48 protein-coding genes and 1 pseudogene (2 of these 49 only partly in view) are annotated in these 57671 nt (G+C 70.1%); 28 read left to right on the top strand and 21 right to left on the bottom strand.

The genetic code is table 11. The features are described from left to right. The 4 genes in view from OG729_RS14750 to OG729_RS14735 are tightly spaced (at most 21 nt apart) and all read right to left on the bottom strand, a layout consistent with a single transcriptional unit that may run on beyond the window. Positions 1-1043, bottom strand: the 5' portion of a protein-coding gene (locus OG729_RS14750; RefSeq protein WP_405806453.1) for a cysteine desulfurase family protein. Its footprint begins 121 nt before the window's first position; the window shows 1043 of its 1164 coding nt (coding positions 1-1043); it begins with the start codon at positions 1041-1043; the stop codon falls past the left edge of the window. Continuing rightward, positions 1040-1984 carry a hypothetical protein gene (locus OG729_RS14745; RefSeq protein ID WP_360878422.1) on the bottom strand — a complete coding sequence of 315 codons (945 nt, stop codon included), beginning with the start codon at positions 1982-1984 and terminating at the stop codon, positions 1040-1042. The genes OG729_RS14750 and OG729_RS14745 overlap by 4 nt, the downstream gene beginning before the upstream one ends. A 21-nt stretch (positions 1985-2005) precedes the next feature. Continuing rightward, a complete protein-coding gene (locus OG729_RS14740; RefSeq protein ID WP_360878426.1) occupies positions 2006-2626 on the bottom strand; it encodes a hypothetical protein in 621 nt (206 codons plus the stop codon). A 5-nt stretch (positions 2627-2631) separates the two neighbouring features. Beyond that, on the bottom strand, positions 2632-3189 hold the full coding sequence (locus OG729_RS14735; protein WP_360878429.1) for a dCTP deaminase domain-containing protein: 558 nt from the start codon (positions 3187-3189) through the stop codon (positions 2632-2634). Positions 3190-3397: 208 nt separating this feature from the next. On the opposite strand from OG729_RS14735, the gene OG729_RS14730 reads away from it, so the two are divergent. Together OG729_RS14730 and OG729_RS14725 are read left to right on the top strand one after the other, a co-directional pair. Further along, positions 3398-4468, top strand: coding sequence for a LysR family transcriptional regulator (locus OG729_RS14730; RefSeq protein ID WP_405806451.1), 1071 nt, complete (start codon positions 3398-3400; stop codon positions 4466-4468). A gap of 14 nt (positions 4469-4482) precedes the next feature. Next, positions 4483-5820 (top strand): methyltransferase domain-containing protein, encoded by a 1338-nt coding sequence (locus OG729_RS14725; protein ID WP_405806449.1) that lies wholly within the window; start codon positions 4483-4485, stop codon positions 5818-5820. A gap of 118 nt (positions 5821-5938) precedes the next feature. Here the strand turns inward: OG729_RS14725 and OG729_RS14720 are convergent, their stop codons facing one another. The 4 genes from OG729_RS14720 to OG729_RS14705 form a co-directional block, all read right to left on the bottom strand. After that, on the bottom strand, positions 5939-6265 hold the full coding sequence (locus tag OG729_RS14720; RefSeq protein ID WP_405806447.1) for a nucleoside triphosphate pyrophosphohydrolase: 327 nt from the start codon (positions 6263-6265) through the stop codon (positions 5939-5941). 332 nt (positions 6266-6597) lie between these two features. Then, positions 6598-7035: a protein phosphatase gene (locus OG729_RS14715; RefSeq protein ID WP_405806446.1), complete on the bottom strand. Its 438-nt coding sequence runs from the start codon at positions 7033-7035 to the stop codon at positions 6598-6600. Positions 7036-7082: 47 nt separating this feature from the next. Then, the gene (locus tag OG729_RS14710) at positions 7083-7319 is read right to left on the bottom strand and encodes a DUF397 domain-containing protein (RefSeq protein WP_405806444.1); all 237 of its coding nucleotides are present in this window, start codon (positions 7317-7319) and stop codon (positions 7083-7085) included. Beyond that, entirely contained in the window at positions 7316-8110 is a 795-nt protein-coding gene (locus OG729_RS14705) for a helix-turn-helix domain-containing protein (protein WP_405806442.1), read from the bottom strand. The genes OG729_RS14710 and OG729_RS14705 overlap by 4 nt, the downstream gene beginning before the upstream one ends. A gap of 91 nt (positions 8111-8201) precedes the next feature. On the opposite strand from OG729_RS14705, the gene OG729_RS14700 reads away from it, so the two are divergent. After that, complete coding sequence (locus OG729_RS14700; RefSeq protein WP_360878450.1) at positions 8202-8603, top strand: ATP-binding protein; 402 nt, start codon at positions 8202-8204, stop codon at positions 8601-8603. Positions 8604-8666: 63 nt separating this feature from the next. On the opposite strand, the gene sbnB is transcribed toward OG729_RS14700, so the two are convergent. Together sbnB and OG729_RS14690 are read right to left on the bottom strand one after the other, a co-directional pair. Next, on the bottom strand, positions 8667-9674 hold the full coding sequence (gene sbnB / locus OG729_RS14695; protein WP_405806441.1) for a 2,3-diaminopropionate biosynthesis protein SbnB: 1008 nt from the start codon (positions 9672-9674) through the stop codon (positions 8667-8669). A gap of 18 nt (positions 9675-9692) precedes the next feature. Further along, positions 9693-11930, bottom strand: a complete 2238-nt coding sequence (locus OG729_RS14690) for an MMPL family transporter (RefSeq protein WP_405806439.1) — start codon at positions 11928-11930, stop codon at positions 9693-9695. Between the two features lie 263 nt (positions 11931-12193). Here OG729_RS14690 and OG729_RS14685 point away from each other — a divergent pair, with 263 nt between their 5' ends. From OG729_RS14685 to OG729_RS14630, 12 genes and pseudogenes are all read left to right on the top strand, one after another. Next, entirely contained in the window at positions 12194-13168 is a 975-nt protein-coding gene (locus OG729_RS14685) for an ATP-binding cassette domain-containing protein (RefSeq protein ID WP_404724387.1), read from the top strand. Further along, complete coding sequence (locus tag OG729_RS14680; protein ID WP_360878462.1) at positions 13165-13965, top strand: ABC transporter permease; 801 nt, start codon at positions 13165-13167, stop codon at positions 13963-13965. The genes OG729_RS14685 and OG729_RS14680 overlap by 4 nt, the downstream gene beginning before the upstream one ends. A 21-nt stretch (positions 13966-13986) precedes the next feature. After that, positions 13987-15045: a 2,3-diaminopropionate biosynthesis protein SbnA gene (gene sbnA / locus OG729_RS14675; protein ID WP_405806437.1), complete on the top strand. Its 1059-nt coding sequence runs from the start codon at positions 13987-13989 to the stop codon at positions 15043-15045. After that, positions 15042-22781: an amino acid adenylation domain-containing protein gene (locus OG729_RS14670; RefSeq protein WP_405806436.1), complete on the top strand. Its 7740-nt coding sequence runs from the start codon at positions 15042-15044 to the stop codon at positions 22779-22781. The genes sbnA and OG729_RS14670 overlap by 4 nt, the downstream gene beginning before the upstream one ends. Continuing rightward, complete coding sequence (locus OG729_RS14665) at positions 22778-31507, top strand: amino acid adenylation domain-containing protein (protein ID WP_405806434.1); 8730 nt, start codon at positions 22778-22780, stop codon at positions 31505-31507. The genes OG729_RS14670 and OG729_RS14665 overlap by 4 nt, the downstream gene beginning before the upstream one ends. Continuing rightward, positions 31504-31716 (top strand): MbtH family protein, encoded by a 213-nt coding sequence (locus tag OG729_RS14660; RefSeq protein ID WP_360885245.1) that lies wholly within the window; start codon positions 31504-31506, stop codon positions 31714-31716. Before OG729_RS14665 ends, OG729_RS14660 begins: the two co-directional genes overlap by 4 nt. Positions 31717-31760: 44 nt before the next feature. Further along, positions 31761-32018: an acyl carrier protein gene (locus tag OG729_RS14655; protein WP_360885248.1), complete on the top strand. Its 258-nt coding sequence runs from the start codon at positions 31761-31763 to the stop codon at positions 32016-32018. Further along, positions 32015-33256, top strand: a complete 1242-nt coding sequence (locus tag OG729_RS14650) for a beta-ketoacyl-[acyl-carrier-protein] synthase family protein (RefSeq protein WP_360885251.1) — start codon at positions 32015-32017, stop codon at positions 33254-33256. Before OG729_RS14655 ends, OG729_RS14650 begins: the two co-directional genes overlap by 4 nt. Next, positions 33253-34371 (top strand): beta-ketoacyl synthase N-terminal-like domain-containing protein, encoded by a 1119-nt coding sequence (locus OG729_RS14645; protein ID WP_360885254.1) that lies wholly within the window; start codon positions 33253-33255, stop codon positions 34369-34371. The genes OG729_RS14650 and OG729_RS14645 overlap by 4 nt, the downstream gene beginning before the upstream one ends. Next, the gene (fabG, locus tag OG729_RS14640) at positions 34368-35102 is read left to right on the top strand and encodes a 3-oxoacyl-ACP reductase FabG (RefSeq protein ID WP_405806431.1); all 735 of its coding nucleotides are present in this window, start codon (positions 34368-34370) and stop codon (positions 35100-35102) included. Before OG729_RS14645 ends, fabG begins: the two co-directional genes overlap by 4 nt. A gap of 11 nt (positions 35103-35113) precedes the next feature. Beyond that, complete coding sequence (locus OG729_RS14635) at positions 35114-35896, top strand: 4'-phosphopantetheinyl transferase family protein (protein WP_405806429.1); 783 nt, start codon at positions 35114-35116, stop codon at positions 35894-35896. Beyond that, a pseudogene (locus OG729_RS14630) lies at positions 35893-36858 on the top strand (hydroxyacid dehydrogenase); the annotation flags it as partial. The gene OG729_RS14635 and the pseudogene OG729_RS14630, both read left to right, overlap by 4 nt. A gap of 14 nt (positions 36859-36872) precedes the next feature. On the opposite strand, the gene OG729_RS14625 reads toward OG729_RS14630, so the two are convergent. Further along, positions 36873-37940, bottom strand: a complete 1068-nt coding sequence (locus OG729_RS14625; protein ID WP_405806427.1) for a helix-turn-helix domain-containing protein — start codon at positions 37938-37940, stop codon at positions 36873-36875. A 100-nt stretch (positions 37941-38040) separates the two neighbouring features. Between OG729_RS14625 and OG729_RS14620 the strand changes: the two genes are divergently transcribed. The 3 genes from OG729_RS14620 (at position 38041) to OG729_RS14610 (ending at position 39090) form a co-directional block, all read left to right on the top strand. Next, positions 38041-38382 carry a hypothetical protein gene (locus OG729_RS14620; RefSeq protein WP_405806425.1) on the top strand — a complete coding sequence of 114 codons (342 nt, stop codon included), beginning with the start codon at positions 38041-38043 and terminating at the stop codon, positions 38380-38382. A 90-nt stretch (positions 38383-38472) separates the two neighbouring features. Next, a complete protein-coding gene (locus tag OG729_RS14615; protein ID WP_405806423.1) occupies positions 38473-38724 on the top strand; it encodes a hypothetical protein in 252 nt (83 codons plus the stop codon). Then, positions 38725-39090 carry a chorismate mutase gene (locus OG729_RS14610; protein WP_360885271.1) on the top strand — a complete coding sequence of 122 codons (366 nt, stop codon included), beginning with the start codon at positions 38725-38727 and terminating at the stop codon, positions 39088-39090. It begins immediately after the preceding gene. Between the two features lie 74 nt (positions 39091-39164). Here OG729_RS14610 and OG729_RS14605 read toward each other — a convergent pair whose 3' ends face one another. The 3 genes from OG729_RS14605 to OG729_RS14595 form a co-directional block, all read right to left on the bottom strand. Further along, positions 39165-39815 (bottom strand): DUF4360 domain-containing protein, encoded by a 651-nt coding sequence (locus OG729_RS14605; RefSeq protein WP_405806422.1) that lies wholly within the window; start codon positions 39813-39815, stop codon positions 39165-39167. A gap of 270 nt (positions 39816-40085) precedes the next feature. Then, entirely contained in the window at positions 40086-40319 is a 234-nt protein-coding gene (locus OG729_RS14600) for a chaplin (RefSeq protein ID WP_360885277.1), read from the bottom strand. A 305-nt stretch (positions 40320-40624) separates the two neighbouring features. After that, entirely contained in the window at positions 40625-41035 is a 411-nt protein-coding gene (locus OG729_RS14595; protein ID WP_360885280.1) for a rodlin, read from the bottom strand. A 418-nt stretch (positions 41036-41453) separates the two neighbouring features. Here OG729_RS14595 and OG729_RS14590 point away from each other — a divergent pair, with 418 nt between their 5' ends. Further along, complete coding sequence (locus OG729_RS14590; protein WP_405806420.1) at positions 41454-42095, top strand: vitamin K epoxide reductase family protein; 642 nt, start codon at positions 41454-41456, stop codon at positions 42093-42095. A gap of 116 nt (positions 42096-42211) precedes the next feature. On the opposite strand, the gene OG729_RS14585 is transcribed toward OG729_RS14590, so the two are convergent. Further along, positions 42212-42622: a rodlin gene (locus OG729_RS14585; protein ID WP_405806418.1), complete on the bottom strand. Its 411-nt coding sequence runs from the start codon at positions 42620-42622 to the stop codon at positions 42212-42214. 233 nt (positions 42623-42855) lie between these two features. Here OG729_RS14585 and OG729_RS14580 point away from each other — a divergent pair, with 233 nt between their 5' ends. After that, positions 42856-43095 carry a chaplin gene (locus OG729_RS14580; protein WP_360885480.1) on the top strand — a complete coding sequence of 80 codons (240 nt, stop codon included), beginning with the start codon at positions 42856-42858 and terminating at the stop codon, positions 43093-43095. A 167-nt stretch (positions 43096-43262) separates the two neighbouring features. Here OG729_RS14580 and OG729_RS14575 read toward each other — a convergent pair whose 3' ends face one another. Continuing rightward, positions 43263-43553: a hypothetical protein gene (locus tag OG729_RS14575; protein WP_360879382.1), complete on the bottom strand. Its 291-nt coding sequence runs from the start codon at positions 43551-43553 to the stop codon at positions 43263-43265. Between the two features lie 438 nt (positions 43554-43991). On the opposite strand from OG729_RS14575, the gene OG729_RS14570 reads away from it, so the two are divergent. Beyond that, on the top strand, positions 43992-45299 hold the full coding sequence (locus tag OG729_RS14570) for a GNAT family N-acetyltransferase (RefSeq protein ID WP_405806416.1): 1308 nt from the start codon (positions 43992-43994) through the stop codon (positions 45297-45299). A gap of 6 nt (positions 45300-45305) precedes the next feature. Here the strand turns inward: OG729_RS14570 and OG729_RS14565 are convergent, their stop codons facing one another. Continuing rightward, positions 45306-45560: a hypothetical protein gene (locus OG729_RS14565; RefSeq protein ID WP_405806414.1), complete on the bottom strand. Its 255-nt coding sequence runs from the start codon at positions 45558-45560 to the stop codon at positions 45306-45308. 218 nt (positions 45561-45778) lie between these two features. On the opposite strand from OG729_RS14565, the gene OG729_RS14560 reads away from it, so the two are divergent. From OG729_RS14560 to OG729_RS14550, 3 genes are all read left to right on the top strand, one after another. After that, a complete protein-coding gene (locus OG729_RS14560) occupies positions 45779-46279 on the top strand; it encodes a DUF5949 family protein (protein ID WP_405806413.1) in 501 nt (166 codons plus the stop codon). Between the two features lie 182 nt (positions 46280-46461). Continuing rightward, on the top strand, positions 46462-47337 hold the full coding sequence (locus OG729_RS14555; RefSeq protein WP_405806412.1) for a serine protease: 876 nt from the start codon (positions 46462-46464) through the stop codon (positions 47335-47337). 54 nt (positions 47338-47391) lie between these two features. After that, positions 47392-48021, top strand: a complete 630-nt coding sequence (locus tag OG729_RS14550) for an alpha-ketoglutarate-dependent dioxygenase AlkB (RefSeq protein ID WP_405806410.1) — start codon at positions 47392-47394, stop codon at positions 48019-48021. Here the strand turns inward: OG729_RS14550 and OG729_RS14545 are convergent. Both OG729_RS14545 and OG729_RS14540 read right to left on the bottom strand, forming a co-directional pair. Continuing rightward, positions 48014-49630, bottom strand: coding sequence for an amidohydrolase family protein (locus tag OG729_RS14545; RefSeq protein WP_405806409.1), 1617 nt, complete (start codon positions 49628-49630; stop codon positions 48014-48016). The genes OG729_RS14550 and OG729_RS14545 overlap by 8 nt on opposite strands. Positions 49631-49641: 11 nt before the next feature. Next, complete coding sequence (locus tag OG729_RS14540) at positions 49642-50922, bottom strand: alanine racemase (protein WP_405806408.1); 1281 nt, start codon at positions 50920-50922, stop codon at positions 49642-49644. A gap of 141 nt (positions 50923-51063) precedes the next feature. On the opposite strand from OG729_RS14540, the gene OG729_RS14535 reads away from it, so the two are divergent. From OG729_RS14535 to OG729_RS14520, 4 genes are all read left to right on the top strand, one after another. Beyond that, positions 51064-52125, top strand: coding sequence for a sugar kinase (locus tag OG729_RS14535; protein ID WP_405806406.1), 1062 nt, complete (start codon positions 51064-51066; stop codon positions 52123-52125). Further along, positions 52122-52901, top strand: coding sequence for an IclR family transcriptional regulator (locus tag OG729_RS14530; protein ID WP_360879357.1), 780 nt, complete (start codon positions 52122-52124; stop codon positions 52899-52901). Before OG729_RS14535 ends, OG729_RS14530 begins: the two co-directional genes overlap by 4 nt. Continuing rightward, complete coding sequence (locus OG729_RS14525) at positions 52898-53308, top strand: RidA family protein (protein ID WP_405806404.1); 411 nt, start codon at positions 52898-52900, stop codon at positions 53306-53308. Before OG729_RS14530 ends, OG729_RS14525 begins: the two co-directional genes overlap by 4 nt. Positions 53309-53558: 250 nt before the next feature. Next, on the top strand, positions 53559-55031 hold the full coding sequence (locus OG729_RS14520; protein WP_405806402.1) for a GntP family permease: 1473 nt from the start codon (positions 53559-53561) through the stop codon (positions 55029-55031). Positions 55032-55106: 75 nt separating this feature from the next. Here OG729_RS14520 and OG729_RS14515 read toward each other — a convergent pair whose 3' ends face one another. Both OG729_RS14515 and OG729_RS14510 read right to left on the bottom strand, forming a co-directional pair. After that, positions 55107-56456 carry a M14 family metallopeptidase gene (locus OG729_RS14515; RefSeq protein ID WP_405806401.1) on the bottom strand — a complete coding sequence of 450 codons (1350 nt, stop codon included), beginning with the start codon at positions 56454-56456 and terminating at the stop codon, positions 55107-55109. A gap of 363 nt (positions 56457-56819) precedes the next feature. Continuing rightward, positions 56820-57671, bottom strand: the final stretch of a protein-coding gene (locus OG729_RS14510) for a chitinase (protein ID WP_405806400.1). Its footprint extends 867 nt past the window's final position; 852 of the gene's 1719 nt are visible here — the last part of the coding sequence; its start codon lies off the right edge, out of view — the gene reads right to left on this strand; its stop codon occupies positions 56820-56822.

Here is a 57671-nt window from a genome sequence, read left to right as displayed (position 1 = left end):
GCCTGGTCACGGGTGAGGCCGATCGCGGTGAGGACGTGGGAGGGGTCGCCGCTTCCGGTGTTGCAGGCCGAGCCTGTGGAGGCGGCGATGCCGGGGAGGCGGTCGAGGAGGTCGGCGGCCTCGATGCCGGGAAGGGTGAGGCTGAGGTTCCCGGGCAGTCGCCGGTGTGGGTGTCCGTTGACGACGGCGCCGGGGATCGCGGCCAGGAGGCGGTCTTGGAGCTGGTCGCGCAGGGCCCGGATGCGGGGCGGGGGCGGGGCGACGTCGGTGGTAATGAGGCGGGCGGCGGCGCCGAAGCCGACGATCGCGGGGACGTTGGGGGTGCCCGCCCGCAGCCCGCGTTCTTGTCCGCCACCGGTCTGCTGGGCGGTGATGCGGACGCCGCCGCGGATGTAGAGGGCGCCGATGCCCTTGGGACCGTGGAGTTTGTGGGCGGACAGAGAGGCGAGGTCGACGCCGAGTTCGTCGACGTCCAGCAGGCCGCAGCCGGCGCTCTGAGCGGCGTCGGTGTGCAGGAGGATGCCGCGCGGGGTGGTGATCTCGGCGATGGCCGCGAGCCGTTGGAAGGTGCCGATCTCGTTGTTGGCGTGCATCACGGAGACCAGCACGGTATTCGGGGTGAGGGCTGCGGCGATGTCGGCGGGGTGGACGCGGCCCTGCCGGTCGACGCCGACGCGGGTGAGTGTGTAGCCGTGGTGTTCGACGAGCCGCTGGCAGGCGGCGAGGACGGCCTTGTGCTCGATGGCGGCGGTGACGACGTGCCCGCCGTACGGCCGGGCGGCCAGGGCGGCGCCCACGATCGCCAGGTGGTTGGCCTCGGTGGCGCCGGAGGTGAAGACGATCTCCAGCTCGTTCTTGGCGCCGACCAGGTCGGCGACGTGGCGGCGGGCGGTACGGACGGCCCGTGCGGCGGTGCGTCCATAGGCGTGCGGGCTGGAGGGGTTGCCGTACTCACCGGTGAGGAACGGCAGCATCGCCTCCAGAACGCGCTCGTCCAGCGGGGTGGTGGCCTGGTGATCGAGGTAGATCGGTTCGGTGATCATGCGGCCCGCTCCTCGTTTCGGGCGGCGGCCGGTGCCGTCGCGGCGTACTTGCGTTCGCCGTCGACCAGGTCCCAGTAGATGCTGCGGGGCTCGTCGAAGACGGAGAACGCTGTGGCCAGGCAATGCCAGTTCCGGTTCGACTGGGCCAGGGCGAGGAAGAAGGCGTCCTCGAACAGCCGGCGGGCGCGTTTGGCCAGGGCCTCGCAGGTCGGCTGCGGCCCGAACAGGTGCAGGAAGCCGCGCTCTCGCAGCCATGCCTCGGCGTGCTCTGCGCCGGCCGCGCCGTCCAAATGCCCGCCGTCGGTGAGGGTCTGGGTGGCCAGCCGCTCAAGGCGGCGGCGTCGGCGAGCGTCCTCGCCGCCGGGGCAGTGGTCGCCGGAGATCTTCCACTCGTGCCAGCGGGGCGGCTGGTAGCGGTCGAAGTCGACGTCGTCGAGGTGGGCGGTGACCTGTGGCGGGATCTGGCCGCGGGTCAGGTCCGCGACGTCGTAGCCGGGCCCGAGGGCCTCCATCGTGAGGCAGCCCGGCCGCCCCGGGCCTGGCCGGTCCATGCGGATAAGGACGGTGAGCCTGTTGGTGAAGCGGTTGGTGGGCTCGGCAAGGATCACGGCCCGGCAGTCGGCCAGCAGGCCGGCCGCCCTCGGCGGGATCTCCACGACGGGGAAGGTGTTGCCGCCGCGGTAGTACTGCTTCTTCTCCACCCCGCCGTCGGAACGAATCATCAGCGTGGCTGTGCAGGTGGCGGCGGTGAGCGCGTGGGCGGCGGTGCGGACCGTCGCTGCGCTGGTGCCCGGCGGGATCAGGCAGGCATTCAGCACGGGTAGCTTCAGCGAGTGCAGCAGGGCCATGGTCTGCCACTTCGGCCAGCGCCGGTCCTTGGTCGCCGCGGTCAGCTCATTGGTGGCGAGCGCGTGCAACGGGCGGGGCAGGGGTATCGCCATCGCGTCGTTTCCTTTCCTTCGTCAGGCGGCGTCCGCGAGGTGCAGGTCGGCGGAGAGCTCGGCGAAGGTGCGCTCGCGGTGGGCGGTGAAGGGGTGGTCGCGCCAGTCGAAGTACTCGCCGATGCCGAGTTCGTATGCGCAGACGCGGCGTACGAACTGCCGGGCGAAGCCGGCCGAGAGCCAGTAGTAGTGCTCGCCGGGCCGGGGCGAGAGGTAGAGGTAGGAGCCCTCCGCGGCCGTCGGTAGGTCCGCCATCGAGGCGAGCCGCAGCCCGGGGCCGCCGGCCTTCTCGTAGGCGGCGGTGATCGCGTCCGGGTCAGGGACGGGGATCAGGTGCAGGTGGCAGTGGCTGCAGCAGGAGGCGCCAAGCTCGCAGTCCCGGGGCCCGTGCTCGGCCAGGATGACCGGCCCGTAGCGGGCCTGGATGAGGGTGCGCATCTCCTCGGTCTCCGCGGCGACCCGCTCCAGGCCGGCAGGGCTGACGTCGGCGGCGGCGTCCAAGTGCTCGACGGGCATGAACAGGCAGTAGCCCGGGGTCAGGGCGCCGATTGTGGGAAGCAGCACCCAGCCGCAGGCGGTCTCGGTGATGATCCGGGTCGTGCCCTGGCGTGCGGTGAACTCGGTGCAGAACTGGCAGTCCATGGCTGTCACCTCCGGATCGGGCCGACGGGGAACTCGTCGGCGTATCGGCTCTTCAGGTCGGTCTCGCGGGCGTAGAAGGGGTGGGGCGCAACGTCGTCGGTGCGGGGTCCGTCCAGGGCGAAGACGAGCAGGCGGGCCAGTGGCATGCCGTGGTGCAGCCGCAGGACGGCGGGGCCGGTGTTGACGAGCTCCAGCGTCAAGTGCCCGTTCCAGCCGGGCAGGACGAACGGGCTGGTGACGTGGACGGCCAGGCCGACGCGGGCCAGGTGACTCAGCCCGCCGATCATGCCCATCAGCCCGGCGCCGAGCCGCAGCGGCTCTTCGACCGCTCCCAGCAGCATCTCGCCAGGCATCAGCTCATGCGTCTTCCACTCGGTGACCGGCTCGCCGTAGAGTTCGTCGATGCTGGACTGGTCGGCGAGGTCGATCACCAGCGTGCTCGGTGCCGCAAGAGGCTGCAGCGGAGAGCCGAGCGTCAACAGCAGCCCGTCGCCTCGCAGTTGGCCCGGCCATTCCAGAGCACTCTGATTGATCAGCCGGGTGATCGATTCGGCTGAGAGCATGGCTCACCCCCGGGACTTGGGCAGTGCTGTGGGCATCGCCTTTCGGATCGAAGGCGGCTACTGAAATGTTCCCCGGGACAGTCCGCGATATCCATATGTCCGATAGGACACTTAAAGGTTTTCTCGGGGTGAAATGCGGAGAAGTTCAGTTCTGCTGGCCGTGCGGACAGTGCAACCTGGTTGAGGCCGCGTCAGGGAGGGGGGCGTGATGGTGCCGTCGTTGCCGCCCGGGCCGTTGAAGGTGCCGGGCCCGGAGGGGTTCCGCGCCGATCTGTTGTCGTGTTCCCCGGATCTGCTGGATCTGACGTGGGACCAGCTCAGGACGCTGATCGTCGTCCGCGAGGCCGGGACCGCGCTGGCCGCGGCGAAGGTGCTCGGGCGTGAGCAGTCCAGCGTGCAAAAGCAGCTCGACATCCTCAACCGCAACTTCCAGGTCCTGACCGGCGAGTTGCTGGTGGTCAAGCAAGGCCGGGGCAAGGACTTCCTGTTCACCCCGACCGGGCTGGAGGTCGTCGAACGTGCTCGGGCCACCTTCGCCGACTGGCTGCAGGGCATAGCCGACTCCCGCCGCCGGCTCGGATCGACGCTGACGGTGGGGACGACCGAGTTCACCCTCGGCTTCCTGGGCCGGGTGTGGGAGCGGGTCGCCCCGCAGCTGATGGAGCGGGAGGTCGAGCTGAAGGTCGTGCATGTGCGCACCCGCGACTTCTGGAAACGCCTGGACTCCAACCAGGTCGACCTGCTGTGCGGTGGGCTGGCGGCCGATGCCGGCGCCGAGCGGGTCGCCCCCGACTACGACTTCCTCGAATGGCATCGCGAGGGCCTGGCCCTGCTGACGAACCTGCCGGTGCGCGAACTCGCCGCCAAGACCGTCGGTGTAGACCGGCTGCGGACCCTGCCGCTGGTCATCCCCGCTCGTGGAGTGATCACCGACTTCGTCGAGCGCTGGTATGGGCCCGACTTCCGCTCGCAGCTGCAGATCGTCGCCGAGATCGACGACATCTATTACGGACTCGCCCTGCTGCGGTCCCGCGTGACGTATGGGTGCATGCTGTGTGCCCGCTCCATCGGCGAGGCCGCCGTCGACGGGCGCCTGCCCACCAGCGAGGACTTCCGGCTCATCAAGTTCGCCGACGACTTCGACCCCATGCTCCAGCTGATCTCCGGCGTCTTCGCCCGCAAGGGCGAACGCGAGACGTACGACGCCTCCCACCCGCTGAACATCCTGTGGGACGCCTTCCGTGACGAGGCCGCCTCCGGCAGGCCCCTGCCCCTGTGATTTAAGGACCTCTCGTGCTGCTGGCCTCGGTCAACCTCAACAAGCGTCTCGGCGTCGTCGGCGCCCGCTCGAACCTCGCCGCGTGGCTGCGCGAGCACGGCGTCAAGGCCGTGCTCGCCCAGGAGCCGTTCAAGCCCGCCGACCGGACGCCACCCGTGCTGAGAGGCTTTTCCTTCGGCGGCGGTGACGGACACCTAGCCGTGTGGATCAGCGAGGACCTCGCCACGCCCGCCGTCTCGTCACCCCAGAAGTGGGTCCAGCGGATCGAGCTGGAGTGGCTGGTCGTCCTCCAGGTGCATCTCGACGCCTATGCCAGCGCCTCCCGGGCCGCCCAGCTGGCCGAACTGGCCGCGATGGCCGCCGCCGAGGACGGTCGCCCACTGCTGATCTGCGGGGACTTCAACCTCGCCCCCCGCCCCGAGGACGGTCTGTTCGGCGAGGAGATCAGCACCTTCACTACCGATGCCGAACGCGAGACGCTGCGGCAGCTGACTCAGGGTGCGGGTCTGGTCGACACCACCGCCGAGACGGAGCCCGCGTTCACCTTCGAGCGCGTCCTCTCCGGCAAGCCAAGCCGCTTCCGCTGCGACCTCGCCCTGCTCAGCGACCACCTGACGGCAACGACCACCGTCACCGCCGACGCCTCGGTCCGAACTGGCCCCAAGGCGTTCACCGACCACTCAGCGCTGCTGGTCGACCTGTCCGTCACCCTCCAGGCGGCCGAGCCGGACGACGTGCTCTTCGCGCTGAGCGAGCTCGCCGGGGAGAGCTCCGCCGCCCCGGCGAGGAGGGAGTATCAGCCCCATAAGACCGCGATGAGCCGCCAGGCCCCCTCTCCGGCCTCCCGGGCGGTGACCGAGAACCTGACCGGCCAGCTGGGCATCACCAGCGTCCTGGACCACGGCTGCGGCCGCGGCGCCGACGTCGCCCACTACCGCTCGGTGGGCCTGGACGCCGAAGGCTTCGACCCGCACGATGATTTCGGCTGGCCCCGCCCCGGCCGCAGCGGCTTCGACCTGGTCAGCTCGATGTTCGTCCTCAACGTGCTGCCCGACCCGTGGCAGCGGATCCAGGCCCTCAAAGACGCGGCATCCTTCGCCCGCCCCGGCGGCCATGTCGTCGTCGTCACCCGCTCACCGCAGGAGATCACCAAGGCCGCCGCGGAGGGCGGCTGGACGGCCCACCACGACGGCTTCTGGTCCAGCCAGAGCAAGGGAACCTTCCAGCGCGGCATCGACCCGGAAGAGATCACCGCACTCGCCCGCCGGGCCGGACTCATCCCCGCCGCCGACGCCCCTGTGCTGCCCCTGGCCGGGGTCTGCCATGCCGTCCTGTCCAAGTCCGAGGCATGAACTGCGTACCCACGAATGTCCCAGGTGCGTACGACGTTGTATACGAAGCCGCGTACTAACCAACGTCCCTGGTCGTGTGCGCAGTTGTGTACCAACTGATTGCCGAGACGGCCGCGGGTCAGCGGTTGCCCGTCCAGACGATCCGGTCGGCGAAGCCGCCCCGCTCACTCGCCTTGGCCTCGCGGATCTTCTCCAGCTGATCCGCATCGACCCCCAGCTCCGCGGCGAGCGCGCGCACGACCTCCAGTACGTCCGCGAGTTCCTCGGGCGCCGACTCCTCGTCCGCCGCAAGAAACTCGGCGACCTCCTCGCCGAGCTTGTCCCGCAGCCTGCTGCGGTATTCCTCCGGGCCCGCGGTGTAGGTGATCGGCTCGGCCCCGTCCTCGCGGACGATCTGCGGAATCCGGTCCCGCACCAACTTGCTGAACTTGCTGTAGCGAACCACCGGTTGCTCTCCCGCACCCATCGCCGCGAGGCGGACGCCGGCTGCCGCCCCTCATGCCGAGGCAGCCTAGGGAAGACGCCTCACCACTCGCCATGTGAACCGCCAATCCCACCCGTTTGGATGCCACCGCCGCCCGGAGTCATGACGGACCGGGGCGACGCGCAGGCTCATCGTTGGCACAGCCCGCGGGATGACGGCAGCCGGCAACATCGCCAAGGCACTCGGCGTCGCCATCGCCGTCGCGGATGCCGAGGCCAAGGGCTGAGCGTCGACACACTGCCCGAGGTCCGGAGCCACCAGCCGGGCCCGGTATGGACGAGCGACCGCGCCAGTCAGTCGGCGAAGCGGCGTACGTAGCGGCGCTGCCAGGGGGTTTCGACGGCGTGTGGGTCGTAGTTCCGGCGTACGAACTCCACCGCTTCGTCGGTCGGCACACCGTCGAGCAGGGCGATACAGGCCAGCGCGGTGCCGGTGCGTCCCCGGCCGCCGCCGCAGGCGATCTCGACCCGCCCGACCGAGGAGCGGTCCCATGCCTCGCCGAGCAGGGCCCGGGCGTCCGCCCGGCTGCTGGGCAGCCGGAAGTCCCGCCAGCGCAGCCACGTCGCTTCCCAGGGGACCTCGGGCGGCTGCTTGCCGAGCAGATAGACGGCGTACGTGGGCTCGGGACCGGCGGGCAGGGGCCGGCGCAGCGCGCGGCCCCGGACGAGCCGTCCGGAGGGAAGGCGCAGGACGCCGGGGGCGGTGGGATCCCAGGGCTGGGTGTTGGTCACCTGGCCACCGTAGTGCGGGGGCCGGGGGTAAGTGCCGAGGCGCACCCTCAGAGAGCGGCCAGGAACGCGGTCCACGCGGGGGCGGGTATGGCGAACCGGGGGCTGGTCTCGCCGAGCTTGGAGTCGCGGACGTGGACGGTGTGGGGGCAGGTGGCGACCTCGACGCAGGCGCTGCCCTGGTCATCGCTGTGCGTGGACTTCCGCCAGTCCAGAGCGACTTCTATGCAGGCGCCACCCTCGTCATCGCTGTAGCTGGACTTGAACCAGGTAAGGCGCTCGCTCATAGTTCTTCCGCCACCTTTCTGATGAACGCCGCCGATTCCGCGACGCTGAGGGCGTGCATACGGATCATGCTATGCCGTTGGGTCAGTTCGCTGACCTTGCTGGGCTCGGCGTAGAAAGCGCTCGTTGTCTGGCCTTCGGCGAAGGCGCAGCGCTCGTTGTCAGAGTTCTCCAGCAGCACCATAGGGCCCATGAGTGCGAGGCCGCTGCATCGACCCATCGGCAGCACTTGAATCGAGGCGTTCCGCAACTCGCCTACTTCAAGGAGGCGTTCGAGCTGGCGCCCCATAGCTTCCCGGCCGCCCACTAGCGTACGCAGCGTTGCCTCGTGCAGCACGAAGCTGAACATCGTGCTGGTCTTACGCGTCAGTGCCTCCTGCCGCTCCATCCGCGCCCGGACCCGTTCCTCGACTGTTTCGTCGTCCAGCGGTGGACAGCTCTCGCTCATCAGCACACGGGCGTACTCCTCCGTCTGAAGCAAGCCAGGGATGAGCAGCGGCTCGTACCAGTGCAGGGCGATCGCTTCCGCCTCCGCCGCCATGTACTCCTGCGAACGCGCCGGGAACGGCTCCGGCTTCAAGAACTCCTGCGCCGCCGCCAGCTTCCCCTGCGCCCCGCACATCTGGTCCGCCACCTGCAAAAGCCGTACCGTCGGCCGTCGTCGCCCCTGTTCCATCGACTTGACCGACTCGTACTCGTAATTCGCTTCCTTGCCCAGGTCCTCGCGGCTCACCCCAGCCTGCGTACGCCACAGCTTGATCTGGTTTCCGCAGTACCGCCACGTCTCCGTCACGGCGCCTCCTTTGGTACCCGCCGGGTACAACCACCCTCCGTACCCACCTCGTTACTCCAGAGGCTAAGCCCGCGCCACCACCGTATGAGCCATGAACCAGCACATCGAGTGGCGGCTGCCGCGCACTCCCCGAAGCGTGGGCCGGGCCCGTGCGCTTCTCGCCGAGCAGGCGCGGGACTGGAAGATCCCGGACGAACTGGCCGACACCGCCGTGCTGTTACTCAGCGAGCTCATGACGAACGCCTGCCGTCATGCCCGCGTCCCGGCCGGGCGGGAGGTGGCCGCGCGGTGCGTGCTGGGTGAAGCCGTCCTTCGCGTGGAGGTCCACGACGCCTGCGACGCGCTGCCGCGGCCGCGCACCGCGTGCGCGGACGACGAGTCGGGGCGCGGGCTCGCCCTCGTCGACGCGCTCGCCGACGCATGGGGCGCCGAGCCCCGGCCCTACGGCATCGGCAAGGCCGTCTGGTTCGAGCTGCGGGCCATCCGTACGTAGACACAAAGGCGCGGCCCGTCCGGCGGGGGACACCGGACGGGCCGCGGGCGGAAGAGGCCGGAACTACCAGCGCGTCGTCTCGCCGAAGAAGTCCTCGATCTCCACGGCCGTGCCCGACTCCTTCGCCGTACGGAACACATGCAGGCCGACCGCCAGGTCGAGCACGCCAAGACCGAACGGCGAGAAGATCACCGGCTTGTCCGTGCCGACGCTCACCTCGCCGTTCACGACCTGTGCCAGCGTGCCGGTGATGAAGTCGCGGCCGCCGTACTTCTGCTCGGCCAGGTGCGGCGAGGTGTTGGCCTTCAGGCAGTGGTCGACGTCGTCGAGGATGTTGTACGCCCCGTCGATCAGCTCCGGGCCGATGTCCCGCAGCGAGATGTTGAGCACCACCTGGCCGGGCGCGAAGGCGTCCGGGGCCACGATGTACGGCTCGGCGGCCGTCGTCGCGAGGACCACCACGTCCGCGCCGGTCAGGGCGGCGGACAGCGAGGACTCGGTGGCGGCCGGGTAGCCCAGGACATCGGTGGAATGCGCCGCGAGCGCGGAGCCGTACTCCTCGCTCTTGTCGTGGACCGTCACCGAAGTGACCGCCCACTCACGGGCCTTGAAGAACTCCAGGATGTTGCGGGCGATGATGCCCGCGCCGACCACGGTGAGCTTCCCCGCCCTGCGCCCGCCGGTCAGCTGCTCGGCCGCGAGCACCGCGGACGCCGCCGTGCGGGCCGCGCTGATCTGCGAGGCCTCCAGGCAGGCGAAGGGGTAGCCCGTCTCGTAGTCGTTGAGCAGCAGGGCCGCCGACGCACGCGGGATGCCGCGCTCGATGTTCGCCGGGAAGCTGCTGATCCACTTGATGCCGGAGACGTCGGCGCCGCCGCCGAGGTGCGCGGGGAGCGCGATGATGCGGGCGTCCGGCTTCTCGGGGAAGCGGAGGAAGTAGCTGTCGGGGTTCACCGAGTCGCCCGCGTGGTGGGCGAGGTAGGTGTCGCGTACGACGTCGACGATCTCCGGGCGGGACGCTCCGATGATCTCCCGCGCGGTCTTGCCGCCGATGACGCTGAACTCGTACATGTCGTAGGTCCTTGGCTCTCAGTGGTTGACGAGACTTGTGCGGTGCGCCGAGGAGACCTGCGGCGCCGATGCGGGGGCGTCGGCCGCCTCCTCGCCGTGCGAGAGCTCCGGCAGCCACTTCAGCCAGCGCGGCAGATACCAGTTGGACTCGCCGAGCAGGGCCATCACGGCGGGCAGCAGTACGGCCCGTACGAGCGTCGCGTCCAGGAAGACCGCGACGGCCAGGCCGATGCCCAGCTGCTTGAAGTCCTGCATGGACAGCGTGCCGAAGACCGCGAAGACGGCAACCATGATCATGCCCGCGCTGGTGACGACACCGGCGGTGGAGCGGATGCCGTGCGCGACGGCCTTGATGTTGTCGGCGCCGCGGTCGTGGGCCTCGCGGATCCGGGAGACCACGAAGACGTGGTAGTCCATCGACAGGCCGAACAGGACCACGAAGACGAACAGCGGCATCCAGGACTCGATCGCGCCGACCGCCGTCGTGCCGACCAGCTCGTCGCCCCAGCCCTTCTGGAAGACCGCGGTCATCACGCCGTACGCGGCGGCCACCGACAGCAGGTTGAGGACGATCGCGGTGATCGCGACGACCAGCGAGCGGAAGCAGAGCAGCATCAGCAGGAAGCTGATGCCCATCACGAAGGCGAAGACCGGCACGATGCTCGACTTCAGCTGGTCGTTGTAGTCGGTCGAGAAGGCGAGGTCGCCGCCGACGGGGGCTTCGGTGCCCGAGGCCTTCGTCAGCGTCGCCGGGATGATGTCGTCGCGCAGGGTCTTAAGGGCCTTCACCGAGGTCGCGCCGCGGCCGTCGCCCGCCAGCGGGGCGTTGATCACGGCGATGTTCTCGGCCTTGTGGAGGGTCACCTCGATCGGGTTCTTGACCTGGTCGGAGGCCAGGGCCCGCTTCTTGAAGTCCTCGATGGCCTGCGTGGAAGCGGCGGAGCGGATGTCGGAGGCCTTGTAGACGATCTGGGCCGGGGCAGGCGCGCCCGGGAAGGCCTTCTCGATCCGCTGGGCGGTGGCCGCCGTCGCGTTGTCGGCGGGCAGCAGCTGGTCGAAGCCCAGCTTCTCGGTCTTCATGTCGAGCGCGGGCGCGGCGAGCGCAAGCAGTCCCGCGATGCCGATGAGCGCGAAGAGCGCCGGCACCTTCAGCACCGCGCCGAGCAGCCTGCCGGGACGCTCGTTCGCGTGCCGCACGCGCGCCTTGCGGCGCAGGCCCGGGATACGGCCGAGCTCGACCTTGTCGCCGAGCATCGCCATCACGGCGGGCAGCACCGTCATGGAGCCGAGCACCGCGATCAGCACGACCTCGATGGTGGCGATGGCGAAGCCCTCGAAGACGGTCAGTCCGGAGAAGAACATGCCGGCCATGGCGACGGCGACGGTGAGACCGGAGATCAGCACCGAGCGGCCCGAGGTCGCGGCGGCGATGCGCAGCGCGGTCGCCTTGTCCCGTCCGGCCGCACGCTCCTCGCGCTCACGGCGGATGTAGAAGAGGCAGTAGTCGACGCCGACGGCCAGACCCATCAGCAGCATCACCGAGTTGGTCATCGCGTCGACCGGCACAAGATGGCTGGAGAGCGCCAGCAGGCCCATCGCAGCGACGCAGGCGGTGATCGCGAGGACCAGCGGCAGCACGGCGGCGAGCAGCGCGCCGAAGACGACCAGCAGGATGCCGAGCGCGACCGGAACGGCCGTGTACTCGGCTCGGGTGAAGTCCTCGCCGAGCGAGTCGTTGATGCCCTTGAGGCCGCTGGCCGCGCCGTACTCGCCGAGTGTCACGGCGGAGTGGGCCTCGTCCGTCTTCGCCAACGCGTCGATCAGCGGCTTGATGCGGTCGGCGGCGGTGTCCGGGTCGCCCTTCACCGAGAACTGGATCAGCGCGTCGTGCTTGTCCTTGGAGACCGCGCCGGTCTGGTACGGGTCGCCGATCTTCTCGGCCAGACCCGTGTCGCCCACGGCCGAGATCGCGTCGATCACGGCCTTCTTGAACTCGGCCTTGTCCGCCGTCAGTCGGTCGCTGTGGACCAGGACCATCTCGGCCGCGGGAGTGCGAATGCCGGCATCGACGAGGATCCGGGCGGCGCGCCCCGATTCACCGGTGCCGTAGTCCGCCTCCGTCAGATTCTGCTGTCCTGCCATGCCGCCCAGCACCGTGAGCGCGATGACGGCGAAGAGCCACCCGAAAACCGCGGTCTTGCGGTGCCGGGCGCTCCAGCCTCCCAGTGAAGCCGCCAGATTGCGTTGACTCGCCATTACCTCTCCCGATGTGGGACGTTGCCTTCAATGGGAATCAGCGTAAGGATTTCCCAAGGTCAACTCCTGCCCTGGAAGTGGCAGTTGAGTGCCGTTGCAGCATCCTGCCAAGTCCCAGTACAGGACGGGTGCAGGAACCTGCAACGGCAGTCTTCGGACAACAGGAATGCGTTCCTTCCGGCCATACGGCCGGTTACGTTCAATTCTCGTCGGAAGATTCACCGAATTCCAGAACTCCAAGTATTCCAAGAAGGGGGGAAGGTGTGAATACCGCGATCGAGGCCGAAGGTCTGACGAAGCAGTACGGCAGCCATCGCGCCCTGGGCGGCGTGGACCTGTCGGTCCGGGCGGGCACCGTGCTCGGTCTGCTCGGGCCCAACGGCGCGGGCAAGACCACCACGGTCAGAATGCTCGCCACCCTGCTCGAACCCGACGCCGGAACCGCCCGTGTCGCGGGCTTCGACATCGTCAGGCAGCAGCGCGAAGTACGCCGCCGCATCGGCCTGGCAGGACAGTACGCCGCCGTCGACGAACTGCTCACCGGCCGCGAGAACCTCGTACTGCTGGGCAGGCTGCTGCGGCTCGGCCGCAACGGCGCCCGCGCCCGCGCCGCCGAACTCCTCGCGCAGTTCGAGCTGGAGGCCGCCGCGGACAAGCCCGCCAAGGAGTACTCCGGCGGCATGCGGCGCCGGCTCGACCTCGCGACCTGTCTGATCGCCTCGCCCGAGGTGCTCTTCCTCGACGAGCCGACCACCGGGCTCGACCCGGCCAGCCGCGCCACGCTGTGGCGGATGGTCCAGGAGCAGGTGGACCGCGGCGTGACCGTCCTGCTCACCACCCAGTACCTCGAAGAGGCCGACTTCCTCGCCGACCGGATCCTGGTCATCGACCGCGGTCAGGTCATCGCCGAAGGCACCTCCGACGAGCTGAAGCGGAAGGTGGGTGGCGAGCGCCTGGAGGTCTCGGTCAGCGAGGCCGCGACGCTTGCGACCGCCGCAGCCGCGCTGGCCCCGCTGGCGCTGAACGCGCCGCAGCTGGACGAACGCCAGCGCACCGTCTCCGTACAACTGCCGGACGGAATGGGCGCACTGGCGTCCGCGGCCACCGCGCTGGAGTACGCGGGCATCGCCGTCGAGGAGTTCGCGCTCCGCCGCCCGTCCCTCGACGACGTGTTCTTCCACCTCACCGGTCAGTCCGCCGGACCCGTAGAAACGAAGGAAGCGGAGGCCGCACGATGAGCTCGGCGCTCGCCCACGGCAGCGATGTCCTGGCCCTCACCGGCCGTCATCTGCGCCATCTGCGCCGCACCCCGGAGAAGGTCATCGGGGTGGCGCTCACACCGGTCACCATGGTCGTCGTACTCGGCTATCTCTTCGCCAGCGTCGTTCAGGTCGACAACAGCGGCGAATACCGCGAGTACGTGATGGCCGGGGTGTTCGCCCAGGTCGGGCTCTCCTGCATCGGCATCACCGCGATCGGGGTCGCGGGCGATCTGGGCAAGGGCCTGATCGACCGGTTCCGTTCGCTGCCGATGGGCCGGGCGACGGTACTGGTCGGGCACACGCTCGCCGACCTGGTCACCGCCGCCATGAGCATCCTCGTCGTCGCCCTCACCGGGCTGCTGGTCGGCTGGCGTGTGCACGGCACGGTGGGGGAGACCGTCGCCGGCTTCGCCCTGCTGCTGGCTTTCGCGTACGCCATGCTCTGGGTCGGCGCGCTGCTCGGCATGGTGATGCGCAACCTGGAAGCGATCAACGGCGTCGCCGCACTGCTGCTGGTCCTCTTCTCCTTCCTCTCCAGCTCGTTCATGCCGCTCACCGGGCTGCCCGGCTGGCTGCGCGCGGTGGCCGAGTGGAATCCGGTGAGCGCCGTCTCCGAGGCCTGCCGGCAGCTGTGGGGGAACACCGGCGCCGTCACCTCGCGGAGCTTCCCGGTGGAGCACCCGGTGATTGTCTCGCTGATCACTCTCAGCGTTCTCATTGCAGTTCTTGTACCGCTGAGCCTGCGTGTGTACCGCACGTCGGCCGCGCGATGATCTGGTCGATTTGGGGGAGTCATGCCGGTCATATCGGCGCCGCAGGAGTTCAACACCGAAGACCTCTATGTAAATCTCCGTGAGATGTACGGATTTCCGCTGCATCTCAAGTGCGAGGGATTCAATTTCGCCGGTTCCATCAAACTCAAGGCAGCCGCGAGCATGATCGAGGCCGCCGAACGCAGTGGTGAACTCACCCAGGACTCGATCCTGGTGGAGTCCTCGTCGGGCAACCTCGGAGTGGCGCTCAGCGTCATCGCCGCGGCCAAGGGCTACCGCTTCATCTGTGTGGTCGACTCGCGGACGAACCTCGCCACGCGCAAGGTCATCGAGTCGCTCGGCAGCGAGGTGCACACGGTCTCCGAGCCGGCCGCGGAGGGGGGATTCCTCGCGGCCCGACTCGCGTACGTCCAGGGGCTGCTGGCCACGAGCCCGCGCTACGTCTGGCTCAACCAGCACGCCAACCCGGACAACTGGCGGGCCCACTACCGCACCACGGCTCCCCAGATCGAGAAGCAGTTCCCGGCCCTGGAGCTGCTGTTCATCGGCGCCGGCACCACCGGCACCCTGATGGGCTGCGCCCGCTACTTCAAGGAGCAGCCCCGCCCGGTCACGATCGTCGCCGTCGACAGCGACGGCTCCGTCACCTTCGGCGGCCCCGCGGGCCGCCGCATGATCCCGGGGCTCGGCACCGGCGTACGGCCCGCACTGCTCGACACGTCGTACGTCGACGACGTCGTGCACGTCCCGGAGGCCGACACCGTACGCGCCTGCCACACCCTCGCCCGCGGCGGATTCCTCTTCGGCGGCTCCACCGGCACGGTCGTCAGCGGCGCGCTCCGCTGGCTCGCCGAGCACCGGCCCGGCGAGGACGTCGCGGCCGTCGCCATCGCGCCCGACCTCGGCGAGCGCTACCTCGACACCGTCTATCAGTCGAGCTGGGTCCGGGACATCTACGGAGACCTCGAAGGCCAAGGCCAAGGCCAAGGCGATGGCGAACGTGATGGCGATGGCGACGGCGAAAGTGACGCCGACGGCCAGGAAATGACCGATCTCTCTTCTGGAGCACTGCAGTCATGACCCCCTCTCACCCCGCGCAGCAGCTGCCGCTCTCCGCCGCGCAGCGCGAGATGTGGTACGGGCAGCAGGCGGACCCCGGCAACCCCGTGTTCACCATGGGCGACTACCTCGAACTGCACGGCCCGCTCGACGCCGCCCGGCTGGCCGCGGCCTGGCAGGGCGTGCTGCGGGAAGCCGCCACCCTGCGCGCCCGCTTCACCGAGCACGACGGCGAGCCGCGCCAGGACTTCGCCCCCGTCGAGGACTTCCCGGTCGAGACGATCGACCTGTCGGGCGAGGACCGGCCGCGCCGGGCCGCCGAGGAGTTCATGCGGCAGGACCTGCTCACACCGCCGGACCTCACCGTGCCCACGCTGCGGTCGGTGCTGCTCGAACTCGGGCCCGGGCACGCGGTGTTCTACATCCGCGTCAACCACATCCTGGTCGACGGCTTCAGCCGGGTCCTCATCTACAACCGGCTCGCCGCGCTGTATGCGGAGCCGGACGCCGAGGGCGGCTTCCCCGGCCCGCAGACGCTGCTGGACGACGAGGACGCGTTCGCCGCGACCGCCAAGTACCAGAAGGAACGCGCCTTCTGGCAGGCCCGGTTCGAGACGACGCCCGAGCCCGTCAGCCTCTCCACGCGCCCGCTCGTGCCGGCCCGCCGCTCCCTGCGGCGCGAGGCCCTGCTGCCGGCGGCCACCGTCGAGCGGCTGCGCGCGCTGGCCTGGGACACCCGCATCACCTGGCAGACGCTGCTCATCGCCGCCACGGGCGCCTACGTCCAGCGGGCCGCGGGCGCCGAGCGCGCCCTGCTCACCCTCGCCGTGCCGGCCCGCGCCACCGCCGCCGCGCGCGCGGTGCCGGGCATGCGGGCCAACTTCCTGCCGCATCCGGTGCGGGTACGTCCCGGCCAGACGCTGGCGGAGTTCCTGAAGGAGAGCGCCGGCGAACTGCGCGCCACGCTCCGGCACCAGAACTACCGCGGTGACCAGGTCCGCCGTGACCTCGGCTTCACCGGCGACGCGGGCCGCTCGCTCGGCCCGACCGTCAATGTCCTGGAGTCCGGCTTCGACTTCACCTTCGGCGCGTGCGCGGGACGGCTGCACAACCTCTCGACGGGCCCCGTCGACGACATGCAGATCATCTATCTCGACGCGGCCGCCGACGGCTATGCCGTACGCCTCGACGCCAACCCCTCCCTCTACACCGAGGACGAACTGGAGCTGCACCAGAAGCGGCTCTTCGGCTGGTTGGAGACGATCGCCGAGGCCGGACCGGACGCGGTGCTCGGGCAGCTGGACGTGCTGCTGCCGCACGAACTCGGCGTGCTGAGCGAGGAGTGGGGCGAGACCGCCTGGGACGATGTGTACGTCGGTGCCGTCGAGCGCATCAGGGCTGTCGCGGTCGCGAAGCCCGCGAAGATTGCCGTCCAGGACGAAGAGCGCTCGGTTTCGTACGGTGAACTGGTCGGTCTGGGCTCGGCGTTGACGCGGCGGCTGAAGGCCGCGGGCTCGGGTCCGGACAGCCGGGTTGCGGTTCTCTGTGAGCCGGGTGTGCCCTTTGTGACGGGCGTGCTGGGTGTGCTCGGTGCCGGGGCGGCGTGGGTGCCGCTGGATCTGCGGGCGCCGGTGGCTCGTACGGCCGCGCTGCTCGACGACAGCGGAGCGGATGTTCTCTACGCCGGACCGGGCCAGGAAGACCTGGTCAAGGAGATCGTGGACCGGGCGACGGCCACGCCGAAGGTGGTGACCTGGGATGGGTCGCGCGATCCGCAGACGGCTCTGGTGGAGCTTGCTGGTGCTGAGGACGATCTGGCGTATGTGATCTTCACGTCGGGTTCGACGGGTAAGCCGAAGGGCGCGATGGTGCACCGGCGGGGGATGGTCAACCATCTGCTGGCGAAGGTGCAGGACTTGAGCATGTCGGCGACCGACGTGGTCGTTCACAACGCGCCTGTCACCTTCGACATCTCGGTGTGGCAGATGCTGTCCGCGCTGATCGTCGGCGGGCGGCTCGTGGTCGTGTCGCGGGAGACCGCGGCTGATCCGCAGGAGCTCTTCGGGCGGATCGCGACGGACGGGGTCACGGTCCTGGAGGTCGTGCCGTCGCTGCTGAAGGCGGCCGTCGACTCGTGGCAGGACGGTCTCGGGCGCCCCGAACTCGCCCCGCTGCGCGCGCTGATGGTCACGGGTGAGGCGCTGCCCGCCGATCTGGCCCGCCAGTGGCTGGAGCTCGCCCCGCACATTCCGTTGGTGAATGCGTACGGTCCGACGGAGTGCTCGGACGATGTGACGCATGCGGTGATCGGTGCGGGCAGTGAGCTGGGGGCGCGTGCGCCGATCGGTCATGCGGTGCGCAACACGCGGTTGTATGTGCTGGATTCGGCGTTGCGGCCGGTGGTTCCGGGTGTTGCGGGTGAGCTGTATGTGGGTGGTGTCGGGGTCGGTCGCGGGTATCTGGACGACACGCGTAAGACGGCGGTGACCTTCCTTGCTGATCCGTATGCGGAGGTGTCCGGGGCGCGGATGTACCGGACGGGTGACCGGGTGGTGCAGCGACCTGATGGTCAGCTGGAGTTCCTGGAGCGGGTCGACCATCAGGTCAAGATCCGTGGTCACCGGATCGAGCTGGGCGAGGTGGAGGCCGCACTCCGCAGCGTGGAAGGCGTCACCGATGCCGCCGCCGCGGTGCATGACGGCCGGCTGGTGGGCTACGTCGTCGGCGACGCGCAGGATGTGAAGTCCACGCTCGCGGGCATTCTGCCGGACTACACGGTCCCCAGCGCCTTCCTCACCCTCAGCAGCCTGCCCCTCACCGGCAACGGCAAGGTCGACCGCAAGGCCCTCCCCGCCCCCGACCCGGCGGCCGTCTCCACCGATCTGCGTGCCCCGCGCAACCCGCGCGAGCAGGCCCTCTGCGAGATCTTCGCCGAGGTCCTCGGGCTCCCCGCCATCGGCATCGACGACAACTTCTTCGACCTCGGCGGCCACTCCCTGCTCGCCACCAACGTCGCCGCCCGGGTCCGCACCCGGCTGGGCGCGGAACTCGCCATCCGTACCTTCTTCCAGGCCCCCACCGTCGCGGCGCTCGCCGACCATCTCGCGGACACCGACGGATCCGCTGTACGGCCCCCGCTCGCCGCGGCTCCCGTACGCCCCGAAGAGCTGCCGCTCTCCCCGGCACAGCAGCGGCTGTGGTTCCTGAACCAGCTGGAGAACGGCTCCGCGACCTACCATCTGCCCTTCGCCGTACGGCTGACGGGCACGCTGGACGCGGCAGCGCTCGCCGCGGCCCTGGGCGATGTCGTCGCCCGCCACGAAGCCCTGCGCACGGTGTTCCCCGACACCTCGGGACGCCCCCGGCAGCAGGTACTGCCCGCCTCGGAAGCGCGCATCGACGTGCCCGTCACGGCGATCACCGAGGACGCGCTGCCCGATGCCCTGACCGCGACGGCCGTACGCGGCTTCGACCTCGCGGCCGAACTCCCGCTCCGTGCCGAGCTGTTCAGCGTGGCGCCGACCGAGCACGTCCTGCTCCTCGTCCTGCACCACATCGCATCGGACGGCTGGTCCATCGGCCCGCTCGCCCGCGATCTGGCCGAGGCCTATGGCGCCCGGCTCGAAGGCGCGGCCCCCGACCGGTCGCCGCTGCCGGTCCAGTACCCGGACTACACGCTCTGGCAGCGCGAGTTGCTCGACACGGTCGCGGACGAGCAGCTCGCCCACTGGAAGGAGGCTCTGGCGGGTCTCCCGGAGGAGCTGGAGCTGCCGAGCGACCACGCCCGCCCCGCCGTCTCCACGCATCAGGGCGGCACGGTCGAGTTCCGCATCGACGGCGAACTGCATGCTGCTGCCGTCCAGTTGGCGCGCGGACAGGGCGCGAGCACCTTCATGGTGCTGCAGGCCGCGCTCGCTACCCTGCTCTCCAAGCTGGGCGCGGGCACCGACATCCCGCTCGGCACCCCGGTGGCGGGCCGCACCGACGCGGCCCTGGACGAGCTCATCGGGTTCTTCGTCAACACCCTGGTCCTGCGGGCCGATCTGTCCGGCGACCCGACCTTCCGGGAGCTGCTCGACCGGGTCCGCGACGCGGATCTCGCCGCATACGCCCATCAGGACCTGCCCTTCGAGGCGCTGGTCGACGCGCTCGCGCCCAGCCGTTCGCTGTCGCGGCAGCCGCTGTTCCAGACGATGCTGGCCTTCCAGAACAACGCCGCCGCCGAACTGGCGCTGCCCGGCCTGGACCTCGAAGTGACCCCGGTCCGCACCGGCGCCGCCAAGCTGGACCTGGCCTTCGAGCTGACCGAGCGGCACACTGCTGACGGCTCGCCGGCGGGCATCGACGCCGTACTGGAATACAGCACCGACCTCTTCACGGCGGGCACCGCTCAGTCGATCGCCGACCGCCTCACGCATCTGCTGGGCATCCTGGTCGGTGACCCCGACCGCCCTCTTGGCCAGGCCGACGCACTGCTGCCCGACGAGGCCGCCCGCATTCTCGGCGCGTGGGCAGGACCGACACAGCACGTCGACATCGCGCCCGTGCACGAGCTGTACGCGGCAAAGGCCGCCGAGCAGCCCGCGCACCCGGCGCTCGTCTTCGGCGAACTGACCGTCGGCTACGCGGAGCTGGACACCCGCGCCAACCAGCTTGCGCATGAGCTGATCGCACGCGGCACCGGCCCCGGAGACCTGGTCGCTCTGCTGCTGCCGCGCTCGCCGGACATGGTGGTCGCACTGCTCGCCGTACTGAAGGCGGGCGCGGCCTACCTTCCGATCGACGCGGCCTATCCGCTGGACCGCATCGCCTACATGCTCGACGACTCGCGGCCCGCGCTCACGCTCACCATGGCCGCCGAGTCCACGAGCCTGGGTGATGCGTCCGTGGAGCGACTCCTGCTGGACGACCCGGCCGTCCGGACCGCGATCGCCGCACGACCGGAACGAGCCCCGACCGACGCCGACCGGACCGGGCCGCTGACCCCGCGCCACCCGGCGTACGTCATCTACACCTCGGGCTCCACCGGCCGGCCCAAGGGCGTCGTCGTCGAGCACCACACGGTCGCCGTGATGGTCGCCGACCAGGGCCCGCGCATGGGCATCGGTCCCGGCACCCGCTGGCTGCAATTCGCCTCGTACAGCTTCGACGCCGCGACCTGGGAGCTGTCCATCGGACTGCTGTCCGGGGCGACGATGGTGCTGTCGACCGCACAGGACCGGGGCCCCGGCGAGCCGCTTGCAGACCTCGTGGCCCGCAGCGGCGTCAACATGGTCTGCCTGCCGCCGACCGTGCTCTCCGCCTGGCCGGCGGACCGGCCGATGCCGGAGGGCATGCAGCTGGTCGTCGCGGGCGAGGCCTGCCCGCCCGAGCTGGTCGAGCGCTGGTCGCGCGGGCGCGTGATGCTCAACGCGTACGGCCCGACCGAGGCGACCGTCTGCTCCAGCATCAGCGTGCCGCTGTCCGGCGCGGTCAAGCCGCCCATCGGCTTCCCGCTCCACAACACCCGGCTGTACGTCCTCGACGCGCGGCTGCGCCCGGTGCCGCCGGGCGTCACGGGCGAGCTGTACATCGGCGGCGCGCAGCTGGCCCGCGGCTATCTCCGCCGCCCCGCGCTGACGGCGGAACGCTTCGTCGCCGATCCGTTGGCGAAGGAGCCAGGCGGCCGGATGTACCGCTCCGGCGACCTGGTGCGCTGGAACGTCGACGGCAGCCTCGACTATGTGGGCCGCGTCGACGACCAGGTCAAGCTGCGCGGCTTCCGTATCGAACTGGGCGAGATCGAGGGCGTACTGCTCGCCCGCGACGACATCGCGCAGGCCGCGGTGATCGTCCGCGAAGAGCGTCCCGGTGACAAGCGCCTGGTCGCGTACGCCGTACCGACTGCTGAAGCCGATGCGCGGGAGCTGCGCAACCACCTCGCCGCCGCGCTGCCCGAGCACATGGTGCCGGCCGCCGTCGTCCTCCTCGACGAGCTGCCGCTCACCGGCAACGGCAAGCTGGACCGCCGGGCCCTGCCCGCGCCCGACTACACCACGGTGACCTCGGGCCGTGCCCCGGCGAACGAGCGGGAGGCCGCGCTCTGCCGGGCATACGCCGAAGTGCTCGGCCTGGAGCAGGCCGGCGCCGACGACAGCTTCTTCGACCTCGGCGGCGACAGCATCAGCTCCATTCAACTGGTCAGCAAGGCACGGGAAGCGGGCCTGGCGATCACCGCGCAGGACGTGTTCGTGCACCGGACCCCGCAGGGTCTGGCACTGGCGGCCCGCGCCGCCGAGCAGGTCGAGATCGTCGGTGCCGGGGACGGCACCGGCACGCTCCTGCCCACACCGATCACCAGCTGGCTGGACGAGATCCCGGGACCGGTCGACGGCTTCCACCAGGCGGCGGTCGTACGGACTCCGGCGGGAGCCACTTACGAGCGGATCGCGGCCGCGCTCCAGAGCGTGCTCGACCACCACGACGTGCTGCGGTTGCACGGGGACGAGATCCGCGAGGCGGGTTCCGTACGGGCCGAGGACGTGCTTCGGCGGGTGGACGCTTCGCAGGTCGCCGCGGCCCAACTGCCCGCCCTCGTACGGCAGGCGGCCGACCGCACCTGGCGCGAGCTCGCGCCGCGCGACGGAGCCGTGCTGCGCGGCACCTGGATCGACGCGGGCGCCGGACGCGCAGGACGGCTGCTGCTGACCCTGCACCACCTGGTGGTGGACGGCGTCTCCTGGCGCATCCTGCTGCCCGATCTGGCGCAGGCCTACGAGCAGCCGGACAAGCCCCCGGCACCGGTCGGCACCTCGTTCCGGCAGTGGGCGCGGCTGCTCCACCAGGAGGCCGCCGGCCGTGCGGCCGAACTGCCCCTGTGGGAAGAGGTACTGGCGGGCGGCGAGACCCCGATGGGACGGCGTCCGCTCGACCCGGCCCAGGACACCGCGGCGACCGCGCACCGGCTGCGTCTGGAGCTGTCGCCCGAGCGCACGGCCGCGCTGCTCACCGAGGTGCCCGCGGTCTTCCACGCCGAGATCAACGACGTACTGCTCACCGCGCTCGCCCTCTCCGTCGCCGACTGGCGGCGGCAGCGGAACGAGCCGCAGAGCGTCCTTCTCGAGCTGGAAGGCCATGGACGCGAGCAGATCGTGCCGGGCACCGATGTCTCCCGCACGGTCGGCTGGTTCACCAGCACCCACCCGGTGCGGCTCGACGTCGGGCTGCCCGACTGGGACGACATAAGGGCGGGCGGCCCGTCCGTCGGCCAGGTGCTCAAGGAGATCAAGGAGCAGCTGCGGCAGCTGCCCGACCACGGCATGGGCCACGGCCTGCTGCGCCATCTCAACCCGGAAACGGCCGAGCGGCTGCGCGGCCACAGGGCGCCCCAGCTCGGCTTCAACTACCTGGGCCGGATGGCGATTGCGGAGGCCGCCGACTGGCAGCTCGCCGCCGAGTCCCTGGACGTGGCGGCCGGCACCGACCCGGGCATGCCGCTGCCGCACGCGCTGGGCGTCAACGCCCGGACCGAGGACCGGCCCGAGGGGCCGCGCCTGGTCGCCGACTGGGCATGGGCGGGGCTCACGGTGGCGGACGCGGACGCGGAGGCCATCGCCCGCGGCTGGTTCCGGGCGCTCGAAGCCCTGGTCGAGCATGCCGCGCGGCCCGACGCCGGCGGCTTCACACCGTCGGACCTGGCGCTGGTGGACGGCCTGGACCAGGACGAGATCGACGAGTTCGAGAACGAGTTTGCGGATGAGTGGGGGACGGATCTGTGAGTGGGACCACGAGAAAACCACAGAAGGCGGGCGGCGGCCTCAGTGACGTACTGCCGCTGACGCCGCTCCAGGAAGGGCTGCTGTTCCACGCCGTCTACGACCGGCAGCAGCTCGACGTGTACGCCGTGCAGCTCGTCCTCGACCTCGAAGGACCCCTCGACCGGGCCGCCCTCAAGGCCGCGGCCGCCGGCCTGCTGCGTCGCCACGCCAATCTGCGCGCCGGCTTCCGGTACCGCAAGAACGGGCAGCCGGTTCAGCTGATCCCGCGCGAAGTGCCCGTTCCCTGGCGGGAGACGGCCGCAGCGGGCGATCTGGACGAACTCACGGAACTCACCGACCGGGACCGTTCGGAGCCGTTCGACGTCGGCCGCCCGCCGCTGATCCGCTTCACGCTGATCGGTACGGGACCGGACAGCCACCGGCTGCTGATCACCTGCCACCACATCCTGCTGGACGGCTGGTCGATGCCGATCCTGCTCCAGGAGCTGTTCGCGGCGTACGGGGCCGGGGGCGACGCCGCGTCGCTGCCCGCCGTCACCGCGTACAAGACCTACCTGTCCTGGCTGGCCGGCCAGGACCAGCAGGCCGCCTCCGCCGCCTGGCAACAGCTGCTGTCCGGCCTGGAGGAGCCGAGCCGGCTGGTCCCGGCCCCGCCCGGCCGTACTCCGGTGCTTCCCGAGCGGTGTGTACGAGAGCTCGACGAGGCAGCCACCCAGCGGCTCACCGCATGGGCCCGCGAGCGCGGAGTCACCCTCTCCAGCGTCCTGCAGGGCGTCTGGGCCGTCGTCCTGTCGGCGCTGACCGGCCGGGACGACGTGGTGTTCGGCACGACGACCTCGGGCCGGCCGCCGGAGATCCCGGGCGTGGAGTCGATGGTCGGCCTGTTCATCAACACCCTGCCGGTACGGCTGACGGCGCCGGCCTCGCGCACGCTCGCCGAGGTCGTCGCCACCGCGCAGTCGCAGCACACGGAGCTGCTGCCGCACCAGCACCTGGGCCTGTCCCGCATCCAGCAGGGCGCGGGCCACGGTGAACTCTTCGACACCGTCCTGATCTTCGAGAACTACCCGCTCGACCCGGACGCCCTGCGCGACGCGGTGCCGGGCCTGAAGGTCACCGGCATCCAGGGCCGCGACGCGACGCACTACCCGCTCTCGTTGCTGGTGCTGCCGGGGGAGCGGCTCACGCTGCGCCTGGACCACGCGCCGGACCTGGTGACGGGGGAGGAGGCGGGGGCGATCGCGGGGCGCGTGCTGCGGCTGCTTCACGCGTTGCCGGATGAGGCGGATGTGCCGCTTGGGCGGCTGGACCTGCTGAGCGAGGGTGAGCGGGCGCGGCTGCTTCGCGGGTACAACGACACGGGGCGGGAGTACCCGACGGCCCCGCTGCGGGAGCAGTTGGCATTTCAGGCCCGTCAGGGCTCTGCGCCTCAAACGCCGGAAACTCAAGCCCGTCCGGCGATTGAGGACACGCCCGAAGGGCGTGCGCTTCAGCCGTCCCAAGCTGAGGGTTTCCCCACGGGTGCACGCGTCCGTCGGGGCTCTGCCCCGAACCCCACGCCTCAATCGCCGGCGGGGCTGGATTTGCCCGGCCGCGACTCCAGCGCGGGGAATCAAGCCCGTCCGGCGATTGAGGACTGGGGGGCCGGGGGCAACGCACCCGCACTCCGCTGCGGCAGCGAACGGCTCACCTACGCCCAACTGCACGCCCGCGCCGACCGCCTCGCCCACGAGCTCGTCGCGCAAGGCGCAGGTCCCGGCACCCTCGTCGCCATCACCCTGCCGCGCTCCGCCGACCTCGTCATCGCCACCCTCGCCGTCGTCAAGGCCGGCGCCGCCTATCTGCCCCTCGACCCCGACTATCCGGCCGACCGGATCGGCTACATGCTCGACGACGCGGCCCCGGTGCTCGTCCTCACCACGACCGCCGTCGCCCACGCGCTGCCCGCCGTCACCGAGCGCCCCCACCTCGCGCTCGACACAGAGGCGACCGCGCAGCAGATCGCGGCCCGCCCCACCGGGCCCGTCGCGACCCCCGATCCGCACCCGCTGGACACCGCGTACACGATCTACACCTCCGGTTCCACCGGCCGCCCCAAGGGCGTCGTCGTACCGCAGGGCGCGCTGATCAATCTGGTGCACGACATGGCCGGGCGTTTCCGGATCGGCGCGGACGACCGCTTCCTGTCCGTCACGACCTTCGGCTTCGACATCTCCAACCTGGAGATCTTCGTACCGCTGCTGGCCGGCGCCGAACTCGTCCTGGCCGAGCGCGACACCGTACGCGACCCCGCCGCACTCGCCCGGCTCATCAGCGACAGCGACGCCACCGTCATGCAGGCGACCCCGACCCTGTGGCACGCCCTGGTGACCGAGCAGCCCCAGTCCCTCGCCGGACTGCGGGTGCTGATCGGTGGCGAGGCCGTCGGCGAGCCGCTCGCCGACGCGCTGCGGGCCGCGGCCCGCGAGGTCACCAATGTCTACGGGCCGACCGAGACGACCATCTGGTCGACGGCCGCGACGCTCGACGGTGTACGCGGCGGGGTGCCGCCGATCGGCCGGCCCATCGCAAACACCCAGGTGTATGTGCTCGACGACGCCCTGCGCCCGGCCCCGGCAGGCGCGATCGGCGAGCTGTACATCGCGGGCGACGGCGTGGCCCGCGGCTACCACGGGCGGCCTTCGCTGACCGCGACGCGCTTCGTGCCCGACCCGTACGGCCCGGCCGGCAGCCGGATGTACCGGACCGGCGACGTCGTGCGCTGGGGCGCGGACGGTCAGATCGAGTACATCGGCCGCGCGGATCACCAGGTGAAGATCCGTGGCTTCCGCATCGAGCTCGGCGAGATCGAGTCCGCGCTCGCGGCACACGCGGACGTGGCGCAGGCGACCGTGCTGGCACGCGAGGACCGGCCGGGGGACACCCAGTTGGTGGCCTACACGGTCGCAGTCGAGGGGCGGACGGCCGATCCGGCGGCGCTCCGCGCGCACCTGGGCGAGACGCTGCCCGCGCACATGGTGCCCGCGCTGTTCGTCGCCATGGACGCGCTGCCGCTCACCGCGAACGGCAAGGTCGACCGCAAGCTGCTGCCCGCGCCCGACCCCGCCCTTCGCGCCGCCGGACGCGCCCCGCGCACTCCCCAGGAACAGCTGCTCTGCGAGGCGTTCGCCGAGGTGCTGGGCCTGCCTGCGGCGCCCGGACCCGACGAGTCCTTCTTCGAACTCGGCGGGCACTCGCTGCTCGCCACCCGCCTGGTCGGCCGGATCAGTGCCGCGCTCGGCGCCGATCTGCCGGTCCGCGCGGTCTTCGAGTCGCCGACCCCGGCGGGTCTCGCGGCCCGTCTGGAGGGCGCGGGCGAGGCGCGGACCGCTCCGGTCCCGGTCGTACGTCCCGAGGTGCTGCCGCTCTCGCCCGCCCAGCAACGGCTCTGGTTTCTCGGCCAGTTGGAGGGGGAGAACCCGGCGTACAACATTCCCGTCGCGGTCCGCCTGACCGGCGAGCTGGATGTGGATGCGCTGACCGCCGCCGTGCGGGACGTCGTCGGGCGCCACGAGGCGCTGCGCACCCGCTACCCCGACACGGACGGCCGGCCACGGCAGGAGGTGCTGGACGCCAACGCCGTACGGATCGACCTGCCGGTGACCGAGTCGGCCGAGGGCGCTGTGGCGGCGGCGGCCCGCCGTGGTTTCGATCTGTCGGCCGAACTTCCCCTGCGTGCAGAGCTGTTCAGGGTCAGTGACACCGAGCATGTACTGCTGCTGGTGGTCCACCACATCGCCGCGGACGGCTGGTCGATCGGCCCGCTCGGCAGCGATCTCGCGAAGGCCTACGAGGCCCGTCGTCAGGGCGCGGCACCCGCCTGGGCGCCGCTGCCGGTCCAGTACGCCGACTACACGCTCTGGCAGCGCGAGCTGCTCGACGCGGTAGCCGACGACCAGCTGTCCTACTGGCGCGAGGCGCTGGCCGGGCTGCCGGAGGAGCTGGAGCTGCCCACCGACCATGCGCGACCGGCGGCTCCGACCTATCGGGGCGGCACGGTGGAGTTCCGTATCAACGGCGAACTGCACACGAGGATCGGGAAGTTGGCGCGGACGTCGGGCGCCAGCACCTTCATGGTGCTGCAGGCCGCGCTTGCCGCGCTGCTCGCCAAGCTCGGCGGCGGTGACGACATCCCGCTCGGCACACCCGTCGCGGGCCGCACCGACCCGGTGCTCGACGACCTCGTCGGGCTATTCGTGAACACCCTCGTCCTGCGCACCGACCTGTCGGGCGCCCCGACCTTCCGTGAACTGGTCGAGCGGGTGCGGGCCGCGGACCTGGCGGCCTACGCACACCAGGACCTGCCCTTCGAGGCACTGGTCGACGCCCTCGCGCCGCCCCGCTCGCTGTCGCGCCACCCGCTGTTCCAGACCATGCTCACCCTGCACAACACCCCTGAGGCAGCAGTGCAGCTGGCCGGAACCGAGTCCGAGCCGCTGCTGATCACCACGGGGACGGCAAAGGCCGACCTCGCCTTCGAGCTCTTCGAGCGGCGTACGGCCGAGGGCACGCCGGACGGGATCGACGCCGTACTGGAGTACAGCAGCGACCTCTACGGTGCGGCGACCGCGCAGTCGATCGCCGACCGGCTGACGCATCTGCTGGGCGTGCTGGTGGGTGACCCGGACCGGCCGGTCGACGAGGCCGACGCGCTGCTGCCCGCCGAGCGCCGGCGGATCGAGGACGACTGGTCGGCGACGGCTGCCGATGACACATACGTCGGTGTCGTCGAGCGCATCAGGGCGATTGCGTCGTTGCATCCTGACGACCGTGCTGTCCAGGACCCTCAAACCACCGTCTCGTACGGTGAACTGGTCGGTCTGGGCTCGGCGTTGACGCGGCGGCTGACGGCGGCCGGGGTGGGTCCCGACCGTCGGGTCGCGGTTCTCTGCGAGCCGGGTGTGCCCTTTGTGACGGGCGTGCTGGGTGTGCTCGGTGCCGGGGCGGCGTGGGTGCCGCTGGATCTGCGGGCCCCGGTGGCTCGTACGGCCGCGCTGCTCGACGACAGCCGTGCCGACGCGCTGTATGTCGGCCCCGGCCAGGAGCAGCTCGCCCGGGAGATCCTGGCTCGGGCCGGCACCTCGCCGACCGTCGTCTCGTGGAACGACGCGAAGGACGAGCCGGACGCTCTGGCACCGCTTGCCGGGCAGCCGGACGACCTGGCGTATGTGATCTTCACGTCGGGTTCGACGGGTAGGCCGAAGGGCGCGATGGTGCACCGGCGGGGGATGGTCAACCATCTGCTGGCGAAGGTGCAGGACTTGAGCATGTCGGCGACCGACGTGGTCGTTCACAACGCGCCTGTCACCTTCGACATCTCGGTGTGGCAGATGCTGTCCGGGCTCATCGTCGGCGGGCGGCTCGTGGTCGTGTCGCGGGAGACCGCGGCTGATCCGCAGGAGCTCTTCGGGCGGATCGCGACGGACGGGGTCACGGTCCTGGAGGTCGTGCCGTCGCTGCTGAAGGCGGCCGTCGACTCGTGGCAGGACGGTCTCGGGCGCCCCGAACTCGCCCCGCTGCGCGCGCTGATGGTCACGGGTGAGGCGCTGCCCGCCGATCTGGCCCGCCAGTGGCTGGAGCTCGCCCCGCACATTCCGTTGGTGAATGCGTACGGTCCGACGGAGTGCTCGGACGATGTGACGCATGCGGTGATCGGTGCGGGCAGTGAGCTGGGGGCGCGTGCGCCGATCGGTCATGCGGTGCGCAACACGCGGTTGTATGTGCTGGATTCGGCGTTGCGGCCGGTGGTTCCGGGTGTTGCGGGTGAGCTGTATGTGGGTGGTGTCGGGGTCGGTCGCGGGTATCTGGACGACACGCGTAAGACGGCGGTGACCTTCCTTGCTGATCCGTATGCGGAGGTGTCCGGGGCGCGGATGTACCGGACGGGTGACCGGGTGGTGCAGCGACCTGATGGTCAGCTGGAGTTCCTGGAGCGGGTCGACCATCAGGTCAAGATCCGTGGTCACCGGATCGAGCTGGGCGAGGTGGAGGCCGCACTCCGCAGCGTGGAAGGCGTCACCGATGCCGCCGCCGCGGTGCATGACGGCCGGCTGGTGGGCTACGTCGTCGGCGACGCGCAGGATGTGAAGTCCACGCTCGCGGGCATTCTGCCGGACTACATGGTCCCCAGCGCCTTCCTCACCCTCGACGCGCTCCCCCTCACCGGCAACGGCAAGGTCGACCGCAAGGCCCTCCCCGCCCCCGACCCGGCGGCGATGTCCACCGGCCCGGCCCGCCTGCCCCGTACGGAAGCCGAGCGCACCCTCTGCGAAGTCTTCGCCGTCGTCCTCGGCCTCCCCGAGGTCTCCATCGACGACAACTTCTTCGACCTCGGCGGCGACAGCATCCGCTCCATCGAGGTGGTCGCCCGCGCACGCCGGGCCGGTCTGAGCGTCACCGCGGCCGACGTCTTCACCTACAAGTCGGTCGCCGCCCTGGCCGCGGCCGTCGGCGAGGCGGAAGCCGTGCCCACCGTCGGCACGGACGACGGCGTGGGTGTCATGGCGCCCACCCCGGTCATGCTGCGCATGCTCGAAGAGGGCGGCCCCATCGACGGCTTCAACCAGTCCGTCGTCCTCACCACTCCCGCCACCCTCGATCAAGCCCGGCTCACCGCCGCGCTCCAGCGGGTCATCGACCACCATGACGCCCTGCGCCTGCGCCTGATCGGCGACGGACCGGCGAACTGGCGGCTGCTGACCGGCGCCCCCGGCTCCGTACCGGCCGGCCCGCTGCTGACCCGCATTGATGCATCGCACCGGGCGTACGAGGACGAGGTCCTGCTGCGGCAGGCCGTCGCCGCGCAGTCGACGGCGGCCCGCGACCGGCTCGCCCCGCGCGAAGCGGTCAATCTCCAGGCGGTCTGGCTCGACCGTGGCCCCGAGCGGCCCGGCCGACTGGTCCTGATGCTGCACCACCTCGTGGTGGACGGCGTCTCCTGGCGCATCCTGCTGCCGGATCTGCTCTCCGCGTACGAGACGCCCGGCACGGCCCTCGACGCGGTCGGCACATCCTTCCGGCACTGGTCGCAGCTGCTGCACACCCAGGGCGTCGAGGGTGTCCGTGCGCCCGAACTGTCCCTGTGGCAGACGCTGTCGGGGCAGGGCGAGCCACTGATCGGCAGCCGGGCTCTCGACCCGGCGCGGGACACCCACGCCACGGCCCGCAGGCTGCGGCTGACTCTCCCGGCCGAGGTCACCGCCCCGCTCCTGGAGCGTGGCCCGGCCGCCTTCCAGGCCGAGATCAACGACCTTCTGCTGGCGGCGCTCGCGCTCGCCGTCGAGGAGTGGCGCGGGACGGGTGCGCTGGTCGAGGTGGAGACCCACGGCCGGGAGCAGCTCCACCCGGGCGTCGATCTCTCGCGCACGGTCGGCTGGTTCACCAGCACCCACCCGGTGCTGCTGCGGGCCGCAGGACTCGGCCCCGAGCAGGCGGTCAAGGAGGTGCGGGAACAGCTCGCCACCCTGCCGGAACACGGCCTGGGCCATGGCATCCTGCGCCATCTCGCCCATGAGCCGTCGCTCGCCGTGAATCCGCAGCTCGGCTTCAACTACCTCGGCCGTTTCGCGGGGGTGGAGTCGTACGGAAGTGAGTGGGCGGCCGCTCCCGAGTCCCGGGAGGCGTTCGCGGCGGCCGCCGACGGCATGCCGCTGGGCCATGTCGTCGAACTGGACGCGCTCGTCGAGGAGGGCGCGCAGGGACCCGAGCTGGTCGCCAACTGGACCTGGGCCGGTGGAGTGCTGGACGCTCCGGCCGCCGAGGCGCTCGCCCACGGCTGGTTCCGTGCCCTGCGGACGCTCGCCGCACGGGCGGGCGAACTCGCCCTCTCCCGGCCGCAGACCGCCGAGCGGCGCCCCGCCCTGCTCACCGAGGCGTTCGAGACACTGCTGGCCATCCGGCCCGATGGCACCCGCCCGCCACTGTTCTTCATGCATGGCGGCGTCGGACTCAGCTGGCCGTATCTCGGTCTTGCCGAACATCTCGGCCAGGAATTCCCCGTATATGGATTCCAGGCGTCCGGAATTGTCTCGGAAGCGCCGCTTCCGTCATCGATTGCGGAAATGGCCCAGGAATATGTGCGGAGAATTCTGGAAATCCAGCCCAACGGGCCCTACCATCTTATTGGTTGGTCGTTCGGGGGACTTCTCGCCCATGCGAGCGCCACCCGGCTCGAAGCGCTCGGCCACCGGGTCGCCTTCCTCGCCAACCTCGACAGCTACCCCGTCCCGGAGCCCGACGGCATCCCGGACGACCAGGCGCTGCTCGCGAAGATCCTGGAGTACTGCGGGTACGACCCGGAGCTGTTCCGGGGCCGGGAGCCGCAGCTCACCGAGGTTCTGGAGCTCTTCAGGCGGGACGCCAACCCGCTGGCGGGACTGGACGAGGAGCAGCTGCGCCGGCTGCTGCGGATCGTGCGCAACCACGCCGTCCTCAGTGCCGAGTTCACACCCGCCCGCTTCAGTGGGGAGGTCCTCTTCCTGTCCGCCGCACTCGGAACCGACGAGAACTCCCCGACCATCGCGGAATGGGCCCCGTACATCGGCGGCCGGATTTCCCACCACAGCATCGAATCGGACCACGACGGAATGATGCGCCCCGAACCGCAGGGGGCGATCGGACGCATCATCGCCGCGCACCTTTCAGGCATCGGCGCAGGCGCCGCAGAATTCACGGAGGACGCATCATGAAGAACAACCCGTTCGACGACGAGAACGGCACTTTCCTGGTCCTGGTCAACGACGAGGGACAGCACTGCGTCTGGCCGGAGTTCGCCGCCGTGCCCGACGGCTGGACCACCGTCCTGCCGGCCGGCAGCCGCGAGGCCGCCCTCGACCACATCGAGCGGACCTGGACGGACATGCGCCCCAAGTCCCTCATCCAGCACGCGGCTGCCTGACGGTCGCCACCCCTCATCAACGAACTCATCCGAGAGGCATCGCAATGACTGTCAACGCTTCTGCCGACGTGGCGGCCGTCCGGTCCATCATCCTCGACGTCCTTGAACTGGAGGACGAAGAGCTCACCGCCACCAGCCTGTTCATCGAGGACCACGGCGCGGACTCGCTCGGCGCCATCGAGATCCTGTCCCGTATCGAGGCCGAGCTCGGCGTGGTCATCCCGCAGGAGGACCTGGTCAAGCTGGTCCACTTCGATGCCGTCCTCGAGGTGCTGGCCACAGCCGAGGGACGGCAGCCGTGACCAGTGAGCCACGCCGGGTCGTTCTCACCGGCTGCGGGGTCCTGTCCAGCATCGGCAACGGAGTCGCGGAGTTCACCGAGTCCCTGAAGGCGGGCCGGGTCGGCACCTGTGAGATCACCGTCTTCGACACCGCCGGGTTCCCGGCGAACCGCGGCCACCAGGTCCACGGCTTCGACGCGGCCACGCGACTGCGGAACGTACGGGCCGACGAGACCGGGCGTGCCTCGCAGTTCTCGGCCGCGGCAGCCCGGATGGCGCTCGACGACGCCGGACTGACCGAGGAGCAACTGCGCTCGCGGCGCGGCACCATCGTCATCGGCACCACCGACGGCGAGGTCGGCGAGCTCGATCTGCTCGCCGAATCCGCGCTCGCCATCGGACTCAGCGCCTTCACGGGCGCGGCGATGAGCCGGTCCGCCACCGGCAGCCTGGCGCTGAACGTCGCCCGTGAACTGGGTCTGTCCGACGTCGAGACCAGCACCGTCGCCACCGCCTGCGCCGCCGGCAACTACGCCATCGGCAGCGGCTTCGACGCGGTGCGCAGCGGCGAGGCCGAATGGGCGCTCGTCGGCGGCGCGGACGCGCTGAACCGCAAGACCTTCGCGGGCTTCTCGCGGCTCGGCCTGATCGCCCCCGACGAGTGCCGCCCCTTCGACTCCGAGCGCAAGGGCCTGCTCACCGGCGAGGGCGCGGGCCTGCTGCTCCTGGAGACCGAGGCGTCGGCGCTGGAGCGCGGCGCGCACATCTACGCCGAGGTGCTCGGCTACGGCCTCAACTGCGACGCCGCGCACCCCACCGCGCCCGAGGAGGACAGCGTCGCCCGCTGCATCCGCCTCGCCCTCGCCAACGCCTCCGTCAAGCCGGAGGAGGTCGACCTGATCTCCGCGCACGGCACCGGCACACCGACCAACGACACCACCGAGATCGCGGCGATCCGCCAGGTGTACGGGGACGGCGCCCCGCGGACCGTCGGCCTCAAGGGCATGATCGGCCACACCATGGGCGCGGCCAGCGCGCTCGGCGCGATCGCATCGGCCCTCGCCATCCGGCACGGCTTCATCCCGCCCACCGCCAATCACCGTGTGACGGACCCGACCTGCGACGTCGACGTGGTGCCCAATCAGTCGGTCTCCGCGGACGTCCGGATCGTCCAGAACAACGGCCTCGCGTTCGGAGGCAACAACGCCGTCGTACTGCTCGGCCGCCACGAGAACCCCCGAGGGGAGTACGCCCGATGAGCACCACCACCGCGGTGATCACTGCGTGGTCGGCCGTGTCGCCGTACGGCACAGGCAGCGAGGCCCTGACCCGGGGCCTGCGCTCGGGCGCGGCACCGGAGCCGTCCGCCGCCCCCGAGGAATGGCTGTCCGAGCCGTCCGCCACCGCTCGCCTCGTCCCCGGCTTCGACGTCCGCGAGGCGCTCGGCCGGGTCGGCACCCGCGGCATGGACCGGATGACCGGGCTGACCGCCGTGGCCGTACGGGAACTGCTCGGCGACGAGGAGGGCGGCACCGGCACCGGGCTGGTCCTCGGCACGGCGGCCGGCGGTGTCCAGGGCTTCCTGGAGTTCACCAAGGCCTCGCTGGAGGGCGAACGGCCCATCGACGTACCGCCGTCGAAGGTCCCCAACATGGCGATGAACAGGGCCGCTTCGGCGAGCGCGATCCGCCATGGCCTGAAAGGCCCCAACTCCACGGTCGCGGCCGGCCGTCTCTCGGGCCTGATCGCCCTCGCGCACGCGCGCCGGCTGCTGGCGGACGGCCGGGCACAGCGGGTGCTGTGCGGCTCGGTCGAGGAGTACTCGGCGAGCCGCGCCCACCTGGCCCACCGGGCGTACGGAGACGAGGTCGTCGTCGGCGAAGGCTGCGCGATGGTGCTGCTCGAACCGGGCGACGCCACGGGAGGGGCCCTGGCCGAGGTTCTCGCGGTGCACCACCGCGTCGCGCTGACCGAGGACTTCGCGGACGCGCTCGCGGCAACCGTGCATGACGCGCTGACCGCGGCGGGTGTGACCCCCGGCGAGATATGGGCAGCCGTCCCGGGCGGCGCACCGGGACCGGCGGGCGAACAGGAACAGCAGGTACTCCAGGCGCTGTTCACCGCCTCTGCACGGGACCGGGTCCCGTCCCCCGCTCTGCTCGGCGACACGGCCGCGGCGACGGCCTCCTTCCAGATCGCGGCACTGCTGTCGGCTCCGGACGGCGCAGGCCGCATCGCCCTGATCACCGCAACGGACCCGGACGGCCCGGTCGGCTGCGCGGTCCTGCGCCTGCTGACGAACGCCACGCCCGATTCCGGCACACCGGCCGATGAAGCGGCCGACGGCTCCGGCACGGCGGACGGTGCCGTATGACCGCCCGCCCCGTCGCCCTGATCAGCGGCGGCTCACGCGGTATCGGACGGAGCGCCGCCCTGCGGCTCGCCGAGGACGGGTACGACATCTCCTTCTGCTACCGCGGCGACGAACAGGCCGCCGCCAACCTGGAGAAGGAGCTCGCCGAGGCGGGCGCGCGCTCGCTGGCCGCGCGCGTCGACGTCAGCGACACCGATCACGTGCGCGCCTGGGTGAGCCGTACGGAGAAGGACTTCGGCCCCGTCGAGGTCGCCGTCACGTCCGCCGGCATCACCCGCGACAAGCCGCTGCTGATGATGTCCGACGCCGAGTGGCACGACGTGATCGCCACCAACCTCGATGGCGTCTACCACGTCTGCCGCGCCGTCGTCTTCCCCATGCTCAAGCGCCGTAAGGGCAGCATCGTGACCGTCTCCTCGGTCTCCGGGCTGCACGGCAACGCCGGCCAGACGAACTACGCGGCTTCGAAGGCCGGGATCATCGCGTTCTCCCGCTCGCTGGCCAAGGAGGTCGGCCGGCGCGGCATCCGGGTCAACGCGGTCGCGCCGGGACTCATCGACACGGACATGTCGGCCGGCCTCGAGGGCACGGTGAAGGACCAGATCGCCGAACGCACCGCGCTCGGCCGGCCCGGACTCGCCTCCGAGGTCGCCGACGCCGTGGCCTTCCTGGCCTCCGCCCGCGCGGCCTACGTCACCGGCGCGGTCCTGCCTGTGGACGGCGGCCTGTGACGCCCCATCGGGTGCTCCGCCCCCGGGCTCTCGCGGCTCAATCGCCGGCGGGGCCGGCCATTCCAGCCCTGCAGCCCGGCCACTGCCAACTCTGGTGGGCGTCACCCCACGACGCCCACCCGGAGCTGTCACCGCTGCTCGACACCCGCGAACGCACCCGCCTCGCCGAACTCCGCCACCCCGCCGCCCGCGCCCTCTACCTCACCGCCCACGCCCTCGCCCGCGTCGCCGTCGCGAGCCAACTCGGGCTCAGCGCCCCCGACGTGATGCTCACCGTGATGTGCAAGCACTGCGGCGGCCCGCACGGCAAGCCCCAGCCCCCCGACCCGCTGCGCCTCTCCCTCTCGCACTCCGGCGACCGGGTGCTCGTCGCACTCGCCCACACCACCCCGGTCGGCGTGGACGTCGAGGAGATCGCCCCGTACGCGCCCGACGTCGCGACAAGGGTCCTCGCCCCGCAGGAGCGCGCGGTCCTCGCCACGCTCCCCGCGGCCGCCCGCCCGGCCGGCTTCATCCGCTACTGGACCCGCAAGGAGGCCCTGCTCAAGTCGACCGGCGACGGCCTCGCCGTCGCGCCCGACCTGCTGAAGGTCACGGCCCCCCACGCCCCGCCGCGGCTGCTGTCCTGGGACGGACCGGACCGTCCGCTGCTGCCGCTGCGCCTGTACGACCTCGACGCGGGCCCCGGCCACCGGGCCGCGCTCGCCGCCGTCGGCGCACCGCTGCGCCTGTCCGTCCACGACGGCTCCGCACTGCTGCGCACGATCACCACCGAAAGGGAACTGGCCCCATGAGTACGTACGTTGCTCTGATCGCCGACGCGCTCAGCCCGTCCGCCGTGTCCGTACTCGGCCGGGACGGCAGCGTCGAGGTACGGCACGTCGACGGCACCGACCGCCCCGCGCTGCTCGCCGCGCTCGCCGACGCCGACGCCGTGCTCGTACGCTCAGCCACCCGCATCGACGCCCAGGCGCTGGCCGCGGCCCCCCGCCTCAAGGTCGTCGCCCGCGCGGGCGTCGGCCTGGACAATGTGGACGTGCCCGCGGCCACCGCCGCCGGTGTCACCGTCGTCAACGCCCCCGCCTCCAACGTCGTCAGCGCCGCCGAGCACGCCGTGGCGCTGCTGCTGGCGGTGGCCCGCCATGTCCCGCAGGCCGACGCGGCTCTCAAGGCGGGCCGCTGGGCGCGCAGTACGTACACCGGTGTGGAGCTGGCCGGAAAGACGCTCGGCGTGCTCGGCCTCGGCCGGATCGGCTCGCTGGTGGCCCGCCGTCTTGCCGCGTTCGACATGGACGTCATCGCGTACGACCCGTATGCGAGCGAGACGCACGCGGCGGGCATCGACGTCCGGCTGGTCGGCCTCGACGAGCTGCTCGCCCGGGCGCAGTTCCTCACCGTGCATCTGCCGCGCACCCCTGAGACGACGGGCCTGATCGGCTTCGATGCGCTCCAGCGGGTCCGCTCCGACCTGCGCATCGTCAATGCGGCGCGCGGCGGCATCGTGGACGAGAACGAGCTGTACGCCGCCCTCAAGGAGGGCCGGGTGGCCGGCGCCGCCCTCGATGTCTACGCCACCGAACCGTGCACCGACTCCCCGCTGTTCGAGCTGCCGAACGTGGTCGTCACCCCGCATCTGGGCGCCTCCACCCCCGAGGCGCAGGAGCGCGCGGGCACCCAGGCCGCCGAGTCCGTACTGCTTGCCCTCGCGGGTGCGCCCGTGCCCGACGCAGTCAACGCCCCGGGCAGGGCCCTCGCGGTCAACCGGTGACCTCAGCCTCCATCGGCGCCCGCATCCGTTTCCTCGTTGGAGCCCGCAGGACCGAGCCAGCCCCGGTCCATCGCGAGCGCTCCGGCCTGGAAGCGGCTGCGGGCGCCCAGGCGTGCCATCAGCTCCGCGGTGACACGCCGTCCGGTGCGCACCGATACGCCCAGCTTGCGGGCGACGACCTCGTCGGTGTGGCCCTCCAGGAGCAGGTCCAGAACGGCCTGCTCCTGCGGGGTCAGGCCTTCCGGCTCCTGCGGCCGGGCGCCGCCGATCGGCTGCGCCTGCTCCCAGGTCTGCTGGAACAGCGAGGTGAGCGCGGTGATCACACCGGTGCCGTCGAGCACCAGAATGCCCTTGGCCGCGGCCTCGGGATCGGTGGGGACGATGGCCGTACGACGGTCGTAAATGATCATGCGCAGCGGCAGCTGCGGGAGGGTGCGCACCTCGCCGCCGCTCTCCTGCAGCCAGCGCGCATAGCCCAGCGTCGCCGGGTCGTTGCGGATCGAGTCGAGGTAGACATAGCGCAGCTGGACGCCGCGGGTCAGGGCGTTCCGGTCGAGCGGTCGCGCCGCGTCCAGCGCCGCCCGGGTCTGTGCGCCGCGTGGCGCGAATACGGCTATCTCGCTCTCCGCGCTGTGCGACAGGCGCTCGATCTGCGAGTTGATGGCGTCCAGGCCGGTGTATCTGTGCACCCCGGTGGTCTCGGCCGAGGGGGTGTCGTCGTACTCGGTGAGCATCCGCGTGATGGTCAACCGGGCTGCCGCCATGGCCTGTTGGCGCGCCGCCAGCTCCTGCTCCTGCCGGTGCAGCAGACTTGCCAGCCCGAACTCCGGGTTGACCAGCCGCATTTTGTCCGGTTCCTCCGAGGACCTCCGTACCAGAGCGAGTCCTGCCAGTTCATTGAGCGTGTCGGTCACCCTGGAGGCAGGCCAGCCGAGCACCTCGGCGATCTCTGCCACCCCAGCCCTGGGTGTTTTGAGCAGTACTCGATAGACAGATTCTGCATCCGAATCCAGACCTAACTGGTCCAACGTTCGCCCCCCGGAGAACTCCCATGTCAACGGCGCGGTCACACGCAGCGACGAAAACAAGTATCTCAGCCAGATTCGATCAGCAGCAACGTTACTCGCCGGTCACTGTTTCGTTTCAGTTGCTGTTCATGGAGGCGCAATCATGTTCCTGGTGACGGCCAGAGTGCCCGCGCGGGCACTGACCGCCGGGGAAGCGCTCGACGATCGGATCCGCCGTGTGGTCACCTCCGAGGACCGTCTGGAGCATCTTCATCTCAGCCTGGCGGCGGACGGTGACGCGCAGTTGGTGCTCTTTCTCGGCCACGTGGACGCGGCCCGCACGGAGGAGGCCGCGGTCCTGCTTGTCGCCCGCGCCTTGCGACCCTCACCCGCTACCACAGCAATCGTGTGGGAACCAGCGGTTCCGCTCCCACTCGCCATGGAACGGCTTGGACTGGTCCCGGCTGACAGGGAGTTGCCATCACAGGACCCTGACAGTCCGTGATGCAGACGGGACGGGTTGTGAGAGGCAAGACTCATGGCTGTCGGGAGGAACGCCCGATCGCAGTGAGATTTCAGGGGGAGAGAAGCAGTCATGGGGAACATCGCTCAACGTCGCGTACGGATCGTCACCATGCCCGCGGCCGCCATGGGGACGGCAGTTGCGGCGCTGATCGCTCTGGCGCCGATGGCCGGCGCGACGGAGACCGCTCACGAGCCTTCGACGGGAGCGTCGGTCTCGGTGCTCGGTATCGTCGCGGGGGCCGGGGCGACGCTCGGAGTGAAGCCGCACGATCTCGCACAGTCGATCCAGCTCACCATCAACGGCAACACCTGGGGGGACTAAATGCTCGCGCAGCAGGAAGCGACCGCGTCCGCAAGCGCTGTGCCTTCCGGCCAGGCTCCCGGACTCCCGGCCGAGGAACAGGTCGACGGGGCTGAACCGGACCACCTGCGCGCGGCGAACGTGAGCGAGCTCCGCTCCGGCATCGACCGGATCGACGCCGAGATCCGGGCTCTGTTCGAGCGCCGCCGCGAACTTTCGCACGCGGTGCAGCGGGCCCGGATGGCCGAGGGGGGCTCGCGTACGGACACCGGCCGCGAGATGCAGATCATCAAGTCGTACGCGGACGGCTTCGGCCGTCAGGGCACGGCGATCTCGCTCGCACTGCTGGAGATCTGCCGGGGGTCGTCCCCCGCGGCCGAGGGCTGACCACCCTTCACGCAGCTGCCGCCCCGGCCACCGCGAGGTGGCCGGGGCGTCGTGCATGCTCAGAACGATTCTCCTCAGCTCTCGGGGCACACCTTCCAGGCGAGCCGGTAGATGGTGTTGATCTCTCCGTCCGTGGAGTCCATCGTCATGAAGCTGGTCGTCTTCTTCGGATCCGATGTCCCGGCGCTGACCCGCACTTCGGTGTTGATGTTGAAGTTGCGCTTCACCCCGCACGGCGCCCACACCAGTTGGCCCCACTCGGTGGAGTCGGTGGCTTGCCAGTTGTCATCGAGCGGGCCCTTGAAGGGGTGGTTTCTGGACGCCGTGTCCGGAGATCCCTGGAAGTAGTACGAGGCCTTCTGTGCGGCGGTGGCGCCGGACTGGAGGCTGGCGAAGCCGCGGTAGTCGGCGCTGGCTATCGCGTAGGTGAAGCCCTGCGGGACATGCACCACGAGGTTGAGCTGGCAGTTCTTCCGGTAGTCGGTCGGGCTCGCCCCGACGCCGACCTTGGCGAGGTACTCGCTGTAGGTCACGGTGAAGGCGGTGTTGTCCTCGGACACCGCCACCGCGGCGGACCCTGGACGACAGCCGGATCCGTTGACTGTCGCGATGTCGATCGTGATTTTGTCGGGGGGCGCGATGCTGACGGCGGAAGCGTTCTGAGAGGCCAGCAACGAAGCGAGAATTGCCGCTGCCGCGCCGCCCGCGAAAAGTGCACGGGACATGATTCTCCCATCGGGGAAATGTGAGGGGTTCATCCGGAAGCCGGCCACGACAAATTCGGCAAGGAACGCCGATTAGGCATGACCGCGTCAACTCTTCAAAACATTTCTGGGCGTTTCTCGAAGAGCCGGAACGACTGGAATGGTAGGTACCAACGCAGGGGCTGACTAGGTCCGTTATCAGCCTCTCGTCGATGTGCCGGAATCAGCCATCACAAAAAAGCGGCCCCGAGGTGCACTTTCGTGTACCTCGGGGCCGCTTTGTGCTGAATGTCAGCCGATGATGCAGGCGTTGCCCATAGTCGGGTTCAGCAGTGCGATCAGATTGAGGGAGTTGCCGCAGGCGTTGACCGGAACCATGACCGGAATCTGCAGGACGTTGCCCGACAGGACGCCGGGGGAGCCGACAGCGGAACCAATGGCATCCCCGTCCGCCATCGCGGGGGCGGCGGCGCCCATGGCCAGGAGGACGCCTGCGACGACGGCCGCAGCCTTCGTGTGCTTCATTTCTTGGATCCTTTCAGCAGTGGTGCCATACGCAAGCGCGACCTTCGCGCTGCGCTGCCAGTTTCCTGTTCGTGAACACCTCTGCAGGACTGGTAACGACTGGATTCCCGCAAAGAAACCTCAATATGACCGCCCGTTCGAAAAGTCACTCGTATGCAGCATGGGTGCTTTATCGAACCGCCGGGGAGATTCTTTGCCGGAAAACGCGATTCCTGCTTCTCGGGGCGTCATTTCTATTTCGCTGGAGCATATGACGCCCTGAATGAGTGCACCCCGAACGCGCGGCGCTCAGCGGCGAACCCTTACTAGCTGTCGGTGGAGCCGTTTCCGGACAGGACCGGAATGCTGTCGAGGATGTGCGACAGCGGTTCGTCGCCCTTGACCTGGGTCGAGTTCTCGGAGCACTGCTGGGTCTGCGGGGCGGACAGGACCGGGATGTCCTGTACCCCGACGGGCACGACGCCGATGAGCGAACCGGCGTTCGCCTTGGCCGGCAGGCCGAGGCAGGGCTTGTTCAGGGAGCCCTGGACGAGACCGATCTGCGGGCTCATGTCGCCGTTGGTGGTCGAGTTGCCGAAGACCTGCGAGGCCCCGACGCCGCTCTCCGTGATGGTGCCCCCGTCGTCGCCGATGGCCAGGGCCTGCGGAGCCATCGCGGCACCGGCGCCCACCATCGAAGCGGTGACCGCAGCGGTGGCCAGAATCTTCTTGATCACTTTTTGTCCCTTTTCGCTTTGACCGATTCGATCGCGGAGCAGACTGATCAACTGCGTCCGGCGGGTTTGGTTCCGTGCGGTCACTCGAATGCCGCAATGCGTTTATGTGTGGCCGGTACGTAAATACCGGCGGAGGGCCATTGAGGAGCCCTCCGCCGGTGAGAGCAGACCGTCGCGCGCACCCGGATGCGCCATGCCAACAGGAAGCACGACTGCCCCACGACGCAATGCGCCGCCGGCTGGAGGGTTGCACCGGGCGCAGATCGCGTGCACGGTCTGCTCCGCCATTCCATCATTCCTGGACGGTCTTCCTGCCCCGTATTCACCCGTCTGCCGAATGAATTCCGGGCGGTCGGAGCAATTCGTGATTGAGGCACAATGGGGCCGTCCAGCACGCAATCGAAGCGGTGAAAACAGTATGACAATCACGGTGACCGGATCTGTGCCCACGGAACACGGGAGAAGCCGAAGGGCTCGCAGAGACGAAATCGGCGGCAGCCGTCCCTTTGCCTGGCTGCTCGTGATCACGGGGGCGGCGGGTCTGCTGGCTTCGTGGGTGATCACGATCGACAAGTTCAAGCTGCTGGAAGACCCCAGTTTCACGCCGGGGTGCAGTCTGAATCCGGTCGTTTCCTGCGGGAACGTCATGAAGAGCGAGCAGGCGTCGGCGTTCGGGTTCCCGAATCCGATGATGGGGCTCGTTGCGTACTCGATGGTGATCGCGATCGGGGTGGCGCTGCTGGCGGGGGCGCGGTACCGCCGCTGGTACTGGCTGGGCCTCAATGCCGGCTGTCTGTTCGGGGTGGGGTTCTGTACGTGGCTGCAGTATCAGTCGCTGTACGAGATCAACTCGCTGTGCCTGTGGTGCTCGTTGGCGTGGGTCGCCACGATCGTGATGTTCTGCTACGTCACGGTGCACAACATCAAGCACCGGATCATCAAGGTCCCTCAGGGCCTGCGGAACGGGCTCATGGAGTTCCACTGGATGCCGCCGGTGCTGTGGATCGGGATCATCGGGATGCTGATCCTGACCCGCTGGTGGGACTTCTGGACCGGCTGACCCGGGCCAACTCCCTGTACGGACACGCAAAGACCCCGGCGGCCTGCGAGAGGCGCCGGGGTCTTCGATGTGACTGGCTTCTGCGTGCCGACCGGCGTCGGGCCGGTGGGCGAGCCTCAGCTGTCGGTGGAGCCGTTTCCGGACAGCACCGGGATGTTGCTGAGAACGTGCGACAGCGGTTCGTCGCCCTTGGCCTGGGTCGAGTTCTCGGTGCACTGCTGGGTCTGCGGGGCGGACAGGACCGGGATGTCCTGAACCCCGACGGGCACGACGCCGACGAGCGAACCGAGGTTGGCCTTGGCGGGCAGGCCGAGGCAGGGCTTGTTGAGCGAGCCCTGGACGAGACCGATCTGCGGGCTCATGTCGCCGTAGGTCTCGGCGTTGCCGAACGACTGGCTGGCGTCGTTGCCGCTCTGCGTCATCGTGCCCTCGTCATCGCCGATGGCCATAGCCTGCGGCGCCATAGCCGCGCCCGCGGCCGCCACGGAAAGGGTGATCGCCGCAGTCGCCATAACCTTCTTGAACATGTTCCGTCCTTACGTCTCGTGGATGCCCGCTGGTGGGGCTCCCTGGTCAACTACCTCCTTTGAGGATTGGTTCTGCGGGTTCACTCAATTGGCCCGCATCGGCACGCTCGTAGGGAAATTGAGCTGAACAGGGGGTACCGGCGCTGTCGCCGTGTCATCTCTATGGGCAATCCGTTTCGATCTGTGTGAGCCCTAACGTTGGGCAGAACATCGAGCAGAAGGTGCTATTTCCCATGAAGACTGCCAAGAAGGCCGCCCTGGTGCTGGCCACCGCTGGACTCGCCGCTGGTGCTGCCTCCGGTTCCGCGTTCGCCGACACGACCGCGTCAGGTACCGCCGCCAACTCGCCGGGTGCGCTCTCCGGCAACCTGGCCCAGCTTCCCACCCACGTCCCGGTGAACCTCGTCGGCAACTCCGTGAACGTGGTCGGACTCCTGAACCCGGCTTTCGGCAACGTCGCCTCCAACGGCTGACCCGCGCGCCGTCGCACCAGGGTGGCGCCACCGGTACCAACCGGTGGCGCCACCCTGGTGTCTTTCCCAGGTCTCTTCCCGTGCGGGCTGAACTGCACAACAACGGGAGGGGGGTGCGACCGCCGGGTCGCACCCCCCTCCGGAACGCCCCTCCCACAAGGGCCCGTTCAGCCGCCCAGTCCGACGCCGCCCAGCAGGGGGGTGACCTCGTGCGCCGTCTTCAGAACCTTCCCCGGGGCGCCGCCCTTGGCGTTCTTCAGCTCGGTCGCGGCGTCGGCGATCCCGGTCACCATGGACTCGTCGCCGTTCAGCAGCGGGGTCTGGCTGACGGTATGGGCAAGGCCGCCGTTGAGGCTCATGGGGGGCATGGGCGCCGTCGTCGCGGCAATCGCGGGAGAGGCTGCCCCCATGGCCGCCACGGAGCCGGCAATGATCGCGGCGACCCTCGAGTACTTCATGTCTTCGGACCCCTTTCCCAGGCTGCGATTCTCGCCGCCGTCGCCATGGGTAACGACACCTGGCCGCAGGAGAAACCCTGGGGCCGCGCCGCGGAGATTCTCGTACCAGCTGTTATTGGGCCGATCGATCCCGATCGTCCACGGCGACCCGCAGAAGGCGGTGCGAGCGAGTCTGGCGTGATTTCCAACTGGCTCTCTGACAAAGTGCACTCCTGTTTTGTTTCACGGCGGCGCTGCTTGGCAGAGCCAGAATCACCGTCCGCGTACGAAGCGAGCCGCCCGTGCTGCAGAGAAGTACGAGTGAGAACAGCCGACTGACGGTTTTTCACCCGGCTGCACCGGTGGCTGGGGGCGTCGCGCTCCGGCGCCCCAACTGCTCTGCCCCGGGCCTGTGTTCGCCCTCCACTTCACCAACCTCTCCACCAAGTGAGCAGGCCAATGACCGAGTCGCCCGAGCAGGAACCCGCCACCCCCGGACCGCCGTCGCGGCGGACCGGCGCACTCTCGGTCAGCCTGTGCCGTGACCCCCGCGACTTCGCCGGCCTGCGGCCCGAGTGGCAGGCGCTGCAGCGCAGGTGCGCCACGGCCACGCCCTTCCAGAGCCACGCCTGGCTGCTGTCCTGGTGGCTCTCGTACGGGCGCGGCGGCCGGCTCCGTGTCGTTCTCGTACGCCGTGGCGGAGTTCTGATCGCGGCCGCGCCCCTGATGCTCGTACACCGCCCGCTGCCGCTGCTCGTGCCGATGGGCGGCCAGATCTCCGACTTCGGCGACATCCTCGTCGACGACGAGCAGGCACAGACCGCGATCACGGCGCTGGAGCGTGGCCTGCACCGCGCGGCCCGCCATGCGGTGATCGAGCTGCGCGAGGTACGGCCGGGGGCTGCCGCCGAGCGGCTGTACGAGGCGTGGACCGGGGCGCGACGGCGGCTTGCCGACTCGGTCTGTCTGGAGCTCCCGGCAGTCCCGGTGGAGGAGATCCTCAAGCGGCTGCCGGCCGGCAGGGCGCAGCGCGCACGGGCCGGTCTTGGCAAGATCGACGCGCTGAAGATCGAGGACTGTGCGGTGCCGGAGCACGAGGTGCCGGCGGCCGTCGACCATCTGCTGCGGCTGCGCGAACTCGAGCGGAGAGGAAGCCGTGCCACCGTGGAGCACCACGAGCCGCGCCTGGCGGAGCATCTGGCGCGGGCGATCCGGCGGATGGTGCGGGACGGCGAGGCCTCGCTCACGGAGTTCCGGCTGGACGGCGAGGTGGTGGCGGCCAGTGTGGCGCTGCACTCGGGGTATCTGACGGGCAGCTATCTGCACGGCGCGCACCCGGGGCTGAGGGAGAAGGACGTGGACGTCACCACGCTGCTGCTGCGTCATGAGGTCGAGCTCGCCGCGAGCGGGGGACGGCAGGTGCTGAGCCTGCTGCGGGGCGACGAGCCGTACAAGAACCACTGGCGACCGAGGGCGGTCATCAATCAGCGGCTGCTGCTCGCTCCGGCCGGGCTCGAGGCCGCGCTGCGGCTGCGCGCGTCGCAGGCGGCCCGGCGCGAGATCGCGGCGGGGAACGTCGGCACACGCTTGTCCGCCGCGCCGTCCTTCGATCCGGCGCTGCCCCTCGTCCACGGCGCGACGTTCACGGCAGGCCGCCTCGTCGCCGGGGTGCGCAAGCGCCTGCGCGGCGGCGCGCAGGCGCGGGTGCCGCACCCCGCCCCGCCGGTGTCCGCGGCGGGAGCGACGCAGCCCGTCCGCGAACGCTGACACCGATCAGGCGTGGAGCCAGCCCCTGCGCGGCGGCGGGGTACCGGGTCGGGCGTCGGCCGTGCCGCCCGGTTGCGGCACATAGTGGGCGAGACGGGTCCATTCGAAGTCGGGCCTGCCCGGCAGAGTGCGGCCTGCGGCGGCCCACTCCCGCTCGAGCTCTTCGTAGATGGGGCTGGCGCCGGCGGGCGGACTCGTCGGATTCGGGGCTGAGAGCGTCTGGACGCGCTGCCAGGGAGCAGGCGCGTTGGTCCTTGCCATAAGGCGACAAACGCGCGACCGGCGGGCGAAGTCACTGCCGGGCTGCGGAGCGGGGGTACGGCAGGAACGTTTTTGCGACCCCGAAAATGCGGATTGCACGTCTCCACTGCACCGCGGGAACGCTCATGGGGATCGGCAGTCACAGCAGACACCCGGCTTCGGCCATCCAGGTGAACGCGTGAGCTGGGCGGGGTTTGCAGGGCCTAGGGTGCCGAGCCATGACCACTGCACACACTTCCAAAAGCACCGTTCAGCGTGGCCATTTGGGCACCCTTTCGGTGCTCGCGTGGACCGGCGATCCCGAGGAGGGCCACGACACGCCCTATCTGATCGCCTACTCCCTCGGTGACGGTGCCGCGGGCGCCGAGGCGGGCGAGGCCGCCGTCCTGGCGATGATCGGGGAGCTCGGGCTCACGCCGGGAGGTGGCCTGGCCGACGTCACCGGCGCGAACAACTCCCCGATCAGGCTGCTCGTCGAGGGCGGTCAGGCCGTCCTGAGCATGCCCTATCTGAACGTTCAGTGCCCCGTCCCGAAGGAGTGGCTCAGCGCCGCCGACGGTCGCGGCCATGTGCACTTCATGATCGCGAGCCGTCCGTGGCCCGAGGCGGCTCCGGGCCGGCCCGTCACCGAGGACGTGCTCCAGGCCTTCCTCGGCGACGAGGACACCCTCACCAGCGCGGCGCATGTACTGCTGCCGGTGGGCCGGCTGCGGCGGTGACCGTGCCCCGGTAGCGGTGACGCCCGCATCCCTGCGGCCCGGCCGCAGGGCTTGCGGCTTCAGGGTGCTGTCAACGCCTGACCGGAAACAGTCCCTTGTCGGCCGAGGCGGATCCCCCAACAATGCGCATGACAAACCGAAGACCCCCTTCGGTCACAGAAGTCGCAAGAGGGGACCCCCACATGAAGAAGCCTCTCGTCGGCGCGTTCCTCGCCCTCGCACTCCTCGGGGCGGGCGCGGCCCCCGCGATCGCGGTCACCCCCGCGGACGCGGCATCGGCCGCCACGAGCGCCGAAACCGGCGCAAAGCCCCGAGTCGACCTCAAGGCGGTCGACTTCGCAGGGACTGTGGCGCTCAGCAACTGCTCCGGATCGGTGGTGCGCACACCGGCCTCGGAGCCCGACGACCCCGCCCTCGTACTCTCCAACGGGCACTGCATCGAGAGCGGCTTCCCGGCCGCGGGCGAGGTCATAGTCGACCAGCCGTCCACCCGCAGTTTCTCTCTGCTCAACTCCGCGGGCAGCAGAGTCGCCACGCTGCGGGCCAGCAAGATCGCGTACGCGACGATGACGGACACCGACATCTCGCTGTATCAACTCACCCGTACGTACGCGCAGATACAGAGCAGCTACGGCATCAAGGCGCTCGAACTGAACGCCGTGCACCCCGTGCAGGGCACGGCCATCAAGGTCGTCTCCGGGTACTGGAAGCGGATCTACAGCTGCAACATCGACGGGTTCGCGTACCGCCTCAAGGAAGGTGAGTGGACCTGGAAGGACTCGGTCCGCTACACCTCCAGCTGCAACACGATAGGCGGCACCTCGGGCTCGCCGGTCGTCGACAACGCAACGGGCAAGGTCGTCGCCGTCAACAACACCGGCAACGAGGACGGCGGGCGCTGCACCGACAACAACCCGTGCGAGGTGGACGAGAGCGGGAAGGTCACCGTGCGCCAGGGGATTAACTACGGCCAGGAGACGTACCTGATCGTCCCCTGCGTCGGCCTCGACAACAAGATCGACCTGGGCCGGGCGGGCTGCACACTGCCCAAGCCGTAGCGCCTCACCGGAGTAATCCGTTCGTATGTTCGAATGGAGAGGTACCCTGGAGGCATGGCAGCACACCTCCAGGGTTCCCTCTTCGACCAGACCGACGAGATACGGCTCGGTCCGCTGAAGGACGTCCGGCGGACCGTGCTCGGGGACGGGGCCTGGATCGATCTGCTGCCCGGCTGGCTCGGCGGGGCGGACGCCCTGTTCGAGGAGCTGGTCTCCCAGGTGCCATGGCGGGCCGAGCGGCGGCAGATGTACGAGCACGTGGTGGACGTGCCGCGGCTGCTTGCCTACTACCGGGAGGAGGACCCCCTCCCGCACCCCGCCCTGGACGAGGCCCGCGCCGCGCTCTGCGCGTACTACGCGCGCGAGCTCGGGGAGCCGTTCACCACGGCAGGGCTCTGCTACTACCGGGACGGCCGGGACAGCGTCGCCTGGCACGGGGACACCACCGGGCGCGGGTCACGGGAGGACACCATGGTCGCGATCCTGTCCGTCGGGGCGCCGCGCGATCTGGTGCTGCGGCCCCGCGGCGGCGGCAGGCTGCCTTTGCGGCGGCCGCTCGGGCACGGCGATCTCATCGTGATGGGCGGTTCCTGTCAGCGGACCTGGGAGCACGCCGTGCCGAAGACCGCCCGCGCGGTCGGGCCGCGCATCAGCATCCAGTTCCGGCCGCACGGGGTCAGCTGACGGACCGCGCGGGAGTCCTGCGTACCGAACGGCCCGCCATGACGTCCGTACGCGCACCGTCCTCGATCACGAATCTGCCGTCGATCAGCACATACGGGATGCCGGTCGGCAGTGTGCGGGGGGCCTCGAAGGTCGAGCCCGCCGCGACCGTGTCCGGGTCGAACAGCACCAGGTCCGCGCGGTAGCCCTCGCGGACCAGGCCGCGGTCGGGCAGCCGCAGCCGGGCGGCCGGGCGCGAGGTCAGATGGGCCACTGTCTCCTCCAGGGTGAGGATGCCCAACTCCCTTGCGTACCGCCCGAGATAGTGCGGGAAGGTGCCGTACGCGCGCGGGTGCGGCTTGTAGCCCTGCAGGATGCCGTCGCTGCCTCCGGTGTGGACGCGGTGGCGCATGATCTGCCGGACGTTCTCCTCGTGGCCGACGTGCTGGAGGATCGTCGAGCCGAGGCGGTCGGCGATGAGGAGCCGGCGGGCGGTGCCCCAGGGGGACTCGCCGCGCTGGTCGGCGGACTGCTGGATCGTCTTTCCCACGCAGCCCGCGAGCCCGGGGTCGCTCACGCCCGAGATCTCGATGGTGTCCCACTCGATGGGTACGCCGTGACAGCCGTCCGAGCCGATCTCCTCCAGGTGGTGGCGGATCTTCTCGGCACTCTCCTCGTCCCGCAGGCGGGTCAGGACTGCCTCGGGCCCGCCCTCGCCCGCCCAGCTCGGCAGCATCGCGACGAGTGTGGTGCAGCCGGGGGTGTACGGGTAGGTGTCGAGGCTGATGTCCGCGCCCGCGTCCAGCGCCTCGTCGAGCAGGGCGAGCAGATCCGGCGCCCTGCCCTTGTTCACACCGAAGTTCATCGTGGCGTGGGCGAGATGGAGGGCGCAGCCGGCGTCGCGGGTGAGGGCGACCATCTCCTCGTAGGCCTGGAGTGCCCCGGCTCCGTACGAGCGGTGGTGCGGGCAGTAGTAGCCGTCGTAGCGGGCCACCACCCGGCACAGTTCGGTCAGTTCGGCGTTGCCCGCGTACATGCCGGGGGTGTAGGTCAGGCCGGACGACATGCCGACCGCGCCCTGTTCGAGGCCTTCGGCAACGAGCTGCTTCATCCGCCGGAGTTCGGCTTCGGTCGCCGGGCGGTCGTCCCAGCCGACCGCGTACATCCGTACGGTGCCCTGCGGGACGAGATAGGCGGCGTTGACCGCGATACCGCGGTCGAGACGGTCCAGATACTCGCCGACCGTGCGCCAGTCGAAGTCGATGGTTGTGTCCCCGGGCGCACCGCCGTTCCAGCCGGTGATGGCCCGGCGGACCTCGCCGAGGGTGGCGTCGTCGACGGGCGCGTACGACAGCCCGTCCTGCCCCAGGACTTCGAGGGTCACGCCCTGCGCGGCCTTCGCCTCGTGCGCGGGGTCGCGGAGCAGGGCGAGATCGCTGTGCGCGTGCATGTCGATGAAGCCGGGACAGAGGGCGAGGCCGTGTGCGTCGAGGGTGCGTCTGCCGGACAGGGCAGGCGCACCCTTGCGGCGTATGGCGGCGATCCGGCCGCCGTCCAGGCCGACGTCGGCGCGGTAGAAGGGGCCGCCGGAGCCGTCGATGACGCGAACGTCGCGGATGACGAGATCCATGGGGCGGCCTCTCAGAAGAAGGTGCGGATGTAGTCGGTGACCGTGCCGTCCGCCTCCACGAGTGGGATCAGCTGCCACTTGTCGAAGCTGGTGCAGGGGTGGGACAGGCCCATGCCGATCCAGTCGCCGACCTCCAGCCGCGCCTCGGATGCCGTACGCACCCAGCCGTGCTGGTCGGAGAGGCCGCTGACCGTGATGCCGGCCGCGGGGCGGATCTCGCCTGTACGGCCGTCGCGTACGACCTGGGCCTCGGGGAGGTCGAGGTCGTACGCGGCGTCCCGCTTGCCCGCGTTGACGAAGGCCTGCTCCTCGGTGGGACGGGAGACGACCTGGGCCCAGAGGCGGAAGGCAGGCTGAAGACGGCCCTCGTCGGGGACGCGGTTGAAGGGGGTGAGATGGCGGTAGTGGCCGTCGTCGTGCGAGACGTATGCACCCGAGCGGAGCAACTTCACTACGGGGAGGGAGAGTTCGGGGATCTCGGCGAAGACGTCCGCGACCGCGTCGAACCAGGCGCTGCCGCCCGCGCTGATCACGATCTCCTCGGTGGCGGCGAAGCGGCCGGACTTGTCGAAGTCGGCGGCCAGCGCGGTGAGGCGGCGCAGCCAGGCGCGTACCCGGTCGCCGTCGGCCCGGGGGACCTCGCCCTCGTAGCCGGCGACGCCGACGAGGCGGAGGGTTTCGGCGGCGGCCACGGCGTCGGCGACGGCGGCGCAGTCGGCTTCACTTCGGGCTCCGGTGCGGGCTCCGTCGCCTGCGCCGAGCTCGACGACGACATCGAGGGGGCGGCCGGTCCCTTGCAGCGCATCGTCCATCAGCTCGACGCCGCGTACGGAGTCGACGTAACAGATGAAGCGGAAGTCGGGGTCGGTGTCCAGCTCGTGGGCGAGCCAGCGCAGGGCGGCCGGGTCGACGACCTCGTTGGCGAGGAAGATCCGCTGGATGCCGTAGGCGCGGTAGACACGGGCCTGGTGGGGGACGGCGGCGGTGATGCCCCAGGCGCCGTACGCCAGTTGGCGGGCGAAGAGCTGGGGCGACATCGAGGTCTTGCCGTGGGGGGCGAAGGCGAGGCCGTGGCGCTCGGAGTACGTCTCGAGGAGCGCGAGGTTGTGCTCGACGGACTCGGCGGAGAGGGCGAGGACGGGGGTGGTGAAGCCGCCGGTGAAGAGGTTGCGGCGCTGGGCGGCGAGGGCGCCGACGGTGAGGCCGGCGGTTTCGGCGTCCGGGGGGAGGGCCTTGAAGCGGTGGTCGACGGGTTCGTCGGCGAGTCGTCCGACGGGGTTGTCGCCTGCCATGGATCCTCCTCGGGTCGCATTTTCTTCTGCGTTGCAACATTCGCAACACTCATTGCGCACTTCGCTTATCGCTGTCTAACATCCGTGCCAACGCCGGGTCAATGGTGTCCGGCGGCCCACCAGCGAGGAGCCTGAGCGATCGTGACCGCCACCGTGCCCGGAGCCGGCCCCGTGGACATCGTCTGCCTCGGCGAGTCCATGGTCACGTTTGTGCCCACGGCGCCGGGCCGCCTCACCGATGTGCCGTCGTTCGTACGCGGCATCGGCGGGGCGGAGTCCAATGTGGCCTGTGCGCTCGCGGCGTCCGGGCACAGCGCGAAGTGGGTCGGCCGGGTGGGCGCGGACGGCTTCGGCGAGCACCTGGTCGCGGCGATGGCGGCGTACGGCGTCAACACGTCGGCGGTGCAGCGCGATCCGCAGCGGCCGACGGGGATCTACTTCCGTACGGCGGGCGACCGCGCGGCCGATGCGCATGAGGTCCTCTACTACAGGACAGGGTCGGCGGCGTCGGCGATGTCGCGGTCGACTGTGCGGGACGAGGACGTGTGGGCGGGGAGGATCCTGCACCTGTCCGGGATCACGGCGGCACTGTCGGCGGACTGCCTGGCGCTGATGCGTGACCTGACGACGCGGCGCCCGGGGCGCCCGCTCGTCTCCTTCGACGTCAACCACCGTCCTGGCCTGTGGCGCGACGCCGCGGGTCCGACAGTCCTCCTCGAACTGGCCCGGGGAGCGGACATCGTCTTCGTCGGCGAGGACGAGGCGGAGGAGGCGTGGGGGGTGCGGGGCGCGGATGCGATCCGGGAGGCGCTGCGTGAGCCGGACGTGCTCGTGGTGAAGCGGGGCGCACAGGGTGCGGTGGCGTACGCCCGCAGCGGCCCCGGCCGCGGACCCGGACCTCGCCCCGACACCGTCACGCACGCGCCCGCGCCCCGCGTCGATGTCGTCGCCCACGTCGGCGCCGGCGACGCGTTCGCCGCCGGGTTTCTCTCCGCCACCCTCCGCGGGCTCCCCGCCCACGACCGGCTGCGGCACGGGCATCTCATGGCCGCCGCCACGCTCACCGTCGACGCGGATCTCGCCGTGCCCCCCGCGCGGGCGTATGCCGACCGGTTGGTCGCACTCGACGCGCGTGGCTGGGAGACACTGCACCTCGGCCCCGGCTGGACCGCAGCCGTGGATGAGGAGGTAGCTACGCCATGAGCCAGACCGTCGATCGCGCACTGAGCATCCTGCCGCTGCTCGCGCAGGGACCCGCCGACCTCGGACAGGTCGCCGACCGGCTCGGCGTGCACAAGTCCACCGCCCTGCGCCTGCTCCGTACGCTCCACGAGCACGGACTCGTCTACCGCCAGCAGGACCAGCGCTACCGCCTCGGCGCCCGCCTCTTCGCGCTCGCCCAGGAAGCCGTCGAGAACCTTGATGTGCGGGAGATCGCGCACCCCCATCTCGTACAGCTCAACGAGCAGTGCGGGCACACCGTTCACCTCGCCGTGTACGAGGAGAGCGAGGTCCTTTACATCGACAAGGTGGAGAGCCGCTATCCCGTCCGGATGTACTCCCGGATCGGCAAGCCCGTCGCCATCACCGTCGCAGCGGTGGCGAAACTGCTGCTCGCCGACCTCCCCGAGGCCGAGCGGCGCGCCCTCTCCGAGAAGCTCGACTACCCCATGTACACATCCCGTTCGATCCCGAACCCCGCCGCGTTCCTCAAGGAGCTCGCCGTCGTCCGCGAACAGGGATGGGCCACCGACCTCGGCGGCCACGAGGAGTCCATCAACTGCATCGGCGCGCCCATCCGCGGCGCGGACGGCCGGGTCGTGGCCGCCATGTCGGTCTCCGCGCCGAATGTCGTCGTCACCGCCGAGGAACTCCTCACCCTTCTCCCGCTGGTGCGCCGCACGGCCGACGCCATCAGCCGGGAGTACTCCGGTGCTGTACCCGACGCAAAAGCCGTCCCACCCAAGGAAGCTCCATGAGCGAGAAGATCGCGATCACCCCCGCCACCCACACCGCCCCGCCCGCGAAGTTCTCCCACGGCGTCAAGAAGGGCAACATCCTTCAGGTCGCCGGCCAGGTCGGCTTTCTGCCCGCCGTCGAGGGGCAGTCCCCGACCGTCGCCGGCCCCACGCTGCGTGAGCAGACCCTCCAGACCCTCGCCAACGTCAAGGCGGTCCTCGAAGAGGGCGGCGCGAGCTGGGACGACGTCATGATGACGCGCGTCTACCTCACCGACGTGGACCACTTCGCCGAGATGAACGAGATCTACAACGCGTACTTCGAGGGCGAGGGCCTGGGAGCCCCCGCCTCCGCCCGTACGACGGTGTACGTCGGCCTTCCTGCCGGCCTCCTGATCGAGATCGACGTACTGGCAGTCCTGGGCTGAATCCGCGACTGACCTTCGGTTGATCTTGCTGAACCCCCCACTGCACGGGGCGGCGCGCTTCCCCCGAGCGCCGTCCCGCGGTCCCCCCTGCCCCCCCTGTCGCATCGCGGCTTCACGTGGTTGTCCGGCTTTCCCGGGCTCACCCCGCGATTCGCGTTGCCCCCCTTGTCGCATCGCGGCTTGACGTGGTTGTCCGGCTTTCCCGGGCTCACCTCGCGATTCGCGTTGCCCGAAAACAGGAAGAATCCCCATGCTCATCGCCGCTGACGCACCACCACCCGCCCCGCCGCACACCGGCGGTCTCCTCCTCCTCATCGACGGCACCGCCGGTCTGCTGACCGTCGCCGCCCTCGGCATCGCGCTGCTGCTCGTCCTCATCATCAAGGTCCGGCTGCAGCCCTTCGTCGCCCTGCTCGCCGTCTCCATAGCCGTCGGCCTCGCCGCCGGTCTCTCCGTCACCGAACTCTTCGGCACCGTCCAGAAGTCCGCCGCCGTCTCGGTCATCGAGCAGGGCATGGGCGGCATCCTCGGGCACGTAGCGATCATCATCGGGCTCGGCACCATGCTCGGCGCGATACTCGAAGTGTCCGGCGGCGCCGAGGTGCTGAGTTCGCGTCTGCTGAACCTCTTCGGCGAAAAGCGCGCCCCGCTCGCCATGGGCCTCACCGGCCTGATCTTCGGCATACCCGTCTTCTTCGACGTCGGCATCTTCGTCCTCGCGCCGATCGTGTACGCCGCCGCCAAACGGTCCGGAAAGTCGATCATCCTCTACGCGATGCCGCTGCTGGCCGGTCTGTCCATGACCCACGCCTTCCTGCCGCCGCACCCCGGCCCGGTCGCCGCCGCCGGTCTGCTGCATGTCTCGCTCGGCTGGGTCATCCTGATGGGCATCCTCGTCGGCCTCCCGGCGGTCCTGGCCGCCTGGGGCTACGCCGCCTGGATCGGCAAGCGGCTCTTCGTCGAGGTCCCGCAGGACATGGTGGAGGCCGCCGAGGACGCCAAGGCCGCGGTCGCCGCCGAGCGCATGCGGCGCGACGGGCAGTCGGCCGAGGCGCCCATCTCCCTCGCCACGGTTCTCCTCATCATCGGTACGCCGCTGGTGCTCATACTCGCCGCGACGTTCTCCTCCATCGCGCTGGACCCTTCCACCCTCCGCAGCGTCATCGAGTTCTTCGGCAGCCCCTTCGTCGCCCTGACGATCGCGCTGCTCCTCGCGTACTACCTGCTGGGCATCCGGCGCGGCTGGTCGCGCAAGTCCCTCGAGCAGGTGTCGACCTCCTCGCTCAAGCCGGTCGGCAACATCCTGCTCGTCGTCGGCGCGGGAGGCATCTTCGGCGCCATCCTCAAGGCGAGCGGCGTCGCGCAGGCGCTCTCCGACACCTTCAACGACGTCGGCCTGCCGGTGGTCGTCCTCGCGTATCTGATCTCGCTGGTGCTGCGCGTGGCGCAGGGCTCGGCGACGGTCGCGATCGTCACCACGGCCGGCATCGTGCTCCCGCTGGTCGAGAGCGCCAACCACTCGCAGGCCTTCCTCGCCCTCGTCATCATGGCGATCTCGGCCGGTTCGATCTTTGCCTCGCACGTCAACGACGGCGGGTTCTGGATCGTCGCCAAGTACTTCGGCATCTCCGAGCGCGACACGCTGAAGTCGTGGACGGTGCTGGAGTCGGTTCTCTCGGTCGCGGGCTTCGCGGTCGCGGCCGCGCTGAGTCTGGCCGTTTAGCGGTAGGCAGAACGCAGAACGCAGAACGTAGGGCGCCCCGGAACCGAGCGGTTCCGGGGCGCCCTGTTGTCCGTATCAACCCGTGCAGTACTGCTGCTCCTTGCCGATGGACCGGTACATGCAGTCCGCGTTCTCGATCAGCTGCAGCACCGCGTCACGGTTGCGGCTCGTCTCGCGCTCGATCACCTCGTCGGGCGGGTAGAAGCCGCCGCCGCCGAAGCCCGTCGGATACATCTCGAAGGTGTACGCGAAGATCTTCTGGTTGCCCCACAGCCAGTCGTCGATCGAGCCGTCCGTGATGTAGAGGTCGCTCGACTGCTCCGGCGTGTAGCCATTGCTCGCGGCCATCTTCTGGCCGACCGCGGCGAAGGCGTTCCGGTCGTCCTGCGTCATGCCCGGGGCGGTGTCGGAGTTGGTGTAGCCGAACGGCCAGAGCACCAGCTCGCTGTACGTGTGGAAGTCGATGCCCGCCTTGATCTGCTGCTTGCCGCCGACGATCCGGCTGCGGGTGAAGTCGGCGACGACCTTGACCTCGGGGGCGGACTCGGCGGCCCGGCCGCGGTAGGTCTCGGAGCCGGGGGAGCCCGAAGAGCCGCCGCAGCAACCGAACTTGTAGTTCCAGTTGCGGTTGGTGTCGGTGCCGACGCTCGACGAACCGGAGTTGGGCTGACGGTTCTTGCGCCAGCTGCGGTAGGTACCGGTGGCGATGTCGTACTCGCCGCCGTCCGGGTTGACGTCGGGGATGATCCAGATCTCGCGGCCGTTCACGGCGTTGGTGATCCGGGAGTCCTTGCCGTAGCCGTCACCGAGCTCGCGCAGCAGATACAGCGCCATCTCGACGGTGAGGTGCTCGCGCGCGTGCTGGTGGTGGGTGAAGAGCACCTCTGGCTCGTTCTCGTCGGTCGCGACGTTGTCGCTGACCTTGATGGCGATGATGTCCCGGCCCTCGTAGCTCTTGCCGATGACGCGCTTGCTGATGATGTTCGGGTGCGCGGCGATCCGCTGGTCGATCTCCGCCTTCGCCTCGGCGTAGTTGTGATAGCGCGCGTCGGCGGACGGGAAGTCGAAGGGTTCGACGGCCGCGCCGGCCCGGTTTCTGGCCGGGGGAGCGCCCAGGGCCTTGGGCGTGTAGCCGAGTGCGCGCAGCCGCTTCACCTGTGTGGCGGTGGCGCTCACCACGACCGAGCGTGCGTCGGCCTCGTCGATCGAGACACCGGTGGCGGCGAGCGCGGTACGGGCGGCGGCGTCGGCCGGGCCCCGGACCTCGTACTGCAGGATCTGTTCCTCCTCGGCGGCTGCCGGGGTGGTCCTCGCCGTGGGATCGGGGGGCGCGGCGTTGGCGGTGAAGGGGGCGGCAACGGCGAGTGCGGTCAGGGCCGCGAAGGTTGCGGCCTTCCTGCCTCTGCCGCGAATGCGAAGTCGCATGCTGTCTCCTGGGTGGGGAGTGTGGGGGGTTGTTCAGTTGCGACGCATGTGGTTACGCGTGGGGTGGTGCAGTTGTGTGGGCACATCGTGAAGCCATGGCATGACCTGGTCAAGGGGCCACCTTCGGCCATATTATCGATCTTGAACTTATCGGCATGTATGCCCAGAAGCTCAAGCACCCTGGAGCTCCAGCGCCCGTCCGGGCCGAATGGGCGAGGACTTGGGGCCTGCTCTAGCCCGGACGGCCGTCCCCCAAATGCCTGCCGTCCTCGCCGCGGGTCCTGCCGGTACCGGGTGCCGGCCGCAACATGCAGCAGCGCCGCCGGGCGAGCGGCGGCGCTGCTGTTCTCGGTTGTCGGGGCCCTACGGCAGAGCGTGGACGTGCGGACCCACCGCGTTCGACCAGGCGTTGCCCGACTTCGCGTCCCAGTTCGTGGACCAGGTCATCGCACCCCGCAGCGAGGGATACGTCTTGGACGGCTTGAACGATCCGCAGTTCGTGCCCTTGGCGAGGCAGTCCAGCGCGTTGTTCACGATCGTCGGGGAGACATAGCCGCTGCCCGCGCCACTGGTCGAGGCCGGCAGGCCGAGCCCGACCTGGGCCGGTCCGAGACCGCCCTCCAGCTGGATGCAGGCGAGCGCGGTGAGGAAGTCCACCGAGCCCTGCGAGTAGACCTTGCCGTCGCAGCCGAGCATCGAACCGCTGTTGTAGTACTGCATATTGACGACGGTCAGGATGTCCTTGATGTTGAGCGCCGTCTTGAAGTACTCGTTCGACGTCGACTGCATGTCGATGGTCTGCGGCGCCATCGTGATGACGAGCTTGGAGCCCGCCTTCGACGACAGGGACCTGAGCGCCTGTGTCATATAGGTGGAGTTGAGGCCGTTCTCCAGGTCGATGTCGACGCCGTCGAAGCCGTACGTCTGCATCATCGAGTAGACGGAGTTGGCGAAGTTCGTCGCGGAGGTGGAGTCGTTGATCGTGACGGTGCCGTTCTGGCCGCCGATCGAGATGATCACGGACTTGCCGGCCGCCTGCTTGGCCTTGATGTCGGCCTTGAACTGGTCGACGGTGTAGCCGCCGAGTCCCGCCGTGTCGAGGTTGAAGGTGACGCCGCCGGGTGTGCCGGTCGCGTCGGCGAAGGAGACCGCGATGATGTCGTAGTTGGCCGGAACGTCGCTGATCTTCTGAACGGTGGCGCCGTTGTTGAAGTT

This window comes from Streptomyces sp. NBC_00210 (genome assembly GCF_045160975.1).
Lineage (GTDB): Bacteria > Actinomycetota > Actinomycetes > Streptomycetales > Streptomycetaceae > Streptomyces.
Note: the sequence above shows the minus strand (reverse complement) of the source record. Positions and strands in the feature narration are given on the sequence as shown.

Bases quoted from the DNA above. Each gene is read 5' to 3' on its own strand.
- OG729_RS14745 (WP_360878422.1), bottom strand. From the start codon at position 1,984: ATGGCGATACCCCTGCCCCGCCCGTTGCACGCGCTCGCCACCAATGAG.
- OG729_RS14740 (WP_360878426.1), bottom strand. From the start codon at position 2,626: ATGGACTGCCAGTTCTGCACCGAGTTCACCGCACGCCAGGGCACGACC.
- OG729_RS14735 (WP_360878429.1), bottom strand. From the start codon at position 3,189: ATGCTCTCAGCCGAATCGATCACCCGGCTGATCAATCAGAGTGCTCTG.
- OG729_RS14730 (WP_405806451.1), top strand. From the start codon at position 3,398: ATGGTGCCGTCGTTGCCGCCCGGGCCGTTGAAGGTGCCGGGCCCGGAG.
- OG729_RS14710 (WP_405806444.1), bottom strand. From the start codon at position 7,319: ATGAGCGAGCGCCTTACCTGGTTCAAGTCCAGCTACAGCGATGACGAG.
- OG729_RS14700 (WP_360878450.1), top strand. From the start codon at position 8,202: ATGAACCAGCACATCGAGTGGCGGCTGCCGCGCACTCCCCGAAGCGTG.
- sbnB (WP_405806441.1), bottom strand. From the start codon at position 9,674: ATGTACGAGTTCAGCGTCATCGGCGGCAAGACCGCGCGGGAGATCATC.
- OG729_RS14690 (WP_405806439.1), bottom strand. From the start codon at position 11,930: ATGGCGAGTCAACGCAATCTGGCGGCTTCACTGGGAGGCTGGAGCGCC.
- OG729_RS14680 (WP_360878462.1), top strand. From the start codon at position 13,165: ATGAGCTCGGCGCTCGCCCACGGCAGCGATGTCCTGGCCCTCACCGGC.
- sbnA (WP_405806437.1), top strand. From the start codon at position 13,987: ATGCCGGTCATATCGGCGCCGCAGGAGTTCAACACCGAAGACCTCTAT.
- OG729_RS14670 (WP_405806436.1), top strand. From the start codon at position 15,042: ATGACCCCCTCTCACCCCGCGCAGCAGCTGCCGCTCTCCGCCGCGCAG.
- OG729_RS14660 (WP_360885245.1), top strand. From the start codon at position 31,504: ATGAAGAACAACCCGTTCGACGACGAGAACGGCACTTTCCTGGTCCTG.
- OG729_RS14655 (WP_360885248.1), top strand. From the start codon at position 31,761: ATGACTGTCAACGCTTCTGCCGACGTGGCGGCCGTCCGGTCCATCATC.
- OG729_RS14645 (WP_360885254.1), top strand. From the start codon at position 33,253: ATGAGCACCACCACCGCGGTGATCACTGCGTGGTCGGCCGTGTCGCCG.
- fabG (WP_405806431.1), top strand. From the start codon at position 34,368: ATGACCGCCCGCCCCGTCGCCCTGATCAGCGGCGGCTCACGCGGTATC.
- OG729_RS14620 (WP_405806425.1), top strand. From the start codon at position 38,041: ATGTTCCTGGTGACGGCCAGAGTGCCCGCGCGGGCACTGACCGCCGGG.
- OG729_RS14615 (WP_405806423.1), top strand. From the start codon at position 38,473: ATGGGGAACATCGCTCAACGTCGCGTACGGATCGTCACCATGCCCGCG.
- OG729_RS14610 (WP_360885271.1), top strand. From the start codon at position 38,725: ATGCTCGCGCAGCAGGAAGCGACCGCGTCCGCAAGCGCTGTGCCTTCC.
- OG729_RS14605 (WP_405806422.1), bottom strand. From the start codon at position 39,815: ATGTCCCGTGCACTTTTCGCGGGCGGCGCGGCAGCGGCAATTCTCGCT.
- OG729_RS14600 (WP_360885277.1), bottom strand. From the start codon at position 40,319: ATGAAGCACACGAAGGCTGCGGCCGTCGTCGCAGGCGTCCTCCTGGCC.
- OG729_RS14590 (WP_405806420.1), top strand. From the start codon at position 41,454: ATGACAATCACGGTGACCGGATCTGTGCCCACGGAACACGGGAGAAGC.
- OG729_RS14585 (WP_405806418.1), bottom strand. From the start codon at position 42,622: ATGTTCAAGAAGGTTATGGCGACTGCGGCGATCACCCTTTCCGTGGCG.
- OG729_RS14580 (WP_360885480.1), top strand. From the start codon at position 42,856: ATGAAGACTGCCAAGAAGGCCGCCCTGGTGCTGGCCACCGCTGGACTC.
- OG729_RS14575 (WP_360879382.1), bottom strand. From the start codon at position 43,553: ATGAAGTACTCGAGGGTCGCCGCGATCATTGCCGGCTCCGTGGCGGCC.
- OG729_RS14570 (WP_405806416.1), top strand. From the start codon at position 43,992: ATGACCGAGTCGCCCGAGCAGGAACCCGCCACCCCCGGACCGCCGTCG.
- OG729_RS14565 (WP_405806414.1), bottom strand. From the start codon at position 45,560: ATGGCAAGGACCAACGCGCCTGCTCCCTGGCAGCGCGTCCAGACGCTC.
- OG729_RS14560 (WP_405806413.1), top strand. From the start codon at position 45,779: ATGACCACTGCACACACTTCCAAAAGCACCGTTCAGCGTGGCCATTTG.
- OG729_RS14555 (WP_405806412.1), top strand. From the start codon at position 46,462: ATGAAGAAGCCTCTCGTCGGCGCGTTCCTCGCCCTCGCACTCCTCGGG.
- OG729_RS14550 (WP_405806410.1), top strand. From the start codon at position 47,392: ATGGCAGCACACCTCCAGGGTTCCCTCTTCGACCAGACCGACGAGATA.
- OG729_RS14545 (WP_405806409.1), bottom strand. From the start codon at position 49,630: ATGGATCTCGTCATCCGCGACGTTCGCGTCATCGACGGCTCCGGCGGC.
- OG729_RS14540 (WP_405806408.1), bottom strand. From the start codon at position 50,922: ATGGCAGGCGACAACCCCGTCGGACGACTCGCCGACGAACCCGTCGAC.
- OG729_RS14530 (WP_360879357.1), top strand. From the start codon at position 52,122: ATGAGCCAGACCGTCGATCGCGCACTGAGCATCCTGCCGCTGCTCGCG.
- OG729_RS14525 (WP_405806404.1), top strand. From the start codon at position 52,898: ATGAGCGAGAAGATCGCGATCACCCCCGCCACCCACACCGCCCCGCCC.
- OG729_RS14520 (WP_405806402.1), top strand. From the start codon at position 53,559: ATGCTCATCGCCGCTGACGCACCACCACCCGCCCCGCCGCACACCGGC.
- OG729_RS14515 (WP_405806401.1), bottom strand. From the start codon at position 56,456: ATGCGACTTCGCATTCGCGGCAGAGGCAGGAAGGCCGCAACCTTCGCG.